The 43,732-nt window shown below is 44.4% G+C and carries 42 protein-coding genes and 1 pseudogene; 35 read left to right on the top strand and 8 right to left on the bottom strand.

Translation table 11 applies throughout. The features are described 5' to 3' along the window. Positions 1-54: 54 nt before the first annotated feature. Positions 55-162, bottom strand: a pseudogene (locus AAFM34_RS09370) (HIT family protein); the annotation flags it as partial. 87 nt (positions 163-249) lie between these two features. Continuing rightward, positions 250-1,983 carry an arginine--tRNA ligase gene (argS, locus tag AAFM34_RS09365; RefSeq protein ID WP_341662152.1) on the bottom strand — a complete coding sequence of 578 codons (1,734 nt, stop codon included), beginning with the start codon at positions 1,981-1,983 and terminating at the stop codon, positions 250-252. Positions 1,984-2,226: 243 nt separating this feature from the next. On the opposite strand from argS, the gene AAFM34_RS09360 reads away from it, so the two are divergent. Beyond that, entirely contained in the window at positions 2,227-2,826 is a 600-nt protein-coding gene (locus AAFM34_RS09360; protein ID WP_341662151.1) for a VOC family protein, read from the top strand. On the opposite strand, the gene AAFM34_RS09355 is transcribed toward AAFM34_RS09360, so the two are convergent. Beyond that, entirely contained in the window at positions 2,818-5,592 is a 2,775-nt protein-coding gene (locus AAFM34_RS09355; protein WP_341662149.1) for an insulinase family protein, read from the bottom strand. The two genes, AAFM34_RS09360 and AAFM34_RS09355, sit on opposite strands and share 9 nt — an antisense overlap. Before the next feature lie 279 nt (positions 5,593-5,871). Between AAFM34_RS09355 and sixA the strand changes: the two genes are divergently transcribed. The 23 genes from sixA (at position 5,872) to AAFM34_RS09240 (ending at position 27,148) form a co-directional block, all read left to right on the top strand. Next, positions 5,872-6,336: a phosphohistidine phosphatase SixA gene (gene sixA, locus AAFM34_RS09350; protein WP_341662147.1), complete on the top strand. Its 465-nt coding sequence runs from the start codon at positions 5,872-5,874 to the stop codon at positions 6,334-6,336. A gap of 158 nt (positions 6,337-6,494) precedes the next feature. After that, positions 6,495-8,588: a flagellar biosynthesis protein FlhA gene (gene flhA / locus AAFM34_RS09345; RefSeq protein WP_341662145.1), complete on the top strand. Its 2,094-nt coding sequence runs from the start codon at positions 6,495-6,497 to the stop codon at positions 8,586-8,588. A gap of 32 nt (positions 8,589-8,620) precedes the next feature. Next, positions 8,621-10,093, top strand: a complete 1,473-nt coding sequence (gene flhF, locus AAFM34_RS09340) for a flagellar biosynthesis protein FlhF (RefSeq protein ID WP_341662143.1) — start codon at positions 8,621-8,623, stop codon at positions 10,091-10,093. 13 nt (positions 10,094-10,106) lie between these two features. After that, positions 10,107-10,994: a MinD/ParA family protein gene (locus AAFM34_RS09335; RefSeq protein WP_341662142.1), complete on the top strand. Its 888-nt coding sequence runs from the start codon at positions 10,107-10,109 to the stop codon at positions 10,992-10,994. After that, positions 10,987-11,721 (top strand): RNA polymerase sigma factor FliA, encoded by a 735-nt coding sequence (locus tag AAFM34_RS09330; protein ID WP_341662140.1) that lies wholly within the window; start codon positions 10,987-10,989, stop codon positions 11,719-11,721. Before AAFM34_RS09335 ends, AAFM34_RS09330 begins: the two co-directional genes overlap by 8 nt. Positions 11,722-11,766: 45 nt before the next feature. Further along, entirely contained in the window at positions 11,767-12,135 is a 369-nt protein-coding gene (gene cheY, locus AAFM34_RS09325; RefSeq protein ID WP_114786770.1) for a chemotaxis response regulator CheY, read from the top strand. Between the two features lie 40 nt (positions 12,136-12,175). Then, a complete protein-coding gene (locus AAFM34_RS09320) occupies positions 12,176-12,895 on the top strand; it encodes a protein phosphatase CheZ (RefSeq protein ID WP_341662138.1) in 720 nt (239 codons plus the stop codon). A 9-nt stretch (positions 12,896-12,904) separates the two neighbouring features. After that, positions 12,905-15,133: a chemotaxis protein CheA gene (locus AAFM34_RS09315; protein ID WP_341662136.1), complete on the top strand. Its 2,229-nt coding sequence runs from the start codon at positions 12,905-12,907 to the stop codon at positions 15,131-15,133. Positions 15,134-15,157: 24 nt separating this feature from the next. Then, positions 15,158-16,273, top strand: a complete 1,116-nt coding sequence (locus AAFM34_RS09310; protein ID WP_341662134.1) for a chemotaxis response regulator protein-glutamate methylesterase — start codon at positions 15,158-15,160, stop codon at positions 16,271-16,273. A gap of 9 nt (positions 16,274-16,282) precedes the next feature. Further along, positions 16,283-17,059, top strand: a complete 777-nt coding sequence (locus AAFM34_RS09305; protein ID WP_341662132.1) for a ParA family protein — start codon at positions 16,283-16,285, stop codon at positions 17,057-17,059. Next, positions 17,052-18,044, top strand: coding sequence for a chemotaxis protein CheW (locus AAFM34_RS09300; protein WP_341662130.1), 993 nt, complete (start codon positions 17,052-17,054; stop codon positions 18,042-18,044). Before AAFM34_RS09305 ends, AAFM34_RS09300 begins: the two co-directional genes overlap by 8 nt. A gap of 37 nt (positions 18,045-18,081) precedes the next feature. Continuing rightward, positions 18,082-18,576: a chemotaxis protein CheW gene (locus AAFM34_RS09295; protein ID WP_114786745.1), complete on the top strand. Its 495-nt coding sequence runs from the start codon at positions 18,082-18,084 to the stop codon at positions 18,574-18,576. Then, positions 18,576-19,076 carry a DUF2802 domain-containing protein gene (locus tag AAFM34_RS09290; protein WP_341662127.1) on the top strand — a complete coding sequence of 167 codons (501 nt, stop codon included), beginning with the start codon at positions 18,576-18,578 and terminating at the stop codon, positions 19,074-19,076. The genes AAFM34_RS09295 and AAFM34_RS09290 overlap by 1 nt, the downstream gene beginning before the upstream one ends. A gap of 192 nt (positions 19,077-19,268) precedes the next feature. After that, positions 19,269-19,898, top strand: coding sequence for a cytochrome c biogenesis heme-transporting ATPase CcmA (gene ccmA / locus AAFM34_RS09285; RefSeq protein ID WP_341662125.1), 630 nt, complete (start codon positions 19,269-19,271; stop codon positions 19,896-19,898). Further along, complete coding sequence (gene ccmB, locus AAFM34_RS09280) at positions 19,892-20,560, top strand: heme exporter protein CcmB (protein WP_341662123.1); 669 nt, start codon at positions 19,892-19,894, stop codon at positions 20,558-20,560. The genes ccmA and ccmB overlap by 7 nt, the downstream gene beginning before the upstream one ends. 103 nt (positions 20,561-20,663) lie before the next feature. Further along, positions 20,664-21,416 carry a heme ABC transporter permease gene (locus AAFM34_RS09275; RefSeq protein ID WP_341662121.1) on the top strand — a complete coding sequence of 251 codons (753 nt, stop codon included), beginning with the start codon at positions 20,664-20,666 and terminating at the stop codon, positions 21,414-21,416. A 4-nt stretch (positions 21,417-21,420) separates the two neighbouring features. Next, positions 21,421-21,627: a heme exporter protein CcmD gene (gene ccmD, locus AAFM34_RS09270; RefSeq protein ID WP_341662119.1), complete on the top strand. Its 207-nt coding sequence runs from the start codon at positions 21,421-21,423 to the stop codon at positions 21,625-21,627. Beyond that, positions 21,624-22,109: a cytochrome c maturation protein CcmE gene (gene ccmE, locus AAFM34_RS09265; protein WP_341662117.1), complete on the top strand. Its 486-nt coding sequence runs from the start codon at positions 21,624-21,626 to the stop codon at positions 22,107-22,109. The genes ccmD and ccmE overlap by 4 nt, the downstream gene beginning before the upstream one ends. After that, positions 22,106-24,064, top strand: a complete 1,959-nt coding sequence (locus tag AAFM34_RS09260; protein WP_341662115.1) for a heme lyase CcmF/NrfE family subunit — start codon at positions 22,106-22,108, stop codon at positions 24,062-24,064. The genes ccmE and AAFM34_RS09260 overlap by 4 nt, the downstream gene beginning before the upstream one ends. Further along, positions 24,064-24,618 carry a DsbE family thiol:disulfide interchange protein gene (locus tag AAFM34_RS09255; protein WP_341662113.1) on the top strand — a complete coding sequence of 185 codons (555 nt, stop codon included), beginning with the start codon at positions 24,064-24,066 and terminating at the stop codon, positions 24,616-24,618. The genes AAFM34_RS09260 and AAFM34_RS09255 overlap by 1 nt, the downstream gene beginning before the upstream one ends. Next, on the top strand, positions 24,615-25,094 hold the full coding sequence (locus AAFM34_RS09250) for a cytochrome c-type biogenesis protein (protein WP_371833263.1): 480 nt from the start codon (positions 24,615-24,617) through the stop codon (positions 25,092-25,094). The genes AAFM34_RS09255 and AAFM34_RS09250 overlap by 4 nt, the downstream gene beginning before the upstream one ends. Beyond that, positions 25,094-26,311 carry a c-type cytochrome biogenesis protein CcmI gene (gene ccmI, locus AAFM34_RS09245; RefSeq protein WP_341662111.1) on the top strand — a complete coding sequence of 406 codons (1,218 nt, stop codon included), beginning with the start codon at positions 25,094-25,096 and terminating at the stop codon, positions 26,309-26,311. The genes AAFM34_RS09250 and ccmI overlap by 1 nt, the downstream gene beginning before the upstream one ends. A gap of 75 nt (positions 26,312-26,386) precedes the next feature. Then, positions 26,387-27,148, top strand: a complete 762-nt coding sequence (locus AAFM34_RS09240) for a VacJ family lipoprotein (RefSeq protein WP_341662109.1) — start codon at positions 26,387-26,389, stop codon at positions 27,146-27,148. A gap of 65 nt (positions 27,149-27,213) precedes the next feature. Here the strand turns inward: AAFM34_RS09240 and AAFM34_RS09235 are convergent, their stop codons facing one another. From AAFM34_RS09235 to AAFM34_RS09220, 4 genes are all read right to left on the bottom strand, one after another. Continuing rightward, positions 27,214-28,509 carry an outer membrane protein transport protein gene (locus AAFM34_RS09235; RefSeq protein ID WP_341662107.1) on the bottom strand — a complete coding sequence of 432 codons (1,296 nt, stop codon included), beginning with the start codon at positions 28,507-28,509 and terminating at the stop codon, positions 27,214-27,216. Between the two features lie 301 nt (positions 28,510-28,810). Beyond that, positions 28,811-30,076 carry an outer membrane protein transport protein gene (locus AAFM34_RS09230; RefSeq protein WP_341662156.1) on the bottom strand — a complete coding sequence of 422 codons (1,266 nt, stop codon included), beginning with the start codon at positions 30,074-30,076 and terminating at the stop codon, positions 28,811-28,813. A gap of 262 nt (positions 30,077-30,338) precedes the next feature. Beyond that, positions 30,339-31,067, bottom strand: coding sequence for a DUF3379 domain-containing protein (locus AAFM34_RS09225; RefSeq protein ID WP_341662105.1), 729 nt, complete (start codon positions 31,065-31,067; stop codon positions 30,339-30,341). Next, positions 31,060-31,635 carry a sigma-70 family RNA polymerase sigma factor gene (locus tag AAFM34_RS09220; protein WP_114786760.1) on the bottom strand — a complete coding sequence of 192 codons (576 nt, stop codon included), beginning with the start codon at positions 31,633-31,635 and terminating at the stop codon, positions 31,060-31,062. The genes AAFM34_RS09225 and AAFM34_RS09220 overlap by 8 nt, the downstream gene beginning before the upstream one ends. Before the next feature lie 468 nt (positions 31,636-32,103). On the opposite strand from AAFM34_RS09220, the gene fadI reads away from it, so the two are divergent. From fadI to AAFM34_RS09205, 3 genes are all read left to right on the top strand, one after another. Then, positions 32,104-33,411, top strand: coding sequence for an acetyl-CoA C-acyltransferase FadI (gene fadI, locus AAFM34_RS09215; RefSeq protein ID WP_341662104.1), 1,308 nt, complete (start codon positions 32,104-32,106; stop codon positions 33,409-33,411). Continuing rightward, positions 33,411-35,534 (top strand): fatty acid oxidation complex subunit alpha FadJ, encoded by a 2,124-nt coding sequence (gene fadJ, locus AAFM34_RS09210; protein ID WP_341662103.1) that lies wholly within the window; start codon positions 33,411-33,413, stop codon positions 35,532-35,534. The genes fadI and fadJ overlap by 1 nt, the downstream gene beginning before the upstream one ends. 95 nt (positions 35,535-35,629) lie before the next feature. After that, positions 35,630-36,178, top strand: coding sequence for an NAD(P)H nitroreductase (locus AAFM34_RS09205; protein WP_341662102.1), 549 nt, complete (start codon positions 35,630-35,632; stop codon positions 36,176-36,178). 64 nt (positions 36,179-36,242) lie between these two features. Here the strand turns inward: AAFM34_RS09205 and AAFM34_RS09200 are convergent, their stop codons facing one another. After that, positions 36,243-37,118, bottom strand: a complete 876-nt coding sequence (locus AAFM34_RS09200) for a LysR family transcriptional regulator (protein ID WP_341662101.1) — start codon at positions 37,116-37,118, stop codon at positions 36,243-36,245. Between the two features lie 246 nt (positions 37,119-37,364). Between AAFM34_RS09200 and AAFM34_RS09195 the strand changes: the two genes are divergently transcribed. From AAFM34_RS09195 to tssD, 8 genes are all read left to right on the top strand, one after another. Next, entirely contained in the window at positions 37,365-38,465 is a 1,101-nt protein-coding gene (locus tag AAFM34_RS09195; RefSeq protein ID WP_341662100.1) for a response regulator, read from the top strand. A gap of 154 nt (positions 38,466-38,619) precedes the next feature. Next, complete coding sequence (locus AAFM34_RS09190) at positions 38,620-38,751, top strand: hypothetical protein (protein WP_341662099.1); 132 nt, start codon at positions 38,620-38,622, stop codon at positions 38,749-38,751. Positions 38,752-38,799: 48 nt separating this feature from the next. Further along, complete coding sequence (locus AAFM34_RS09185) at positions 38,800-39,165, top strand: YbaN family protein (protein ID WP_341662154.1); 366 nt, start codon at positions 38,800-38,802, stop codon at positions 39,163-39,165. Between the two features lie 160 nt (positions 39,166-39,325). Then, on the top strand, positions 39,326-39,871 hold the full coding sequence (gene apt / locus AAFM34_RS09180; protein WP_341662098.1) for an adenine phosphoribosyltransferase: 546 nt from the start codon (positions 39,326-39,328) through the stop codon (positions 39,869-39,871). Positions 39,872-39,883: 12 nt separating this feature from the next. Next, positions 39,884-41,938: a DNA polymerase III subunit gamma/tau gene (dnaX, locus tag AAFM34_RS09175; protein ID WP_341662097.1), complete on the top strand. Its 2,055-nt coding sequence runs from the start codon at positions 39,884-39,886 to the stop codon at positions 41,936-41,938. A 78-nt stretch (positions 41,939-42,016) separates the two neighbouring features. Further along, positions 42,017-42,346 carry a YbaB/EbfC family nucleoid-associated protein gene (locus tag AAFM34_RS09170; RefSeq protein ID WP_114787189.1) on the top strand — a complete coding sequence of 110 codons (330 nt, stop codon included), beginning with the start codon at positions 42,017-42,019 and terminating at the stop codon, positions 42,344-42,346. A gap of 14 nt (positions 42,347-42,360) precedes the next feature. Beyond that, positions 42,361-42,960, top strand: coding sequence for a recombination mediator RecR (gene recR, locus AAFM34_RS09165; RefSeq protein ID WP_114787190.1), 600 nt, complete (start codon positions 42,361-42,363; stop codon positions 42,958-42,960). 410 nt (positions 42,961-43,370) lie between these two features. Beyond that, positions 43,371-43,732, top strand: a 362-nt coding sequence (gene tssD, locus AAFM34_RS09160; protein ID WP_341662096.1) for a type VI secretion system tube protein TssD, incomplete at its 3' end; no start/stop codon positions are given.

The following is a 43,732-nucleotide window of genomic DNA, read 5'->3' as shown; positions in this document are numbered from 1 at the left end:
GACAATACCGAATTTAAAAGGAAATGATTAGATGGGGTTTACCGCCAGCTTACGAATGACCCATGGAACCGCTTGATCTTTATGCAGCAGAGCTATGGATAGAGGAAAGTGGCCAATAACATCGGTATCTTGGATAAGTTTTGGATGCAGCTCAAAGCTCATAGTGAAATCCTTGCTATTTGTATACGAGCGATAAAATAAAGGTTGATGCATGACATCAACCTTTGTAAATACGCGATCGTTTTATGTTTACATACGATCTAAAGTTTCAATTCCCAGTAGAGATAGACCTTGCTTGATCGTCTTAGCCGTCAATGCAGCTAGCTTGAGGCGACTTTGCTTAATGGAGTCATCCTCTGCATTAAGAATTGGGCATGCTTCATAGAAGCTAGAAAACTGTCCTGCTAGCTCAAATAGATAGCTACATAAAATGTGAGGCTGGCCTTCACGTGCTACAGAGTGGACGGCTTCTTCAAATTGAAGCAACTTAGCAATTAATCCCTTTTCTTTTTCATCTGTTATCTTAATGTCTCCTGATAGAGTGTCCATTGAGATATTTGCTTTAGCAAAGATAGAAGCAACGCGAGTGTAGGCATATTGCATATAAGGCGCAGTATTGCCTTCAAAGGCCAGCATATTGTCCCAGTCAAATACGTAATCCGTCGTACGGTGCTTAGAGAGATCAGCGTATTTGACGGCTGCCATAGCGACTGTGTTGGCAATTTTTTGTTTCTCTATGGTATCAAGCTTAGGGTTTTTAGACTCGATTAGCTTGATAGCACGCTCTTCAGCTTCATCTAGCAAATCTTTTAGACGTACAGTGCTTCCTGCGCGGGTTTTAAAAGGGCGTCCATCTTTACCTAACATCATACCAAACGCGTGGTGTTCTAGTGTGACGCTTTCAGGTATATAGCCAGCTTTGCGTACAATAGTCCATGCTTGCATTAAATGTTGATGTTGACGGGAGTCAATAAAATATAAGACTCGATCAGCACCTAAGGTTTCGTAACGATATTTAGCACAGGCAATATCTGTGGTCGTGTAAAGAAAGCCGCCATCACGCTTTTGGATGATAACGCCCATAGGCTCGCCATCTTTATTTTTGTATTCATCCAAAAATACGACTTGAGCACCATCGTCTTCTTGAGCCAGTCCTTTATCTGTCAAATCCGCCACGATGTCAGGTAACATGTCGTTATACATGCTTTCACCCATGACATTATCACGAGTTAAAGACACATTTAGACGATCGTAGTTGTGCTGGTTTTGAATCATAGTGATGTCTACTAGTTTCTGCCACATTTCAGCGCAGTAACTGTCACCACCCTGCAATTTGACGACATAGCTACGCGCTTTTTCTGCAAATTCTTCATCTTCATCATAGAGCTTTTTCGATTCACGATAGAAAGCTTCTAGGTCAGACAATTCCATTGACACTTGACCGGATTCTTTTTGAACTCGCTCAAGGTTTGCGATCAACATGCCAAACTGGGTGCCCCAATCGCCAATGTGATTGGCGCGAATAACATTATGGCCGAGAAACTCGAGCGTACGAGCAACCGCGTCTCCAATAACAGTAGAACGAATATGGTGTACGGCCATTTCTTTTGCCACATTGGGCGCAGAATAATCAGCGACAATCGTTTGGGCTTCCTCAGTAGTCACCCCAAGGCGAGAGTCTGAAAGTGCTTGTTGCGCCTTTTGAGCTAAGAACTCTTCACTAAGAAAGATGTTAATAAAACCTGGACCTGCTATTTCGGTCTTGCTTGCGATACCGTCAAGATCCAAGACATCTAACACTTTCTGGGCGAACTCTCTTGGGTTGGTGCCTAACTTTTTAGCCACGCCCATTACACCGTTTGCTTGGTAATCACCAAATTGGGGTTTTGCTGATTGGCGAACCGCAGCGGGGCTGCCTGCTGGTGCGCCAGCAGCTTCTAAAGCCTGAGAGACTTTTTGGTTAATAAGTGCTTGGATATTCACGTATGTTTCCTTCAATTCTCGAGAATTGTTTAGATATACATTGAGAGTTTCAATTCGTCACCATGGTTTGCTTTTCAGCATCTAAAAAGGTGGGAAGAATGCATATCTTAATTAAGTTGATAAATTGTCGCATATAATACCAATTTTATTGGCTCTCACATAGAGAGTGTTCTAGGAAATTTTCTACTTTTGGTTACTCACTTGGTAGTATTGTGTAGAAATCAATATATTGGATGGATGAAAATGTCGCGAAGATTGCTCGATGCTGAGCTTATGCCTTGGCAAATGAAAGCGAAGCTTGATGTGTTTATGCAAAATATTCAGTCTCTCGGGGAGCGAATAAAGGTCGATTTACAGGCATTACAAGCTGACCATATTGCTCTGCGTATAAACGATGAAGAGCTGGCAAAATTGGCGCATAAAGAATGGTTAAAAGAAGGGCTTGAGTGTTCTAATGCGATGATAAATGGTCGGCCAATTATCGTGATTGAGTTTATCAAGCCGCTTAGGGTTTCAAATTGGTCTATTGATTGCCTTGAACTCCCTTATCCAGTGCAGGGGAAAATGTATCCAACTCAAAGTTGGGAGCACGTTGAATTTGTTATTCCATCTTTGGCCAAAACGGCCGAAGAATATCTAGATGACGTAAAGCGTCGATACCCGAGTTTAGCTCATCAATGGGATAAGCTTGGTGAGCAAGGGGTCGAGGTCAAGCTGTCAAGTCCTAAAGGAGAAGGAGAGCGTCTGGGTAACCCAACGATAGCCTTTAAATATCAAGGCATTTGCATTAAGTTTCATCCGCACAGCTTGAAAGAGATTATTGAGTCGGAGCAGCTAGCCTAAGTCTGTGTCTCTCGGTCGGAGTTGGAATTCTTCTACGGAATCGATTTCAACTCCTACGTCGAGCGCATCAGAAGCATGGTGTGAGTTTCCTTTGGCGTGCATAATCAAACGATTCGCAGTTCTTGGCTTAAGCTCGTTGACCACAAAGCGAATCATATCCGCTCTGCTGAGTTTTTTTAGCTGGTCAAGAACACACTCTTTATGATTAAAGCTATAGTCCTTATTGCCAATCGCAACCCAAAGCCTTTGTGCTCGACTTTTAAGTGTGGTGTCTGGTGCTGCAATTTGGCTCCAAAGACCTCGTTTACTGCTATGCCACTGATAATCATTAAGCTCGAGCAAAACCATATAAAACGCATTAAGGAACTCGTCGATTGAGCTAATCAGTTCAGCAGGCGCAGCTTTGGGCGATTGAACGTAAAGAACCAACCCAGGGTGACGGTTAAGCGGCAAGTTTCCCGTACCTACCATATAGCCCAGTTGTTGCTTGGTGCGTATTTCATGAAAAAAGGTGGCTGACATGAGATGGTTTGCAAGCAAATATAGGGCTGTGTTTCGTGGTTCAATATCTTCGCATTGATAGTATACAACTATCGCAGAGTCTTCTTGATTTGATTCAAGGGAGTGTCGCAAAGAACCGTTCTTTCCAAGCATGACCAGAGGTCTTAATGATTCTTCATAGCTTTGGTTCTTTACTCGCAGAGCATCTTTAAGCGTATCACTTAGCTGAATAGCATCAGTACGTGTCCAGTCGCCATAGACAAACATTTCGACATGCAGTTTTGCGAGGATAGAAGAAACAAACTCATCCAGTTCACTCACATCAAGATTCTCTAATGCTTGAAGTAAATCGCCGTAGGGTGGATTGTTCGGCTGTAGCATGCCGGTCATCGCATTAAATAACTGAGAAATAGGCTTGTCGTGGGCAGCATTTTTCCAGTTTCTGGTTAATTGCTGCTTGATTGTATCAAAGCGCTCTGCACTGAATTCTCTACTTGAAAAACGTTCAAGAATCATAGTCATCAATTCTGGTTGTTTCTTGCTGAATCCAGACAAAGTAAGTGTTACGCCACCTTGGTGTGAGTACATGTTGTAACTCATACCGGCAATTTCTGCTGGATAAGTTTCTTTCGCTAGCGAGTCGAGAAACATTTCTACACAGATTCTGGTTTTTACAATGTTCTTCACATTTGCTACAGCATGAGGACTGTCGATAGCAACAAAAATGACACCTTTGGGTACGCGAAATTCACTGTCTTGAAGGTGCCACAATTTGAAGCCTGGTAAATCTTGCACCACTTCTGGAACTGAAGCATGCTTTTCGACAGGTTTAGGGTCTAAGTCATAACATATGAATGGATTTTTAGCAGGTAGGTGAAAACTCAGGCCGCTTTCGGCTGAAAAGTGTAATTTTTGTTGTGGAGTGAATGGGTTGATACAGTATGGCGTATCATACCATTTGGCTTGCTTATTGTATTTGTAGCCTTTGGCAATTAACGTGACTCGCAGGTTATCCATAGTTAAATAGTCAAATAGGCGTTTTAACAGAACTTCGTCGTAATCATTCATCACATAGTCCCCGTAGACTATGTCCTCAGGCAAGTAATGTTGCATGTTAACCACTAAATGACTGACCAAGTCGACAGGTCGTGTGGGTTCTTGAAAGCGGAAGGCTGATTCTAAAACCGCTTGTTTTTCTAGGTAACGCCATTGGTCAAAACCTTCCCGTCCTATCAAGTTCAAATATGAGAAAAGCGCTTGAATAATGTCGTCAACATGTTCTAGACCAGAGTGGGTTAAGTTGCAGCTAACGGTAAACTCACGGTAATTACTGCCGCTGGTTCCCCCACCTGCCGACAGTGAGGTTATCCAGCCTTTGTCCTTCAAAACTAGCATTAAGCTGCCTTCACCCTCATAGCCGAGCAAATGGGCAAAGTAGGACATAGGCTTTTGCCGATAGTATTTATCAAGGCTTGGAAGAGGAAAGGATAAGATAAGTTTGCGAATCTCTTTGACCGGTTCGATATTGACCATAACGGCGGTTGAGTTGCTGTTCAAATAAGGGATGTCAATCGACTTATCTGCAAGGTTTTGATTAGGAATCGATGAAAATTTTTCGGTTATCCATTGCTCCTGTTCGTCAAGAGATTGAGGGCCAATGACAGCTAATGTCATGAGATCTGAGGAATATTTCTTGTAATGAAAGTCGACAACTTCCTCTCGGATTGATTGTCCATTTCTATCTTCCAGTGTAGTTTTGTTGCCAACCGAAAATTTTGCGAACGGGTGCTTAGGATTTACGAGCTCTTTGTGAACTTGGTAGAGTCGCCTCGAATCATCATTAAGCTTGAGTTTAAACTCTGAATCCACAGCTTCGCGCTCTTTATCAAGAGCTTCGGGGTTGAATAAAGGCGCAGTGAAAAATTGACTAAATCTATCAAGACACCTGTAAAATGCAGAGGGCATGACGTCAAAAAAGAAACAAGTATGCTCCGCACCTGTCCATGCATTGTTGCTGCCACCATGTTGATTGATATAGTTTTGAAACTCACCCACTTTGGGATATTTCTCTGTACCCAAAAATAACATGTGCTCTAAATAGTGAGCCATTCCCTGACGATCATCTGGGTCGTCAAAATGTCCTACATTGATGCATAGTGCAGCTGCTGACTTTTGTGCGTTAATATCTTGAATGACTAAAACTTGAAGCCCGTTATCCAACGTTAAATAGCGATATTGGTTGGTGTCATTTGGGCTTAAATGCACAGGTGTTTCTCCGTTTTATATTTACAGTATTATGTCACTATCAACGAATAATCAGATGAAAGATTTCCATCAATAGGAGTCAAAAGGACGGTAGCACAAGTTAATTGTTTTCCTGATAAATATAAGCATACACAATTTCTTAATCTATACACCAAGAATGTTAAGAAAGTCTAAGTCCTGAGTTGTGTGCTTGATATAATTATCGGCCTTTTGAGACATGTGTGGCACTATTACTAGCAATAGGCTTTATCCAAAAAATCATAATAACAGGTACAATGAATGAAAATACTCATCATGCGTCACGGTGAAGCTGAACATTACGCTGCTGCAGATGCGGAACGTGCCTTGACTGACAAGGGAAGAAGAGACTCGGTCAAGGCGGCACAGCTATGCGTAAATAAGGGATATAAACACTTAGATCTAGTGTTAGTTAGCCCTTATTTGAGAGCGCAACAAACGTGGCAGGCGATAGCATCCCATTTTGATGCTAAGCAGTTTAAAGTTTGTGATGATATTACACCTTATGGTGATGCGCGGCGTGTTGGTGATTATATTGCTGCAGTTGTTGAGGTAGAGAAACCGAAGTCTATTCTTATGGTTTCCCATTTACCGCTTGTGGGATATCTGACGTCAGAGTTCGTCCCCGATGTCGCCCCGCCTATGTTTCCGACATCAGGCATTGCGTGTATCGACTACGATACAAATAACCACCATGGTGAGCTGGTTCTAAATATTCATCCCTAGGAATACTCTTTTTGAGCTTAGTTAATCGATAATAATTAAATGTTTGGCTATCTTAGTCGCATTAGAAAGTAAGCCATAAAATTGACATTTTATCTGGACTAATACTTGCATCTTCATCTAAGTCCTTCAATTTGGGTTGAATAATACCGTCTGTCGCCATGAAATTTAATTTACCATTTGCCAATAAGCTACCATCAATACCTCAACGAGCCATGCCTGCAATAGGTGCTCCTATTATGGTATTGGCCACTTTGGCAATGGTTGTACTGCCCATACCTCCATTCTTACTGGATTTATTTTTCACCTTTAATATAGCGCTTGCAATGGTGGTGCTGTTGGTGACTGTCTACACACGCAGGCCTTTGGATTTTGCAGCGTTCCCAACAGTACTTCTTATCGCTACATTGTTGCGTTTGGCATTGAATGTTGCCTCTACTCGCGTGGTTCTACTTTACGGTCATGAAGGTACGAGTGCTGCTGGTAGTGTGATAGAAGCATTTGGTAGTGTGGTTATCGGGGGTAACTACGCTGTCGGTTTGGTGGTGTTCCTTATCTTGATGATCATCAACTTTATGGTAGTCACTAAGGGTGCGGGTCGTATTTCGGAGGTGAGTGCTCGATTTACATTGGATGCTTTGCCAGGTAAGCAAATGGCAATAGATGCTGACCTCAATGCTGGCTTAATTGATCAAGATCAGGCACGCACTCGTCGTCAAGAAGTGACGAAAGAAGCCGACTTCTATGGTTCAATGGATGGTGCGTCAAAGTTTGTTAAAGGCGATGCAATTGCAGGTATTCTAATTCTGTTTATCAATATTATCGGTGGTTTATCGATAGGAATGATTCAGTATGATTTACCATTTGGTGAGGCTATCCAAATCTATACCTTGCTGACCATTGGTGATGGTCTTGTCGCCCAAATTCCATCCCTGTTACTGTCTATTGGCGCAGCCATTATGGTGACTCGTCAAAATACCGATGAGGATATGGGGCAGCAAGTCGTTTTCCAACTGTTTGATAATCCAAAAGCATTGATGATAACGGCAGGTATTCTCGGAGTAATGGGGCTTGTCCCCGGTATGCCTCATTTTGCTTTCTTACTTCTTGCTTTTTTGGCGGGTGGTGGGGCGTATTGGATTTACAGAAAGCAGAAACAGAGCGCTGACCAAGCTAAACTGCCAGCGACTAAGGATAAAGAAGCTCCCACCCCAAAAGAGCTCTCTTGGGATGATGTTCAACCTGTTGATATTATAGGCCTTGAGGTTGGCTATCGCTTAATTCCTTTAGTGGATAAAGAGCAAGGAGGAGAGTTACTAGAGCGTGTTAAAGGGGTGCGTAAAAAGCTTTCACAGGACTTTGGCTTTCTTATTCCGGCAGTACATATTCGTGATAACCTTGAACTCACCCCGAACAGCTACCGAATCACTTTAATGGGAGTTGCTGTCGGAGAGGCGGAAATTCGACCTGACATGGAGTTGGCGATCAATCCAGGTCAAGTATACGGAATGGTAGAGGGAGAACCAACCATTGACCCAGCGTTTGGTTTAGAAGCAACTTGGATAAAGGACGAACAGCGTGAGCATGCCCAAGCTCTTGGCTACACAGTGGTTGACTCTTCAACAGTTTTAGCCACGCATTTGAGCCAGCTTCTTACCAACAACGCCTCCCATCTGATAGGCCATGAAGAAGTGCAAAATTTACTTGAAATGCTTGGTCGTAGCACACCTAAATTGGTAGAAAGTTTTGTTCCTGATCAACTGCAATTAGGTGTGGTCGTGAAGGTATTACAAAACTTACTCAACGAAGCCGTGCCGATTAGAGATATACGAACCATAGTCCAAACTTTGGCTGAGTATTCAAGTAAGAGTCAAGAACCTGACATTTTAACAGCCGCTGTTCGTATTTCATTGAAGAGGTTAATTGTTCAAGAAATCAATGGGATAGAACCAGAACTTCCAGTGATTACTTTGATCCCAGAATTGGAACAGATATTGCACCAGACAATGCAGGCGTCTGGAGGAGAGTCTGCTGGAATCGAGCCCGGTTTAGCAGAGCGACTGCAATCTTCGTTAACTCAAGCAACTCAAGAGCAAGAGTTGAAAGGAGAGCCAGCAGTTCTTCTCACTTCTGGGGTGTTGCGTTCTACGCTGGCGAAATTTGTCAAGAACACAATTCCATCACTGCGAGTACTCTCCTATCAGGAGATTCCAGACGAGAAGCAAATACGCATTGTTCAAGCTGTAGGTAACTAAGTAGCGGACGTGCTAGAAGATGGACATAGACTTTGAAGATTAAACGATTTTTTGCTAAAGACATGCGCACCGCTTTGCTGCAAGTGAAACATCAGTTAGGCGATGATGCGGTTATCATGTCGAATAAAAAAGTCGCTGGTGGCATAGAAATTGTTGCCGCGGTTGATAATGAAACAGCTGCTGCACGTTCAGCGGCCAAGAAAGCATCGCAGCCTCGTCAAAGTAATGCTCAGACTACTGCGAATCAAAACGCTACTGTCAGTAAACAGCGCGCGCTAGAGGAAGACAAAGTCAGCTTACAAGCCAAAGCTGGCAATGGCTCTATGACAAAGCGCTTTGCTCATATGCTGAAACAATACAGTGATGCGACAGCAGATAGGCGCGAGAGTGAAGAAGATAATCCAGATTCACTGTCTTCACTGCTTAAACGGCAGTCGAATGCGAATAATCAGGTTAATGGTGTAAAACTTCGTGAAGACTCTCCCCTTGCTAAGCTTATTGCTCAAGATACAAGTGGAGAACAGCAGTTACGTCTTGATCCAAGCCGTTATGAGCGTAATCGTAAAGATGAATCAGCTCCAGGTAGCGATGATCTCGAAGAAATGCGTGAAGAGATGACATCAATTCGCCGATTGCTGGAGCATCAGGTTTCTGGCCTCATGTGGCAAGAAGTTGAGCGTCGCGAACCTTTAAGGGCCATGCTCATCAAGCGTTTGGAGCGAATGGGGGTGTCTGCAGATCTCGCTGATCAATTAGCCTGTTATATACCAGAAGACACTGCACCAACTAAAGCATGGAAAGCGTTGCTTGGCCTAGTGTCGGATCAAGTGCCTATTTCAAAGCAAGATATAATTAAACGTGGTGGCGTTGTTGCCTTGCTTGGGCCTACTGGGGTAGGGAAAACCACAACGGTCGCTAAACTCGCCGCAAGAGCTGCAATGGAATACGGTTCAGATAATGTCGCATTGGTGACGACAGACACCTACCGTATTGGTGCGCATGAGCAGTTAGCCATTTACGGAAGAATTATGGGATGCGCTGTAAAAGTTGCTAAAGATTCCAAAGAGTTAGCCGATGTAATCTACCAGTTGAGAAATCGCCGTTTAATTCTTGTTGACACTGCAGGTATGGGGCAGAGAGATGTACGTTTGTCTGAACAGTTAGATACATTAATGCACGAAAGTGGTGAAGTTATTCATAGCTATCTCGTATTGCCAGCGACAGCTCAAAGGAAAGTTTTGCAAGAAACTATCGATCATTTTCAAAGAATACCTTTGTCAGGGTGTATCCTTACTAAATTAGATGAATCGTTAAGTCTCGGTGAATTTGTAAGTGTCGTTGTGCAAAATGCGTTACCAGTGGCCTATATCGCTAATGGACAAAGAGTTCCAGAAGACATAGTGATAGCTCAGCCCAAATATATGGTAGCGAAGGCAAACGAATTGTTAGAGAAGTCGACAGATAATGAACCTCACTATTGGAATAGTGAAGCAGAAAGGTTCTAGGCGGCGGACGATTATGACGAAAAAGATGATACAAGACCAAGCAAGCGGACTACGTCGTTTAACACAGCCTTCTCTAACCAAGGTGATTGCTGTCACTGGTGGAAAAGGTGGGGTAGGTAAGTCCAATGTCACCCTAGGGCTGGCTATATGTATGGCCCGGCAGGGTAAAAAAGTAATGGTTCTAGATGCTGACCTAGGGTTAGCAAATGTTGATGTTATGCTTGGAATACGCTCCAAGAAAAATTTAGGACATGTACTTGCAGGGGAATGTGAGCTCAAAGATGCTATTGTTGAAGGACCATATGGAATTAAGATAATACCAGCAACATCTGGAACACAGGCAATGACGGAATTATCTCATGCCCAGCATGTTGGTCTTATCCGTGCTTTCGGCAGCCTAGAAGATGAGATGGATGTATTGCTTATTGACACTGCAGCTGGCATTTCGGATATGGTAGTGAGCTTTTCTCGCGCAGCTCAAGACGTGGTGGTGGTGGTTTGCGATGAGCCTTCATCTATCACAGATGCCTATGCGTTGATTAAACTTTTAAGTAATGAGCACCAAGTTCAGCGCTTTAAAATTGTTGCTAATATGGTCAGAAGCTATCGTGAAGGAAGAGAATTGTTCGCAAAGTTGACCTTGGTCACAGAGCGTTTCTTGAATGTTGGAATTGAGCTCGTAGCATGTATTCCATTAGATGATAAAGTTCGACAAGCCGTTAGAAAACAAAAGATTGTCGTGGACGCCTTTCCTCGTTCACCTGCATCGTTAGCACTTGGGTCGTTGGCAAATAAAGCATTAGCTTGGCCGATTCCTAAAACACCGAGTGGACATCTGGAGTTTTTTGTAGAACGCTTACTTCATACAACAGAGATGTTAGAGGAACCATTTGGTGAATAAGGCATTGACCTATGACCAATACGCAAATCAAGACAGCCGGCGAGCGTTTTTAGAAAAATACTCCGTGCTCGTTAAACGCATTGCTCACCACTTGCTCGGTCGACTACCACCGAGTGTTCAGGTTGAGGATCTTATCCAAGCCGGAATGATAGGGCTGCTCGAAGCACAAAAAAATTATGATGGTAGCAAAGGAGCAAGTTTTGAAACCTATGCTGGCATTCGCATTCGGGGTGCTATGCTTGATGATATACGTCGTGGTGATTGGGTTCCTCGTTCAGTACACAAAAACAGTCGAGAAATTAGCCAAGCGATTTCCCAACTAGAAGGTGAACTTAATCGAGACCCAACAGATGCCGAGGTTGCAAAACGGATGGAGATGAGTCTAGAACAATATCATAGTGCCTTGGCGGATATAAATTGTTCTCGTCTTATTGGTATGGACGATTTAGGGGTGTCAGAAGATGCGATTTCTCACGAAGATGCAGACGAAGAAAATGTCCCATTTCAAGGGGTAGCAGATGAGTATTTTCGCACCGCTCTGATAGAATCAATTAAATCACTACCTGAAAGAGAAGCTCTTGTACTTTCGCTTTATTACGATGAAGAGTTAAACTTGAAGGAAATCGGCGAAGTAATTGGTGTTAGCGAATCACGCGTTAGCCAGATACTGAGCCAAGCAATGCAACGTCTACGCACAAAGCTAAGTGTTTGGACAAACGATGACTAGAAATCACTGACATAGAACTCAGTGGAGGCAATTTTGAATAAAAATATGAAGATCCTTATTGTTGACGACTTTTCAACAATGCGCCGTATCGTTAAGAACCTACTTCGCGACTTAGGGTTTAACAATACACAAGAAGCGGACGATGGCTTAACGGCGTTACCAATGCTCAAAAAAGGTGATTTCGAATTTGTTGTGACGGATTGGAACATGCCTGGTATGCAGGGCATAGACCTTCTAAAGCATATTCGCGCCGACGATGAGCTTAAGCATTTACCAGTATTGATGATCACGGCAGAAGCGAAGCGTGAACAGATAGTTGAAGCTGCGCAAGCTGGTGTAAACGGTTATATAGTGAAGCCATTTACAGCAGCAACACTAAAAGAAAAATTAGATAAAATCTTCGAACGTTTATAAGTCAATAAATTGACGCAGGGACGCGAAAGGCCAATTCAGAATGATTTCATTAGAACAGGCAAAGCACCTCGTAGAGTTGTTAGAAAGTGATCAGCAAGAAGAAGCTGACAAACTTGTGGTGAGCATACAGGAAAGCTCACCGAATCCAGTTTTTCAAGAGATAGGTGAGTTAACTCGTGATCTGCATGAATCCTTGAAACAATTTACTGTGGATAACCGCATCAGTGCGATCGCTAATGACGAAATTCCTGATGCTAAGGATCGACTCCAGTACGTGATTGATAAAACGGAAACAGCAGCGAACAAAACCATGGATGCTGTTGATCGATGCATGCCGATTGCGGATAACTTACATGAGGGGTTACTTAAAGTTCGCCCGCAATGGAATGAGTTAATGCATGGAAGGATTGAGCTTGCTGAATTTAAAGCGCTTTGCCATCGTATTGATGAGTTACTTGGTGAAGTGGAAGGGGACAGTTCTGAGCTGCGAGGGCAACTTACAGAAATTCTTATGGCACAGGACTTCCAAGATTTAACCGGTCAGATTATCAGTAGAGTTATTACACTGGTCAATGAAGTAGAAAGTCGGCTTGTAGAAATTCTGACTGCATTTGGTGCCGAACAGCTTGAAGAAGCGGAACAGAATAAAAATAAATCAGCGATAGACCCAGAGGGGCCAATACTCAACGCTCATGAAAGGGAAGACGCAGTTGCATCACAAGATGAAGTTGACGACTTACTCTCGAGTCTTGGGTTTTAGAGGTAACTTATGAGTTATGAATTAGACGAAGATATTCTACAGGACTTTTTGGTTGAAGCAGGGGAAATTTTAGAGCTTCTTTCAGAGCAGTTGGTAGAACTTGAAAATAATCCAAATGATAAAGATCTGCTTAATGCTATTTTCCGGGGCTTCCATACCGTTAAGGGGGGCGCAGGCTTTTTAGCATTGACGGAATTGGTCGATACGTGCCATGGTGCGGAGAATGTGTTCGATATTTTACGTAATGGTCAGCGAGACGTTTCTTCCGGCCTAATGGACACCATGCTTACCGCATTAGACACAGTCAATGAACAATTTCAGGCGGTACAAGAGCGTGAACCTTTACCTAAGGCAGATCAGGCACTTTTGGATGAGCTACATCGTCTAAGTAAGCCCCAATCTGAAGATGAAGCTGGAGGAGCTGAAGCTAGCGCACCTGCAGAAGCTGAAGCTCCCGCAGCCCCTGAGCCTGCTGCCGAAGAACCCGCAGCACCCGCTGAGCCAGGAGCTTCGGGTGGCGATGGCGGTTCTATTGATGAAATTACCCAAGACGAGTTTGATAAACTCCTCGATGAATTGCACGGAGAAGGGACATCTCCCACCGATTCTGCTGATTCAGGGGCATCAGCTGGTGCAGCACCAGCGGCTGATAGCGGTGATATCACCGATGATGAATTCGAAAAATTGTTAGATGACCTTCACGGTTCAGGTAAGGGGCCTGGAGAAGAAGGAGGTACCCCTCCAGCAGAAACGACAGCCGATGCAGCGCCTCAAGGCGGTGGTGATGATGGCTTAATGACCGACGACGATTTTGATAAATTACTTGATGATCTTCATGGAGCAGGAAAAGGCCCAACGATTGAAGAGCTAGATGCAGCAAGTAAACCAGCTTCTGAGAATGCCGCTCCTGCTGCTAAGGCTGAAGCGCCAAAAGAAGAAACGCCTCCTCCAGCTCCGAAAGCAGAACAACCAGCGGCACCGCCTCCCAAACCAGAGGAAAAAGCCGCACCACCAGCCAAAAAAGAAGCAGCGCCGCCTGCTAAGAAAGCTCAACCTCAAGCCGAAGCAACCGTTCGGGTCGATACCTCGACACTCGATACCATTATGAACATGGTTGGTGAGTTGGTATTGGTTCGTAACCGCTTACTCAGTTTGGGGCTAAATAGTAATGACGAAGAAATGGCGAAAGCTGTAGCAAACCTTGATGTGGTGACAGCTGATCTTCAAGGCGCGGTAATGAAGACTCGAATGCAGCCGATCAAAAAAGTGTTTGGTCGTTTCCCTCGAGTTGTACGCGATATCGCCCGTACTCTGAAAAAAGACATCAATTTGGAGATGCGTGGTGAAGAAACTGATCTTGATAAAAACCTCGTTGAAGCGCTAGCGGATCCATTGATTCACTTGGTTCGTAACTCGCTAGACCATGGTATTGAGATGCCGGACGATCGTGTTAAGGCTGGTAAACCTCAGCAAGGTAAAGTAATTCTATCTGCTTCTCAGGAAGGGGATCATATCGAATTGGCCATTGTCGATGATGGTGGTGGTATGGATCCAGAGAAATTAAGAGGGATTGCAGTTTCACGCGGAATGATGGATGAAGATGCAGCTTCGCGTTTAACAAACAAAGAGTGTTTCAACCTCATCTTTATGCCCGGTTTCTCAAGTAAAGAAGAAATTTCAGATATATCAGGGCGTGGTGTAGGTATGGACGTTGTGAAAACCGCCATCAATACACTGAATGGTTCCATCGACATTGACTCTGAAATGGGCAAGGGTACAAAGATAACTATCAAAGTACCGTTAACTCTCGCCATCTTGCCAACCCTGATGGTAGGGGTTGCAGGCAATCCATTTGCGCTTCCGTTAGCGAGTGTGAATGAAATTTTCCATCTTGATTTGAGCCGAACCAATGTCGTTGATGGACAGCTAACAATCATAGTCAGAGAAAAGTCGATACCGCTGTTCTATTTACAAAACTGGCTAGCTCCTAAGTCTGCAGATATGGAGCTCCGTAAAGGCCATGGACATGTGGTTATTGTTCAAATTGGTAGCCAGAGGGTAGGGTTTGTGGTTGATACCCTGATAGGGCAAGAAGAAGTGGTGATCAAACCTCTTGATAGTATGCTTCAAGGAACGCCGGGAATGGCCGGTGCGACTATCACTAGTGACGGGCATATTGCTCTGATTCTGGATGTTCCAGATTTGCTCAAGCAGTATGCAGCTGCTTCTCGAATCTAAGTCGCAGAATAATAAAGGATAACTATGGCGATTAAAGTTTTAGTAGTTGATGATTCGAGTTTTTTTCGTCGCCGAGTCAGTGAGATAATTAACTCAGAGCCTCGCTTAGAGGTGATGGATGTGGCGACTAATGGTAAAGAGGCAGTCGACAAGGCTTTACGCCTTAAACCAGACGTGATCACTATGGACATAGAAATGCCAGTAATGGATGGTATCACAGCCGTTCGAGAAATTATGGCTAAAAGTCCCATTCCAATTTTGATGTTTTCGTCACTAACTCATGATGGCGCAAAAGCGACTTTAGACGCGTTAGATGCAGGAGCGCTAGACTTTCTACCCAAAAAATTTGAGGATATTGCTCGTAATCGTGATGACGCAGTGTCATTACTACAGCAACGAGTAATAGAAATCTCGTCTCGTCGTTCGCATATGCGCAGGCCTACAAGCCAGCCAGCATCGCCTTCAGCCAAACCTGCACCTGCATCTTCCTCAGCTCAGAGAGCATCGAAACCCGCAGCCTCAGCAAAGCTTTCATCATCGGCGCGTTTCAAATCTACAGGAAAAAGGTATCAATTAACGGCGATAGGAACTTCTACAGGTGGCCCTGTTGCTTTACAAAAAATTCTGACTCAGTTGCCAGCCAATTATCCTCATCCGATTTTGCTTATACAGCATATGCCAGCTACCTTCACTGCCGCATTTGCAAGTCGTTTAAATTCTTTGTGTAAGATAAAAGTTAAAGAGGCGGAAGATGGCGACTCACTAAAACCCGGCGTTGCTTACCTTGCCCCCGGCGGTAAACAAATGATGCTCGATGGGCGTCCAGGTTCTGCCAAGCTGCGTGTAATTGATGGTGGCGAAAAAATGAATTACAAGCCTTGCGTAGATGTGACTTTTGGCAGTGCGGCTAAGATTTATTCTGATCAAGTACTCTCTATGGTTCTAACGGGTATGGGTGCTGATGGGAGAGAAGGAGCTCGTATGTTGAAAAGTGCGGGTGCAACAATATGGGCGCAAGATGAGGATAGCTGTGTGGTATATGGTATGCCACAAGCTGTTGCAAAAGCAGGCTTGTCGACTGAAGATTTACCGTTGGATCGTATAGCAGAGCGGATGCTAGTTGAAGTAGGTTTGTCCTAGGGGTAACGCATGATTGTTTGGAGTATTGCAAACCAGAAAGGCGGTGTTGGCAAAACGACAACGACTATTACGCTCGCGGGTTTGCTAAGCAAGCAAGGTAAACGGGTTTTGTTAGTCGATACTGACCCTCATGCGTCTCTAACTACTTATTTGGGGTATGATCCTGATGGAGTAGAGTCGAGCTTATTCGACCTTTTTCAGTTAAAAGATTTCAGTGAAGATAGTGTGCTGCCTCTGGTAATGAAATCGGATGTTGAGGGTATAGATATTGTTCCTGCTCACATGTCCCTAGCCACTTTAGACAGGGTTATGGGTAATCGAAGTGGTATGGGACTGATACTCCAACGAGCATTAATGGCAATTGAGCAACACTATGATTATGTTTTGATTGATTGTCCGCCTATACTCGGAGTGATGATGGTTAATGCATTGGCAGCAAGCAATCGTATTTTGATTCCAGTGCAAACCGAATTCTTGGCGATGAAGGGCTTGGAGAGGATGGTGAGAACGTTAGCCATAATGCAGAAATCACGCAACAACCCATTTAACGTTACCATTGTTCCGACTATGTATGACAAACGGACCAATGCATCCTTACAGACGTTACAAAAACTGAAGAAAGAGTATCCAGAGCAGGTATGGACTTCGGCTGTACCCATTGACACCAAGTTCAGAGACGCGAGTTTAAAACACCTTCCAGTTTCACATTTTGCTTCTGGAAGTCGTGGAGTTTTTGCCTATAAACAGCTGTTAATTTATTTAGAAAGGTTGGCTGTGAATGAGTAGCAACACTTTGATCTCAAGTGAACAAGCACTGGAAGAATACTTTTCAGCGCTTTTGGATGAATCATTAGAAGTTGATGAAAAACTAGACTCTCCAGAAAACCATGCGGATCCGATTTCTGATTTGGAACCTGTTGCTCAGCCAAAGGAGGAAGAGTCTCATTATGCTCCCCCTGCGGTTGAGGTTGAATTACCAAACTTAGATGATGTTGAACGACTGCTAGAACAGTTGGAGTCAACCAACCCAGTAGCAGAGCTCCAGCTTGAAGAAGTGATGGAGCAAAATACTGATCAGATATCTGAAACGACGGCAGTTGTTGAAGAAGTGCAAGATTGCCCTGCTGAGGAGTCAAACTTAGCACCAGAGATTGAAGCAGAGCCTCAGGAAGAAGTAGAAGAAGTAGTAGCTAAGGTAACTCAGCCAGAGGTTGAAGTTATACCTGAGCAGCCTGAAGTTGAAATTGCTGAAGAGGCGTCTGAACAGCCACAAGTTCAGTCAGGTGATGGTGAATCAGGAGTTTGGCGTTCCACTATACGCGACCAAGAGTTTCAGGTTCTATATTTTGATGTAAACGGCGTGACTTTTGCCGTTTCTCTTGATGAATTAGGTGGAATTCATCGAATCGCTGAACTTAATCATCTTATTGGCCGCCCTGATTGGTATTTGGGGTTACAAACAGGGCGAGATGCACAGCTTGATGTGGTAGATACGGCAAAATGGGTTATGCCTGAAAAGTTATCCGATGAAGATTATAAGGATAAATATCAGTATATCGTTATGCTAGATGAAAGTATGTGGGGATTAGCTTCGACCCAGCTTATGGGTACGGAGTCACTAGACCCAGGGAAGGTACGCTGGCGGGAAACTGCAGGAAAACGCCCTTGGCTGGCGGGAATGGTCAAAGAAAAAATGTGTGCTTTGATCCATGTTGAAGCATTGATAGCTATGCTTAATGCAGGACTTGATGTAAAAGCCTTGGACAAATGAAACGTTTATGCCGATTTTGGCTTAGAGAGGAATAGGTATGTCTCAAACTAACGAAGTCGAAGTGAGAAAGGATCAGTCAAATGACGAAGTACTTCAGTGGGTGACGTTCCAGCTAGAAGAAGAGACTTACGGTATCAATGTAATGCAAGTGCGTGAGGTACTGCGTTACACAGAGATTGCTCCAGTGCCAGGTGCTCCTGATTATGTTCTCGGGATTATTAACCTGCGTGGTAATGTGGTCACTGTCATCGATACTCGTTCACGCTTTGGTTTGATGCAGGGGGAAATCACGGACAATACTCGAATTATTGTGATTGAATCCGAGCACCAAGTAATAGGAATTCTAGTAGATAGCGTTGCAGAAGTTGTGTACTTAAGATCTTCTGAAATCGACACGACTCCGAGTGTGGGTACAGACGAGAGTGCTAAGTTCATCCAAGGTGTTAGCAACCGCGATGGTAAGTTGTTAATTCTTGTTGACTTGAACAAACTGCTAACTGACGAAGAATGGGATGAGATGGCCCATCTATAATGGAAGCAGTTGTTTTGACCAATGCTCCTGCAATAGCGGGAGTGGTTGCATTGGTAATGGTTATACTCTTGTCAGTATTTATTTTGCGTTTGAAGAAGAATCAAAATGTTGCATCAGACCACTGGCGACAAAAGAGTCGGTATTTAGACAAAGAATTACAAAAAGCGAATAAGCAATTACTTGAAGTCCGTTCTGTAGTGGTTGGGCTGGGGCAAAGGGTAAGCGAGCAGCAAGACCTTATCCAGCACCTCAATGAGAGAATTGCGGAGCTTGAGCAAGAAGATGGTGACGGACGTTTATATTCAAGAGCGAGTAAAATGGTGCAACTTGGCGCGGACGTTAATGAACTTATCGAAGAATGTGAACTGCCTAAGGCTGAAGCTGAATTGATGCTTTCTTTACAAAAAAAAATCGCGGGTAAAGAGAAAGTTCCTCCTCTTAGTTCGGACTCACAGAGTGGCCAGTCTTCAATGTCAAAAAAAGCCAGAAAAAAATCTTAAGCGAGAAGCCAAAGGATGCCATAGGCATCCTTTTTTGTGTCCAAGTGTTAACATCCAGCCTGTATTTGTATGAAATATGGCAGATTATTTACATAAACTTACGGTGTTTCGTGATGGACAGCAGCCTAATTCTATTTTGTGTCAGTATGGCTGTGGTACTATAGCGCCACCCAATTCAACCAGCGAATATACATGTTAGAAGCATCCCAGCTTACCGCGATTAGAGACAACAAAGTCTTGTTTGAGTCACTTTCGTTTACGCTTGATAGTGGTGATTTAGTGCAAGTTGAAGGTCGAAATGGAACAGGGAAAACGACCTTGTTACGTATTATTACGGGACTTGCTGAACGTGAAAGCGGTGACGTGTTTTGGAATGGGCAAAATATTGAGTCAAACCGTGAAGCGTTTCATCAAAATTTGCTGTTTTTAGGGCATCAAACTGGAATAAAGCGTGAATTAACCGCTTATGAAAACTTACGCTTCTATCTCAATCTTCATTCTGACCACTCAATTGATAAGACGAGTATATATAACGCTTTAATGAAAGTTGGGCTGGTGGGACGTGAAGATGTTCCTGTGGCTAAATTGTCTGCTGGGCAGCAGCGTCGGGTGGCACTTGCTCGCTTATGGCTTAGCCAACACAAACTCTGGATTTTAGACGAACCTTTGACCGCCATTGATAAGCAGGGTGTTAGTGTGTTGGAGTCACTTTTTCTTGAACATATTGATGAGGGAGGTATCGTGCTTTTGACGACCCATCAGGATATGTTTACCGACCAACCAAGATTGAAAAAGATTACATTAGGTAATGAGCTATGCTAGCAGCAATGAGTCGCATTATTCAGCGAGAACTCCTGATAGCATTTCGTCGTCAGGCGGATATTTTTAATCCGCTATGGTTTTTCATTATCGTCATCACCTTATTCCCCTTAAGCATTGGGCCTGAGCCTAATTTGTTGGCTCGTATTGCATCAGGTATCGTTTGGGTGGCAGCACTCTTATCTGCACTCCTTTCTTTAGAAAGATTGTTTAGAGATGACTTTCAGGACGGCGCTTTGGAACAGTTGATGTTGATGCCTTTGCCTTTGCCACTTGTTGTTATTTCCAAAGTGATTGCCCACTGGATGCTAACCGGACTCCCTCTTATTTTGATTAGTCCACTTTTGGCGATTCTACTTTCTCTAGATTTCAGCTCATGGCTAGCAGTAGTAGCAACTTTGCTAGTTGGTACGCCTACATTAAGTTTTATCGGTGCGATTGGTGTTGCTTTGACTGTGGGTTTACAAAAAGGAGGGGTGCTACTGAGTTTACTTGTTCTGCCCTTGTATATTCCAATCTTGATATTTGCGACATCCGCGATTGATGCCGCGTCTTTGGGAATGGCGTATAAAGGTCAGTTGGCTATTCTTGGGGCTATGTTAGTGGGTTCAATAACCTTAACACCTTTTGCGATCGCTTCTGCTCTTAGAGTAAGCGTTAACTAGTGGATTTTGATCAAGAGCAAGACATTCTTTTTCCCCTAAGCTACATAATAACAATATTTCGGTCTGATACAGATACAACATTGAAGTGAGAGTGAGAATAACAATGTGGAAGTGGCTCCATCCTTATGCTAAGCCTGAAGCTGCCTACCATCTATGTGGTAAGCTGCTACCTTGGTTTGCGATATTGTCGTTACTACTTTTATCACTGGGTTCAGTATGGGGGCTAGCTTTTGCTCCCTCTGATTACCAACAAGGTGACAGCTTTAGGATTATTTACATACATGTTCCAGCCGCGATTTGGTCGATGGGAGTGTATATGTCAATGGCCATCGCTGCTTTCATTGGTTTGGTTTGGCAAATGAAGCTATCTGATATGGCAGCTTCAGCAATAGCGCCTATCGGAGCTGTCTACACCTTTATTGCCCTAGTAACTGGTTCCATATGGGGCAAGCCTATGTGGGGTGCATGGTGGGTATGGGATGCTCGTCTAACTTCTGAGTTGATTCTGTTATTTTTGTACTTAGGCGTGATCGCGCTTTATCAGGCGTTTGATGATCAAAGGACAGCAGCCAAAGCGGCCGGTATTTTGGCCATTGTCGGCGTGGTTAACCTGCCTATTATTCATTTTTCAGTCGAGTGGTGGAATACGCTCCATCAAGGTGCAACCATTACCAAATTTGCGAAACCATCTATTTCTAGCGATATGTTATGGCCTCTTGTGATTAATATTCTTGGCTTCGCGTTTTTCTTTGCGACTTTGACCATGGTTCGCTTGCGTAATGAAATCATAAGTAAAGAGTGTCATCGTCCATGGGTGGCGTCTGTGGCTAAAGCTAGACTTCAGGGAGGTGAATAATCCTATGTATTTTGAGTCTTTAAGCGATTTTCTAGCGATGGGAGGGTACTCAACTTATGTATGGAGTGCCTTTGGAATCACCTTTACCTCAATGCTGGTGTTACTTCTGCTAAGCCTGCGCCGTGGAAACCAACTGCTCGATGAAGTCCAGTCAAAGATAGATAGACAAGCTCGAATCGATGCCGCGAAAAATATGGAGAATACGCTATGAATCCAAGGCGCAAAAAACGGCTAGGGATAGTACTCGCTATATTCGTTGGTATGAGTACCACCATTGGTCTTATGCTTTATGCCCTAAATCAGAATATGGACCTCTTTTATACGCCTAGCGAATTAGTTGATGGCAAGCCTGATGGAACAAAACCAGCAGTCGGTCAGCGTTTGCGAATTGGTGGTATGGTGGTCAAAGGTTCGGTAAAAAGGGACCCTGAATCACTTCGAGTAGCGTTTGAGCTGCATGATGTCGGCCCCAAAGTGACTGTGCTTTATGATGGGATTCTTCCCGATCTATTTCGAGAAGGGCAAGGTATTGTGGCCCAAGGGGTACTAAAAAATCCTACCACGGTCGAAGCTTTTGAAGTGCTTGCTAAGCATGATGAAGAATACATGCCGCCAGAAATCGCAGAGGCGATGAAAAAAAACCACCAGCCGCTTGAATATACGCAACAACAAAAACAAGGAAGTGGTCAATGATTGCTGAGATTGGTCATTTTGCCCTTATCGTTTCACTGGCGATGGCAGTATTGTTAAGCATTTTGCCTCTAATTGGCGCTTCACGAAATAATACCTTGCTGATGAACACCGCACGGCCATTGTCTTGGGGAATGTTCTTACTGCTTGCTTTGTCTTTTGGTGTGCTTTTGTGGGCATTTTATACCAATGACTTTACCCTTACTTATGTTGCTACCAACTCAAACAGTCAGTTGCCTTGGTACTATCGTCTTACCGCGGTTTGGGGGGCTCATGAGGGTTCTTTGCTACTTTGGGTCTTAATCCAAGCGATATGGACAGTGGCAGTTGCAACTTTTAGCCGAGGTATGCCACAGGAGTCGGTGGCGAGGGTTCTGGCTGTAATGGGGATGATAAGCGTTGGTTTTCTTCTGTTTATTATTGTCACTTCTAACCCTTTTCTAAGGACCTTACCTTTCTTTCCTGTTGATGGGCGCGACCTTAATCCATTATTACAGGATCCTGGCCTTATCATTCATCCTCCTATGCTCTACATGGGCTATGTTGGTTTTTCCGTTGCCTTTTCATTTGCGATTGCGTCATTAATGACAGGCAGGTTGGATACGGCTTGGGCACGCTGGTCACGGCCTTGGACAACAGCCGCTTGGCTTTTCCTGACTTTAGGCATTGCGCTAGGTTCTTGGTGGGCCTATTACGAATTAGGTTGGGGTGGCTGGTGGTTTTGGGATCCAGTGGAAAACGCCTCCTTTATGCCATGGTTAGCTGGTACTGCGCTGATGCATTCACTCGCGGTAACAGAAAAACGAGGCACGTTTAAAGCTTGGACTGTACTTCTAGCCATTTCTGCATTTTCTTTGAGCTTACTTGGCACATTTTTAGTTCGCTCCGGAATTTTGGTATCTGTGCATGCATTTGCTTCTGATCCTTCACGAGGCATGTTCATCCTTCTGTTCTTAGTATTTGTGATAGGTGGTTCGCTACTCTTGTTTGCCTTAAAAGGTTCTAAAGTGCGCTCGCGTGGTAACTTTGAACTTGTGTCTCGAGAGAATACGCTACTGGTCAATAATGTCTTGCTGATTGCAGGATTAGTGGTGGTGCTTATTGGCACCTTGCTTCCGCTTGTTCACAAACAAATAGGTTTGGGCTCAGTATCGATTGGTGCGCCGTTCTTTGATCTTTTATTTGCATGGCTTATGGTGCCCTTTGCCTTCTTTTTAGGCATTGGGCCACTTATTCGCTGGAAGCGAGATAATCTTTCTGGTTTAGCCAAACCTATGCTGGTTTCTGGGATAGCCTCATTGATTTTGGCTTATGCCCTAGTGGCACTGCTTGCCGATTTCTTCCAGTTTATGGCTTATATCGGTTGGGTTATGGCACTGTGGATCATCTTTATGCACGGCTTTGAATTGCACCAGAGAGCAACGCACAGACACAGCTTTACTGTCGGTATCACTAAGCTTCAGCGCAGTCACTGGGCAATGATGTTTGGTCATATAGGCCTTGCTGTCAGCATTATCGGCATTGCCATGGTACAAAACTACAGTATTGAACGTGATGTTCGTTTGGCGCCGGGTCAAAGCTATAGTATTCAAGGGTATGATTTCTATTTTAAAGGACTAAAAGATAAGAATGGCCCTAACTATGATGGTTTCGTCGCGGAGTTTAAGGTTAGCCACCAAGGGGAATACTTAAACACTTTACATGCAGAGAAGCGCTTTTATCGCACAGCACGCTCTATGATGACGGAAGCGGCTATAGATCGAGGTCTTACGCGGGATCTCTATATTGCTATGGGTGAGCGCTTAGATGATGATAAATCCTGGGCGGTGCGAATTTACTACAAACCTTTTGTACGATGGATTTGGGCTGGGGCCTTACTTATGGCGCTTGCTGGTGTGATTGCCATTAGTGACAAACGTTATCGCTATAGAAAAAGTGCAAAAATGCAGGAGGCGTGATGCATAAAAAATTACTCTTTATACCTCTGATCGCTTTTTTGGCCTTGGTCAGCGTTTTTGCTACTCAGCTGTTTCGAAACTCTCACGGTGACGATCCGACCAAGCTCGAATCTGTACTTATCGGTCAGAGTGTCCCTCAATTTAGGCTCGAAGATTTAGCAGAGCCGGGCAAGCTTTACGATCAATCAATATTCAAAGGCGAACCTTTGCTTTTAAATGTGTGGGCGACTTGGTGCTCGACTTGTTATGTGGAACACCAGTACCTCAACAAGTTGGCCTCTCAGGGCGTTAAGATCATTGGCATGAACTACAAAGATGATCGCACTAAAGCCGTTAAGTGGCTTAACGAGTTGGGTAATCCTTATTTGATAAGCCTGTTTGATGGTACTGGTATGCTTGGCCTAGATTTGGGTGTGTATGGAGCGCCAGAAACCTTTTTGATCGATGCTCAGGGCGTGATCCGTTATCGTCATGCAAGTAATGTCAATGATCGTAGTTGGAACGATGACATTAAACCTATTTATGACAAATTGCTTGCGGAGGCTAAACAGTGAAAAACACCTTCCTTTTCATCTTGCTCAGCGTCATTTTGTCTTTTACCGCCCACGCAACGATACAAATCTATGAGTTTGAGGACTTAGAGCAAGAGCAGCAGTTTAAAGAACTGAGTAGCACGCTGAGGTGTCCTAAATGTCAAAATAACACGATTGCAGACTCAAACTCTGAATTGGCCGTCGATATACGGCAAAAAGTGTATGAAATGACCAAACAAGGTAAGTCCAAGCAGGATATTGTTGACTACATGGTGGCGAGATATGGCAACTTTGTGACTTACAAGCCGCCATTTACTCTTGCGACTGCTATTTTATGGCTTGGGCCAATTTTTGTGGTGATGTTTGGTTTTGGTTTTATTTTTGTGCGTTCGCGTAAAAAGCAGGCTCGTATAAATGAGGACGAGAATTGGAATCAAGCCAAAGAAGCGCGCCTTAAAGCCCTTTTACAACAAGATGATGATGGAGATAAGCAGTAATGACGTTATTTTGGATAGCTTCAGCCATTCTTATCTTGCTTAGCCTGATTTTAATGGGCATCCCTTTTATTCGTAAAAGAACTAATAATGATGACGTACTGCGTGACGAACTCAATAAGGCGCTGTATAAAGATAGGCTATCTGAGCTTGCAGAAGAAACCCAAGAAGGTCTTGTAGATGATCAGCAGGAATTAGTCGATGATCTTAAACAGTCACTGCTAGATGATGTTCCTGATCAAAACGCAGTTAAAGGCTCAGTGGCGATATCTCCTATGGCTATTTTACTGCCTTCTATGGTGTTTATTATCGCATTGTCATACGCCATGTACTTTAAATTCGGCGCGTCAACTAAGGTAGAAGATTGGCAACAAGTCAGTGCGAACTTGCCCGCACTATCTAAAAAGTTACTGGTGCCTGAAGGCGCTGCGCTGAGCGATGATGAAATGCGTGACCTTACACTTGCTTTGCGTACCCGCCTACATTATCACCCTGATGATTCAACAGGGTGGCTCTTGCTCGGTAGAATCGCTCTGGCTAATCGTGATGTCGTGACAGCCATTGGTGCGATGAAAAAAGCCTACGCCCTGAAATCTGACGATGATGATATCAAGTTAGGTTACGCTCAAGCTCTGATGTTGTCGCAAGATGAACTTGATCAGACCATTGCGCGCCGGATTCTTGGCCAATTAGTGCAAAATGATTATGTCGATTTACGAGTATTCTCATTATTGGCATTCGACGCGTACGAAAGAGAAGATTATACTGCTGCCATCCGTTACTGGAAGGTGATGCAACGTATGATTGGACCTGAAGATAGCCGTTATCAAATGCTAACGCGCAGTATTGATAATGCTCAGGAACAATTGGGTGATTCCGCGGTCAGTAATACGTCAGTCTCTGTTTCTATCTCACTGAGTGAAAAGGTAAAACTTGACCAAGACTCGGCGTTGATTGTTTCGGTTCATACCGCTGATGGCTCGCCTATGCCAGTCGCGGCGGCAAGGTACCCATTGGGGAGTTTTCCTCGAACCGTAGTTCTTGATGATACTAATAGTATGTTGCAAGATCGTAAGCTATCCTCATTGGAGTCACTTATGGTACGTGTTCGTCTCGATTCTGACGGCAACGTAGCGACTAAGCAAGGGGACTGGTTTGGTGAGAGCGAAATCGTTAAAGTGGGTCAACCTGTTACGGTTAGTATTAATAAGCAATATTAACCAAGCTTATTCGCGCAATAAATTGATAAAGGGCCGGTACTAAATAGTGCCGGCCTTTGTTTGGAAATTAGAATAATGAATAGTATTAAGCCCCAGATGTGGGCAATGTTTTGTGGTGTCATGTTTTTGATGGGGTGTGCCAGCGCGCCTCAAGACTCAGCGCACGGTGAGTCAGAGGTTAACGACCCGATTGAGGGCTTTAACCGCACTATGTGGGCGGTAAACTACGACTACTTAGATCCTTACTTTGTGCGGCCTGTCTCCTTGGCTTATGTCAATTATGTCCCTGATCCTGTTCGCCAAGGTATAGCAAACTTTTTAAGTAACCTTGATGAGCCAGCGAGTGTGATCCATAACCTCGTGCGCGGTAAAGGCCACACGGCGATTGACCACTTTAACCGTTTTTGGATTAACAGTACCTTTGGCTTATTGGGCCTGATCGATGTGGCTTCTGCTGCGGGTATCACGCATCATAATAATAAGTCGTTTGGTGATGCCGTCGGACATTATGGTGTAGGTAATGGTCCTTATGTCATGGTGCCTGGTTATGGGCCTTGGACGGTGAGAGAGTCTGCCGACTTAGTCGATAGCACTTACGTGCCATTGTCACTACTTAATATTTGGGCGGGGCTAGGTAAGTGGGCCTTTGAAGGTATGGAAACTAGAGCTTCACTTGTGTCTCAAGAAGCTATGCTTGAGAACTCGCCTGATCCATACGCATTAACGCGAGATGCCTATCTGCAAAATCAGGATTTCAATGCCGAGATTGAAAAGCCTGAACAATTTGATGCAGAAGAAGAAGCCTATCTTGACGACTATCTCGATGAAGATTTCTAATAAAAAAGCTTGGTTTATTGGCCAAGCTTTTTTTCATGCCAATTTAGCTTGAAGCTGTGGCTGGCTTAAAATCGATAGCTGGCCTGAACACCGATAAGCCAAATATTCCCTTTAGTTTCACCAACAAACTGGCCGGCTAAGGCTTGCGCGTTGTCGTCAGAGGCATAGCCACGTGATTCTGTGATTGGCGCGTCTTTGGCTAGAATGTAGGTTAAACCGCCATCTAGGGTAAAGTTTTTAGTAAAGTCGTAACTTGCGCCTAGGCTTAGCCAAGTGCGATCGGTTTCTGGGATAGTAATGGTGCGATTTTTATCACTCACCGCCGATGTGTCATAGGCAATACCGGTGCGAAGTGCCAATTTAGAGTCAAGCTGATAAGTTGCGCCCAGTGCTAGGCGATAGTTATCTTGCCAGTTTTCAACTTTGACCATTTTGCTGCCTAATGTGTTTAATTGGGCCTCTAATTTTTCAAAGCTGCTCCAATTAGTCCAGTTTAGGCTGGCATGAATGGCGAGTTTTTCTGTCAGTTGGTGAAAGCTTGCCAGCTCGGCTGTGGCGGGTAGGGCAAGATCCATGCTGCCGTTATCGCGATTGCCATTACTTAGGCCAAATCCTGCGCCTGTGGCATAGCCTTCAAGCTTAAGTTGAACTTCGGATTTGTAGCTAAAGCCAATACGGTGATCTTGGTTAATTTGCCAAGCCGTACCAACTTGCCAGCCCCAAGCGTTATCATCGCCTTCCATATATTTAAGGTCTGTACCTTGAGATAGAGAGTAAGCATTGTTTGCTGGTGCTTTCGCGCCAAAGCTGCCTTCACCCATCACATAGCGAACGCCGCCGCCAATACTCAGGTCTTGATTGACTTGATAGGCAGCGTTGAGGTTGGCTTCCATTGTGGTTACGCTGGCCTGATTGCCAAAATGAGCGGCGGCGAAATCATTACCTAGATTAGTTTCCATCCCGTAGTTTGTGCCCAGTGCAAAGCCAATCGCCACTTGATCAGAATATTGATGCGAGAGGTAAAAATTAGGGATAATCGCATCATCGGCAAAATCTGACGAAGATGCATTGGATACAGGCAGCGCAGACGCGCTGCCGTCTACTGTACCATCGACATCCACATTGGGGTTGACGTAAATAGCGCCAAGCGATAATTGGGTGCCATCAAGATAGGTGAGCATAGCTGGGTTTCGCCACTGTGCACTGGCATTATCTGCCATCGCCGCTTCACCAGCATAGGCGCGGCCAAGGCCCGTTGCTGAGTATTCGGCTAATTGAAAACCAGCTGCTGTTACTGTATCTGAAGCAGAAATAAGGCCTGCGCCTACTGCAAGGGAGAGAAAAGTAATTCTTGTTTTCATGGTAGTTTGTCGCTGACTTATTAATAAATGTCAGACGATATTAAAATTAGAGTTATTACTTTAAAAACAAAAAACACCTTAGCGATTATCTTTACGATAAAATATCGTCACTAAGCTAATTTTTTATATAAATCACTGATTCGTGGTTTTATTTTGCTTTAACTCGGCGAACACATGTGCTGTGGAAAGGCGGTTTGGCAGCACAGCTGTAGGCTGAAAATAATCAACTGGGGGGTAAATGAGGTATGGAAACGAAAAAGGGCCATGCTAGATGGCCCTTTGTGTGATTAGCTTCAGCGGTTTAGAAACTGCGGCTATATTGTAGACCGACTAAGATAGCATCTGCCTTTGTAGTTGCATTTATAGAGGATAATTCTACGCTGGGGGTAGTTGGGTGATTAGTGGTTTCCTCAACTTTTACGTCTTCACCCAGTAGATAGGTGAAACCAAAATCAATATTTGACTTATCATCTATATGATAAGTAAAGCCTGTCGAGAACCACTGTCTATCTGAATCAGGCACCGAAATAGATGTGATTTTATCTTGTGCACTGGTGTCATACATATAACCCGCACGCAGAGTCCAGTCATTGTTTAAATAATAGGTACCACCGATAGAGTAGTGCATTCCATTTTGCCACTCATAATCATTTAGCTTACCACTTTTTTCAGCTCGTAAAACATCAAATTCACTCCAGTTTATCCATTGTACGCTATAGTGAACTGCGTACTTATCATTGAGGCGATGGTAGCCTGAAAACTCGGCCATATCAGGTAGAGGCATAATTAAGGTATCGTCTACCTCACCAAGCCCTGAACCTGAGTAATTCACTTTACCATCTGCTTCTAAATCTGGGCTATAACGGTATGAGAAACCGAAACGATTTTTATCATCAAGTTCAAATACAGTGCCGATATTAAAACCTACTGCCCAACCATCAGCATCCACATCAAGAGCTGTAGTGGAACCAAGCTGTTGGCTTGTAGTGCGCTTTAACTTACCCTCACCGTAAATAAAGTCCAGACCAGCACCAAAGCTCCACTGTTCATCTAGACGATATGAACCTGATACACCAAAATTCATACTTTTAACGTCGGTTAGGCCACCATACTCTGAAGCCATAAACGAGTTATCAAATTCCGTTTTAGTTCCAAAGTTGGTATAGGCATTGACACCCCATGCAAACTTATCATTAACTGGAACTATTAAGTGAATATTAGGAGCAATAGAAGTATCACCAGCATCACTATAATTTGAATCTAAAGTTGTATAACCCGAGCCGTTAAAGAAACTATATTGGGCATCCTTTACTTCAATCTTTGAGGTGATAGAAACAAACCCTAGAGATAGCGATATTTCATCAAACAGCGCCATTGTTGCGGGGTTACGTGCCATAGCTGAAGCATTGTCGGCAATAACAGCATCACCGGCAAAGGCGCGGCCAAGGCCAGTGGCGGACTGAGAGTTAAGCTGGAAACCTGCAGCGAGAGCTTGCTGCGAAGCCAGTGTGGTGCTGGCAATGGTCACGGCTAGAAGAGATTTCTTAAACAGACGTGTCTTATTCATCATACTTTTCCTTTGTTTCGCCTCTCGCGGACGTCTTATTTGAGCTTTCACTCAACTGTGGCAAATCCTAGGCACCTAGTATAAAAGATAGAAATCCGACCATTACCGAGTTGGTGTGTAAAATTATAGAAATGAAAGCCATTTGGCAGGATTTATAGGTAAAAACAGACTTTTTAGAGTTTAAACTCTATTTTTGAGCAAAAAAAATGGCTTAAGCGAGAAGCTCAAGCCATGATACAGATCACAAAATGTTAAAATTTGGTTAACTCATAGGTTTGATGATGTTTGCTATATTTTCAGCGATGTTGGCGACATTTTCACCATCTTCTCCCACAAGGATTAAGCTAGTGTTGCCAATAGGCTCAACCACGCCTGCCATGCCTTGCTGCTCAAAATCGACCGCTTGCTTGGAAGGCATACTGGTGAGAAATAACGTTACTTTGCCTTTTTCGCCCTGAAACACCATGTGCAGTGCATTGGTGTCGCCAAAGCCACAATGGTTGAGATAATACACATGGTAAGGGAAATTAGCGCCAAGTTGGTGATCAAAGGGCATCATCTTGGCATTGATTTGAGAAGAAGGCACATTTTCGTCAATACCAGTGACAAATGGCTTTTCGGCCATTACATGTTTAATGGCAATATCTTCAATGCTGGCATGCGCTGGCGGTAGGACAATATTGCCCCAGTTAACTTGCCCAACCAAAAGACCAAATACAAAGGCAATCGATGCCGCTGTCGCCATAGCCCGTTTGGCAAAAGTTGGTCTAATCACATTAGATTCTGAATGGGAAGTTTGATGAAACAGGATGCGGTCGACCAGATCTTCAGGCACGTCGACTGCCATCGCCTTGGCAATATGGGCATCAAGCTCAAGCACATCTTCGGCAAATTTGCCGTTGGCACTGTCTGCTTTTATGGCTTCGACGATATCGCCGTCCCGTTCTTTTGGGTCGGACATAATACGACGACGGAATTCTAACTCATCCATTTTGCTGTCCTCGATGACTGTTTTCTGTATCTAACATGTCCTTCAGTTGGTTCCTTGCTCTGAAAAGACGGGTCATCACTGTGTTCTTATTAAGACCAAGGATCTCACCGATCTCTTCGCCACTGAACCCTCCGACAACCTGCAAAAAGAGAGGTTCACGATATTCGTCTTCCAGTTTCATGATTTGTGCCTGCACCCATTGGGTTTGGTGATGCGGGGCATCACTGACTTTGGCGTCATTGGCATGGTCATCAATATCAACCAGATCAAACTGTTTCCTCTCAAAGCGGCGCGCGTTTTCGCGCCTTAATATGGTAATCAACCAAGATTTTGCCGCTTTTTCATCTTGTAAACTATCTAAAGACTTCCAAGCCCGTAGACAGGTTTCTTGGACAAGATCTTCTGCAACCGATTGGTCTTTGCACAGCCAATAGGCGTAGCGATATAAGTCTCTGTGATACGCTCTTACCAGCGCTTCGTACTTTCTTTGTCTGTCCATATCCGAGTTGACCGGAGGACTCGACTTTTTCTTTCCAAAAAAATTGATAACGGACACATGAGCCTCCAATTTTGCTCTGTGGTTTGGCCATACCCCTAAATCTAGGTCCTAGAAGAGTATGATTTACTGAGTATTTAATCAAACATTCTCTGGACTTATCAGACCAGCGTACTATTACGCCCAATGTTATGGTTAAAAAATCGACGTAAAATTGATCTATTTCAACATTCAATATTATTCACAGATTATAGTAGCCCTTGTCATCTGGTTGGTTTTTGGGCCGACATGTTGAGCAAGGTGGCATTTCCTTTTGAAGGCTGACTTTACTTTCTCCTTAATCAGGACACTGATTATTTTCGATTAACGCGAGTTAATTGGTTTGTTCTCCAACCACACAAGTCTGTGTGGTTTTTTTTTGCCCCATCTAAGCTATCGCTTTTCCACTCTGAATCACGTTTAATTAAACGAGCGTTTGATTCGCTTAACATTCTGGTTACAATGATTCTGGTCTGACCTCTATTTTGTAAAGGAGAAATAATGGGCAAGCAGGAAGTGAAAACGCGCTCAGGTGAGCGCATTGCGGTGGTTGCGGGTTTGCGTACGCCGTTTGCACGTCAAAGCACGGAATTCAGTCAAGTCCCCGCCGTCGATCTCGGCAAGATGGTGGTGAGCGAAATGATGGCGCGGACTGAGATTGACCCTAAACTGATCGATCAAGTCGTTTTTGGTCAGGTAGTTCAGATGCCTGAAGCGCCAAATATAGCGCGAGAAATTGTTCTTGGCACGGGAATGAACATTCATACCGATGCTTACAGCGTGACCCGAGCTTGTGCAACCAGTTTTCAGTCTGCGGTCAATGTGGCAGAAAGTATCATGGCAGGTACGATTGATATTGGTATCGCTGGGGGAGCAGATTCCTCTTCTGTGTTGCCAATCGGTGTCTCCAAGAAATTGGCCGCTAACCTTCTTGCGCTTAGCAAAACTAAAACCATGGGTCAGAAGCTTAAATTGCTTAAAAACCTTTCATTTAGAGATCTTATGCCAGTCCCTCCAGCTGTGGCTGAGTACTCAACGGGCTTGTCTATGGGGCAAACCGCAGAACAGATGGCCAAGTCTCATGGTATCACGCGCCAAGAACAAGACGCACTCGCTCATCGCTCTCATTCTCTTGCTTCCGAGGCGTGGAAAGACGGCAAGATAGAAGGCGAGGTCATGACGGCTTTTCCAGAGCCCTACAAACAATGGATTTCTCAAGATAATAACGTTCGCCATGATTCAACCTTGGAAGGTTACGCCAAGCTGCGCCCTGCGTTTGACCGTCAATATGGTAGCGTGACAGCGGCAAACAGTACTCCGCTTACCGATGGCGCGGCGGCCATCATGTTAATGCGAGAAGGCAAAGCCAAAGAGTTAGGCCTAGAGGTGATGGGTTACATTCGCTCCTATGCGTTTTCCGCGATTGGGGTTGAAATGGATATGTTAATGGGCCCTTCTTATTCCACACCTCTCGCACTTGATAGAGCGGGCATTAATCTATCGGATCTGACCTTGATCGACATGCATGAGGCCTTTGCGGCTCAGACTTTATCGAATGTCAAAATGTTTGCCTCAGACGATTTCGCGCAGCAGAAACTAGGCCGAGCAAAAGCGATTGGTGAAATTGACATGGATAAGTTCAATGTACTTGGTGGCTCAATTGCCTATGGCCATCCATTTGCCGCAACAGGCGCGCGTATGATCACTCAAACATTGAGAGAGCTTAAGCGGCGCGGCGGAGGCTTGGCGTTAAATACGGCCTGCGCAGCAGGTGGCTTGGGTGCAGCTATGGTTTTGGAGGTTGAGTAATGAGTGAACAAAAAGCATTTGAATTAAAGGTTGATGAACAAAACATTGCTTGGCTGTCGATTGATGTCCCCGGTGAGAAAATGAATACCTTGCAAGCGGCTTTTGCTGACGAGATGAAAGCCATATTTGCTCAGCTTCAAGAAAATATCTCTACCATTAAGGGCTTGATTGTTCATTCTCTTAAGCCAGATAACTTTATTGCTGGCGCTGATGTGCGCATGCTTGATGCCTGCACCAGTGCTGAGCAAGCAAAAGATCTCGCTGTTCAAGGGCAGACAATGTTCCAGCAACTCTCTGACCTACCTTTTCCTGTGGTGGCTGCGATTCATGGCCCATGTTTAGGCGGTGGTTTGGAGCTTGCTTTAGCTTGCGATTATCGCGTTTGTACCACTTCAGACAAGACGCGTTTAGGATTGCCTGAAGTGCAATTGGGTTTGCTTCCAGGTTCAGGCGGTACGCAGCGCTTACCTCGTTTGATTGGTTTGCTTCCGTCACTTGATATGATTCTCACAGGTAAACAGCTAAGAGCCGCTAAAGCGAAAAAATTGGGCGTGGTTGATGCGGTTGTGCCAGAGAGCGTGTTGCTGCAAGTGGCCAAGAGTTTTGTTGAGAAACATGCGGGTAAATCCCAAGCTAAGCGCAAGGTGTCAACCAAAGAAAAGCTTATCTCTAACACTAGCTTGGGCCGCAAAGTGATTTTTGAGCAGGCGGCGAAAAAAACACATGACAAAACTCGTGGCAATTATCCAGCTGCTGAAGCTATTTTGGATGTAATGCGCCATGGCTTAGAAAAAGGCTTCGAGCAAGGGCAAGCCAAAGAAGCGCAGCGATTTGGTGATTTGGTCATGACACCTGAATCGAAAGCCTTACGCTCCATTTTCTTTGCCACAACAGAGATGAAGAAAGAAAAAGGCACTCAAGCAGAGCCAAAAGATGTTGGTATGGCTGCTGTACTGGGTGGCGGTTTGATGGGCGCAGGGATAAGCCATGTATCTGTGGCCAAAGCCAAAGTGCCAGTGAGAATCAAAGATGTCTCCAACGATGGCGTGCTTAACGCCCTTAAGTACAACTACAAGTTGTTTGATAAGCAGCGCAAACGCCGCATTTTGTCTAAGGCTAAGCTTCAGTCGAATATGCTAAAACTCTCTGGTGGGGTGGACTTCACACGTTTTAATCACACCGACATAGTGGTTGAGGCGGTATTTGAAGATTTGGAATTAAAGCAGCAAATGGTGGCTGATGTTGAGGCGAATGCAAAGGATAGCACCATCTTTGCTACTAATACTTCGTCTCTACCTATCCATAAGATTGCTGAAAAGGCTCAGCGTCCAGAGAAGGTGGTAGGCCTACATTATTTTAGCCCTGTTGAAAAAATGCCATTGGTGGAAATTATCCCTCATCAAAGCACCTCCGATGAGACCATCTCCACTGTGGTCGAATTTGCTCGCAAGCAAGGCAAAACGCCTATCGTTGTCAAAGACTGCGCTGGTTTTTATGTCAACCGTATTCTTGCTCCTTACATGAATGAGTCCGCTCAAGTCTTGATGTCTGGCGAGCCTATAGAGCATTTGGACAAAGCCCTATTGAACTCTGGATTCCCAGTTGGCCCTATTACCTTACTCGATGAAGTCGGCATTGATATTGGCGCTAAGATTATGCCTATTTTAGTTGGCGAGTTAGGCGAGCGATTTAGAGGGCCGGATGTGTTTGATACTCTGCTTGATGACAATCGTAAAGGGAGAAAGAGTGGCAAAGGTTTTTATACCTACAAAGGCAAGAAGAAAGAGGTGGATAAATCCGTCTACAAGCTTTTGAGTTTGACTCCCGAAGTCAAATCAGGCGAGAAAGACATTGCTCTGCGTTGTGTATTGCCCATGCTAAATGAAGCCGTGCGATGCTTGGAAGAAGGCATCATACGAAGCCCTCGTGATGGTGACATTGGTGCTATTTTTGGCATAGGTTTCCCGCCATTCTTAGGTGGGCCTTTCCGATACATGGATCAGCTTGGCTTAGAGAAAGTGATAGAGCTGATGAACCAACATGCACAGAAGTATGGCGATCGCTTCGCACCTTGTGATGGGCTGTTGACTCGCGCAGGTTTGAATAAGCCATTTTACGAATAATTGTTTATGAGTGTAAAAAGGCGAGCGGTAACGTTCGCCTTTTTTGTCACCTAAGGTTATGATCGACTCACATCAGAACTCACTAGGAATTTCAAATGGATGCTTTAGATTTGCTGCTTAATCGCCGCTCAATCGCTAGGTTGTCTCACCCTGCTCCAGAGGGACAGGCTTTAGAGAATATCATTCGAGCTGGTCTGAGAGCGCCAGATCATGCCAGCCTAACACCTTGGCGATTTGTCATTTCTCAAGGCGAAGGGCTGACGAAATTGGCCGATATTTTGGTCGCGGCGGCAAAAGTAGAAAACAGTGACGACAGCGTGTTGGAAAAGCTGAAAAACGCCCCGTTTCGTGCGCCTATGGTGATCACTGTGATTGCTAAAGTGACCCCGCATGAGAAAGTACCCGCTCTAGAGCAGCATCTCTCTGCTGGCTGTGCAGTGCACGCGATGCAGATGGCTGCAGTTGCGCAGGGCTTTCAAGGTTTTTGGCGTTCTGGTAAGTGGATGTTCCATGACAATGTTCATCGTGCATTTGGTCTAGAAGGTGAAGATGAGATTGTTGGTTTTCTATATTTGGGGACGCCAGGTTGCACTCCGATGAAAGTGCCAGAGCGAGACTTGAGTAAATTTGTAGAATATATGTAATCTCAGCCCAAAGCTGAAAGTCAGCTTTGGGCTAAGTGTTTACCATCAAAAGATGAATGATAAATTAGCTGTCCTTATATTCAATCACAAAGTCTATCAATAGACGGACTTTTTCAGGCAAGTGATCTTTGTGGTTGTATAGCATGTAAATATCGCGAGGGTTCGCGCTCCATTCCTGCAAAACCCGTGTGAGGCTCCCATCCTCAATATGTTCTTTAAGCATAACATCTGGCATTAGTGTGATTCCCAACCCATCTGAACATGCGCTGCGAACCACATCTAGCGCATTGGCTTGGAAACGGCCTTTATCATTATTAATCACTGTCTCGCCGCTACTGTTGGTGATTTGCCATTTTAAAAGCGGTGCGCCTTTCAAAAGAGAGTGATTTTGCAGATCTTCTGCATGCTTTGGCTCTGGGTGATTGGCAAGGTAGATAGGACTGGCGACTAAAATATCTTCAACTGAGCCGATTTTACGTGCAATCAGGCTGGAATCTCTCTGCGGGCCAACGCGAAAAATGACATCCCATTCCGTTGGATCTAGCTGATCAGCATGGTTACTGGTGGTTAGTTCAAGGTTGATATCCGGAAATTTAGTCATGAATGCGCTAAATATTGGCATCATCATGCGTTTGGTAAGGTTTGAGGGAGCCGATACACGAATTTTTCCGGCCGCTCCTCGGCATTCATCGGTAATTTCTTCTGTCGCTATGGTGAGTCGATTGAGTAGGGGAGAGCATTCACTGTAAAAACGTTCACCCGCTTCTGTAAGAGAAAGTTTACGGGCATGGCGGTTGAGTAATCTGAGGTTAAGAGCTTCTTCCAACGCTTGTATGCGCCGAGTAATTGTTGCAACAGGAATCATAGTTTTGCGAGAGGTCGCAGTATAGCTTCCGTTTTCAACAACGAGCCTAAAAAGGTTGAGATCGTCTAATTTCATTATTTTCGACACATTTTTTGCAAATTGGGTTAACTTATACAAGTATCAGATGCCAAAGGTTGAATATTATCAACAAGGTTTACGATCTTTGGCTCTAGCTACATATAGTATTCAACATGCGCGAAAAGTGGAAGATTTGTATAAATACACTTTCGCAGCTATTTTTAAATGAGTGTTTGAAACCGTTTACAATTAAAAAAATAATACTAACAGTTGTACGTTTATAGTTGTGTGAGGCCAAGGTGTATGCATAAAACTTATGAAGTGGCGACAACGCCCTCAACCCAGCCGGATACTGGGACAAAGCTTATCATGATCGTCGATGACGATCCTGTATTTCGCAAACTCACCGGTGGCTTTATTGAAGCTCAAGGTCATGAGGTTGTGGAAGCGGAGAACGGCCTAGAAGGCCTCAAAAAGCTTAGAGAGACAGAGCCAGACTTGATTTTGTGTGACCTTTCAATGCCTGTACTCGATGGTATTGAGTTTGTTGAAGAGGTCAGTTTAGAGTACCCATCACTCCCTTTGATTGTGGTATCAGCCACTGATGAGATGGCCGATGTGGCGCAAGCGCTACGTTTTGGCATCAAAGATTTTCTCCCTAAACCTATTACCAACCCTGACCATCTAGCCAGTGCAATAGAAAATACCTTATATGATTCCGACAACCATCTGTGTGATCAACGAGATTTTGCGAGTCAGTGGTTCAGAATAGACAGCGGTGATATGCCAGAAGAGCAAGAGTTGCATTGGCATTTAGAATATTTGCAGGACAACCCTATTGCGGCGAAAGATCTGCTGCATGCACTGTTGCCTGATAAAGATACATCGCAAGGTGACTGGAAATGTAGCTATCGCCTGTTGCAATCGATCGATGTTATGCCTTTGGTCTATGACTATGCATGGCTTATGAATGGTCAGTTTGCATTCTATATCGTTGATTCTGCATGCGAAGGTCAGCATGGTGCGGCAACTACCTTATTGGTTAGAGCGTTATTCCATGATTACCTGCGTAATTTGAAGTGTTTTAATGCCGATTTGAAAGATATTGCTGATTTGCTTGAAAAGGGTATGGAGTGCGCAGAGTGTGCCAGCCCAGTAAAAGCCATGTTTGGTATTGCAGATGTGTCCGAAGGGACGTTATCACTGCTACCAGCAGGTCTTGATGCGCAATGGTCCAATGGGTATTTCTCCCAACATATAGCAGCAGGAACCAAACTTGGTGAAAATTGTATTAAAAACTTTATAACGCCTGATTTACCTATTCAGGCTGCGTGCCAGCTGACATTAGGTAGTTTGGGTTCAAGCAGTTTTAGTTTGGATATTTTCCGTGGTGGTAGTGCTTAGTCCATGTGATAAAACGTCTAATAACCTTATGTTTTTACGGTGTTTATTGAGATTTTTTTGAGGTATAGTCCGCCAGCACAAAAATGTTCCAATACGTTAACCTAATATTAACGAATAATAAAACATACAGTACTGACACGAGAGAAGTAATCCTATGGCAGACAAAGACTTTAAAGAACCCTACAACATCCTTTACTTTTTAGGGTTCATTGCGGCATTATTAATTCCTACCCTTCCTGCGACCCTAACTTGGATTCGAGTATTTAATGGATACGCGGGTTTTTAGCCGAATAAGCCGGAGCCTACCATCGATATTCGAAGACTGAGTTTAAATATTGTAGGTGGCCTGAGTTTGGTGCTAGGTTTCTTCGGTATCTTTCTGCCTTTGCTTCCGACAACGCCGTTTATTCTTCTCGCCAGCGCTTGTTTTATGCGCAGTAGCCCAAGGTTTCATCGTTGGTTACATGAACATAAAACCTTTGGTCCTATCCTCGATAACTGGCATCAACACCGAGCGGTGACCAGCAAAATCAAAGTGCGTGGCGCCCTATGTATGGTGGCAAGTTTCTCCTTCTCTATTTGGATTGTTTCCCAAGTTTGGTTAAAGGTTGCACTTATGGTGATGCTGATGACTTTATTGACTTGGTTTATTCGATTACCCGTGATTGATCACCTTGCTGATAGGCAAGAAAATCACTAAGATTGCATACACGTGTCCTGCTGTTTTTGTAGGTGTATAACTGGTTGCATAACGTGAGTCCTTTTAGCTTCGTAAAAAGTGACCAGTGCGTTAAAAACCTTTGCTGATGCTTGTTAAACTTTTTGTAGATAATAAGCCTAGCCAATCTAAGAAATGAATTATGACAACTGAAACCATTACCTTAATCAAGTCAAGCATCAAAAGCATCCCAGATTACCCCAAGCCAGGTATTTTATTCCGTGACGTGACAAGTCTAATGGAAAACGCGGTGGCGTATAAGGCTGCTATTCAGGTGTTAGTCGAAAAGTACCAAGGTATGGGCTTTACCAAGGTTGTTGGCACTGAAGCTCGCGGCTTTTTGTTTGGTGCGCCACTCGCTTTAGAGCTTGGCATTGGCTTTGTACCTGTACGTAAACCCGGTAAGCTGCCGCGTCAAACGATCGCCCAATCTTACCAACTTGAATACGGCACGGATACTCTTGAAATTCATACTGATGCGATATCAGAAGGGGATAAGGTTTTGGTTGTCGACGACTTGCTTGCCACAGGTGGAACGATTGAGGCGACCACTCAACTTATTCGCCAGCTCGGTGGAGAGGTTGAACACGCTGCGTTTGTTATCAATCTGCCAGAAATTGGTGGAGATACACGTCTCGAAAAACTTGGCCTCAAGGTATACAGTATTTGTGAGTTTGATGGCCATTAATTGGATAAAGTCATGAGTTATTTAGCACTGGCTAGAAAATGGCGGCCTGCACAATTTAATCAAGTGGTTGGTCAAAGTCATGTCTTGACCGCGTTGGAAAATGCATTGGCGAATAACCGGCTTCATCACGCTTATCTATTCAGCGGGACTCGCGGAGTCGGAAAGACCACCATAGGTCGTTTGTTTGCCAAAGGATTAAACTGCGAGACAGGTATAACAGCCACGCCTTGTGGCCAGTGCGATACTTGCCAAGAAATCGATCAAGGACGCTTTGTTGATTTATTAGAAATTGACGCAGCGTCTAGAACCAAGGTCGAAGACACCAGAGAGCTGCTGGATAATGTGCAGTACAAGCCAGCCCGAGGTCGCTTTAAAGTTTATCTCATCGATGAAGTGCATATGCTCTCAAGGCATAGTTTTAATGCTTTGCTTAAAACCTTGGAAGAGCCGCCAGAATATGTAAAGTTTCTTCTTGCCACTACGGATCCACAGAAATTACCTGTCACCATATTATCGCGTTGCTTGCAGTTCCATTTAAAGCCTATCAGCGTTGATAACATCCATCAGCAACTCGATTATATTTTACAGCAAGAAAAGGTTTCGTATCAGCCCCGAGCTTTAGGCATGATTGCTCATGCTGCCGATGGCAGTATGCGTGATGCATTAAGTTTGACCGATCAGGCGATTGCTTTAGGTAATGGTCAAGTGGTGACGGACAGTGTTGCTCATATGCTGGGAACCTTAGATACGGACCAGGCATTACATTTACTTGAAGCCATTGGTTCCAAACAGCCGCAAACAGCGATGGATTGTCTTGCAGGTCTTGCTCAAAACGGCGTTGACTGGGATGGTTTACTCTCTCAGCTTTCTGCTCAGCTGCACCGCCTTGCTATGTATCAAGCGCTCCCTGAGACGCTGGATAAATCCTTACCCGATGCCGAAAAAGTGGTGTTGTTAAGTCGAGTGCTTTCGCCGCAAGATATCCAGCTTTATTATCAAATTGCGCTAAAAGGGCGGCAAGACTTAGCGCTGGCTCCATCTGAGCAAATCGGTGTTGAGATGGTGGTGCTACGAATGATGGCATTTCGCCCTGTGGCTCAGCCTCAAGCGAATGTGATTACCAATCAGGTTATTCAGCCAGAGCCAGCTCCTTCGACATATGTGCCACCAGCTCCTATTCAAAGTGTATCGATGCCAGAAGTTCAGCCTGCACCACAACCACCTGCGCCTGAACAGCCATCTGTACCTGAACAACCATCACAAATGGACATGGAGCCTGCTCAGGCTCAAATGCCAGAGACTCCAGAGCAACAAGCCAATGCTCACATGCAGGAGCAGCCTCAATCACAGGTATCTCCTGTAAGAGGTCTAAGACACCAGCTTCGTTCTCAACGCACTGGGAAGAGTCAGGCTAGCACGCCAAAAAAGACTAATGCGACATCTGCTCAACCATCATCGGTTCTTGATCGCGTTGCACAGCGCAACATGGGAACTATGCAGGTGTCGCCAGTGTCCAACTCAGTGGATGTAGCAACGCCTGAAGGTGATAAAGCAGAGCCTTATCAATGGCGTCCAACGCTGCCGCAAGAAAAACCAGTAGCGCAAAATCATGCACTCACGCCTTCTCAAATAAAGAAAGCGCTGGAGCATGAAAAAACGCCGGATATGGCGAAAAAGCTCACTCAAGAATGTTTGCAGCAGAGCCAATGGGCTCGTTTGATTGAACAGCTGGATGTGGCAAAAATGACCCAGCAGCTGGCGCTTAATTCACATTATGAGCAGCGAGAGAGTTTTATTGTACTCACGCTTCGCAGCGAGCAAGCTCATCTTAATAGTGATAGAGCTCGTCATGAACTTATCACTGCGCTTAACTCGGTGTTAGGCGAGCAATTCGAGCTAAGTGTTGAGGTTGGTGAGTCTGGTGAAACCCCCTTAGAGTTGAGAGAGAAACTCTATCAGACAAAGTTACAGCAGGCATTTACCAGCCTTGAAAACGACAGCAATGTTCAGTTTATTGAGCAGCGATTTGCAGCTGAGCTAGACAGTGATAGTGTCAGGCCTATATGAATCAAATTTGGGGTTGAAAAAACACACTTCGACCTCAATCTATTAACGAAACTAGCTAGACAACCCAGAGAGAAAAACATGTTTGGTAAAGGCGGAATGGGCAACTTAATGAAGCAAGCCCAGCAAATGCAAGAGCGTATGCAAAAGCTTCAAGAAGAAATTGCGAATATGGAAGTAACGGGCGAGTCTGGTGCTGGCTTGGTAAAAGTAACCATCACAGGAAGCCACAGTGTTCGTAAAGTAGAGATCGACGAAAGCTTGATGGAAGATGACAAAGAAATGCTTGAAGACTTGATTGCTGCTGCATTTAATGATGCGTCACGCCGCGTTGAAGAAACACAAAAAGAAAAAATGGAATCAGTGACTGGGGGGATGCAACTTCCACCTGGCATGAAAATGCCTTTCTAACAAAGGGCTAGTCAATGCGCACCAGTCATATGCTGGAGCAATTGATGGAGGCCTTACGTTGTCTGCCTGGGGTTGGCCCCAAGTCAGCTCAGCGTATGGCCTTTCATTTGTTACAGCGTGATAGAAAAGGCGGTTTACAGTTGGCTGACTCACTCAGCCAAGCAATGACAGAGATAGGTCATTGCAATGAGTGCCGCACTTTTACTGAACAAGAAACGTGTCACATCTGCACTAACCCTAAGCGTCAGGAAAATGGTCAAATCTGCGTGGTTGAAAGCCCTGCAGACATCGCTGCGGTGGAATCAACTGGTCAATATTCAGGTCGATACTTTGTGCTTATGGGTCATCTATCCCCTTTAGATGGCATTGGCCCAAGTGATATTGGCCTTGATGTGCTGGATTACCGTCTACGTCGCGGGGATGTGACAGAAGTTATTTTGGCCACCAACCCAACCGTCGAGGGTGAAGCGACCGCTCACTATATTGCAGAGCTTTGCCGCGAGCATAAGGTGCAGGCCAGCCGGATTGCACACGGTGTGCCTGTCGGAGGTGAGCTTGAGCTTGTCGATGGTACCACGCTTTCCCACTCATTACTTGGCCGGCAAAAACTATAGTTGCTAGATAGTGCCACTCGATTGAGTGAGTGCCGTTTGGATAAGCACTATCCATCATCCCAAAATGAATTAGAACTGTGACAAAAAGGACCTAAGGTGAAACCCTTGGGTCTTTTTTATTGGGGGAAACAGAATGGTTTATGTTTTGTCGCATTTGCTTAAGCTTTAGGGGGAGAGTGTCATTCTGGTCAGCACACTTGTGCCCCTTTCTGGGTTACGTGTCGAAGTTTGAGCAAAGATCATCGGGTAGATTTGATATAGAAAAACTAATGTTTTTCGAGAATCGAGACCTGCCCCGTGAGTTTTCAAAAAACCTTCATTTTCACTACATTAATAGTCATTATGCAACGGTGCGCTTTAGGTTAAAAACTGATACGATCTTTTCACGATCAGTTGAAAGGATAAATATAATGACAACAATTGCTTACCTAACCATAGAGAGTATTGAAGGCGGTTTATTATCGATGGCTTGTAATACCCCAGACTCAATGGGTAATGGCTATCAAAGTGGCCATGAAAATGAGATTACAGTTCTGGGCTTTTCGCATAACATGTCATGGGAAAATCGTTCAGTGCACTCACCCATTCAAATAGTTAAGAAAGTGGATAAGTCTAGTCCACTTATCTCACAGGCATGCTCAGATGGAGCTGAATTAAAGTGTCAGCTCACATTCTATCGCAACTCTCCTAGAGGCGGTACACAGGAAAAGTTCTACCAAATTGACTTAATTGGCGCTTTGATTAGAAATGTAAATATCGAAATGCCCAACGT

It is taken from the genome of Vibrio sp., assembly GCF_038138445.1.
GTDB lineage: Bacteria > Pseudomonadota > Gammaproteobacteria > Enterobacterales > Vibrionaceae > Vibrio.
Note: the sequence above shows the minus strand (reverse complement) of the source record. Positions and strands in the feature narration are given on the sequence as shown.

Excerpts from the sequence above, each read along its gene's own strand:
- AAFM34_RS09360 (WP_341662151.1), top strand. The coding sequence starts at position 2,227 with ATGTCGCGAAGATTGCTCGATGCTGAGCTTATGCCTTGGCAAATGAAA.
- sixA (WP_341662147.1), top strand. The coding sequence starts at position 5,872 with ATGAAAATACTCATCATGCGTCACGGTGAAGCTGAACATTACGCTGCT.
- flhA (WP_341662145.1), top strand. The coding sequence starts at position 6,495 with ATGAAATTTAATTTACCATTTGCCAATAAGCTACCATCAATACCTCAA.
- AAFM34_RS09335 (WP_341662142.1), top strand. The coding sequence starts at position 10,107 with ATGACGAAAAAGATGATACAAGACCAAGCAAGCGGACTACGTCGTTTA.
- cheY (WP_114786770.1), top strand. The coding sequence starts at position 11,767 with ATGAAGATCCTTATTGTTGACGACTTTTCAACAATGCGCCGTATCGTT.
- AAFM34_RS09320 (WP_341662138.1), top strand. The coding sequence starts at position 12,176 with ATGATTTCATTAGAACAGGCAAAGCACCTCGTAGAGTTGTTAGAAAGT.
- AAFM34_RS09315 (WP_341662136.1), top strand. The coding sequence starts at position 12,905 with ATGAGTTATGAATTAGACGAAGATATTCTACAGGACTTTTTGGTTGAA.
- AAFM34_RS09310 (WP_341662134.1), top strand. The coding sequence starts at position 15,158 with ATGGCGATTAAAGTTTTAGTAGTTGATGATTCGAGTTTTTTTCGTCGC.
- AAFM34_RS09305 (WP_341662132.1), top strand. The coding sequence starts at position 16,283 with ATGATTGTTTGGAGTATTGCAAACCAGAAAGGCGGTGTTGGCAAAACG.
- AAFM34_RS09300 (WP_341662130.1), top strand. The coding sequence starts at position 17,052 with ATGAGTAGCAACACTTTGATCTCAAGTGAACAAGCACTGGAAGAATAC.
- AAFM34_RS09295 (WP_114786745.1), top strand. The coding sequence starts at position 18,082 with ATGTCTCAAACTAACGAAGTCGAAGTGAGAAAGGATCAGTCAAATGAC.
- AAFM34_RS09290 (WP_341662127.1), top strand. The coding sequence starts at position 18,576 with ATGGAAGCAGTTGTTTTGACCAATGCTCCTGCAATAGCGGGAGTGGTT.
- ccmA (WP_341662125.1), top strand. The coding sequence starts at position 19,269 with ATGTTAGAAGCATCCCAGCTTACCGCGATTAGAGACAACAAAGTCTTG.
- ccmB (WP_341662123.1), top strand. The coding sequence starts at position 19,892 with ATGCTAGCAGCAATGAGTCGCATTATTCAGCGAGAACTCCTGATAGCA.
- AAFM34_RS09275 (WP_341662121.1), top strand. The coding sequence starts at position 20,664 with ATGTGGAAGTGGCTCCATCCTTATGCTAAGCCTGAAGCTGCCTACCAT.
- ccmD (WP_341662119.1), top strand. The coding sequence starts at position 21,421 with ATGTATTTTGAGTCTTTAAGCGATTTTCTAGCGATGGGAGGGTACTCA.
- ccmE (WP_341662117.1), top strand. The coding sequence starts at position 21,624 with ATGAATCCAAGGCGCAAAAAACGGCTAGGGATAGTACTCGCTATATTC.
- AAFM34_RS09260 (WP_341662115.1), top strand. The coding sequence starts at position 22,106 with ATGATTGCTGAGATTGGTCATTTTGCCCTTATCGTTTCACTGGCGATG.
- AAFM34_RS09255 (WP_341662113.1), top strand. The coding sequence starts at position 24,064 with ATGCATAAAAAATTACTCTTTATACCTCTGATCGCTTTTTTGGCCTTG.
- ccmI (WP_341662111.1), top strand. The coding sequence starts at position 25,094 with ATGACGTTATTTTGGATAGCTTCAGCCATTCTTATCTTGCTTAGCCTG.
- AAFM34_RS09240 (WP_341662109.1), top strand. The coding sequence starts at position 26,387 with ATGAATAGTATTAAGCCCCAGATGTGGGCAATGTTTTGTGGTGTCATG.
- AAFM34_RS09235 (WP_341662107.1), bottom strand. The coding sequence starts at position 28,509 with ATGAAAACAAGAATTACTTTTCTCTCCCTTGCAGTAGGCGCAGGCCTT.
- AAFM34_RS09230 (WP_341662156.1), bottom strand. The coding sequence starts at position 30,076 with ATGAATAAGACACGTCTGTTTAAGAAATCTCTTCTAGCCGTGACCATT.
- AAFM34_RS09225 (WP_341662105.1), bottom strand. The coding sequence starts at position 31,067 with ATGGATGAGTTAGAATTCCGTCGTCGTATTATGTCCGACCCAAAAGAA.
- fadI (WP_341662104.1), top strand. The coding sequence starts at position 32,104 with ATGGGCAAGCAGGAAGTGAAAACGCGCTCAGGTGAGCGCATTGCGGTG.
- fadJ (WP_341662103.1), top strand. The coding sequence starts at position 33,411 with ATGAGTGAACAAAAAGCATTTGAATTAAAGGTTGATGAACAAAACATT.
- AAFM34_RS09205 (WP_341662102.1), top strand. The coding sequence starts at position 35,630 with ATGGATGCTTTAGATTTGCTGCTTAATCGCCGCTCAATCGCTAGGTTG.
- AAFM34_RS09200 (WP_341662101.1), bottom strand. The coding sequence starts at position 37,118 with ATGAAATTAGACGATCTCAACCTTTTTAGGCTCGTTGTTGAAAACGGA.
- AAFM34_RS09195 (WP_341662100.1), top strand. The coding sequence starts at position 37,365 with ATGCATAAAACTTATGAAGTGGCGACAACGCCCTCAACCCAGCCGGAT.
- AAFM34_RS09190 (WP_341662099.1), top strand. The coding sequence starts at position 38,620 with ATGGCAGACAAAGACTTTAAAGAACCCTACAACATCCTTTACTTTTTA.
- apt (WP_341662098.1), top strand. The coding sequence starts at position 39,326 with ATGACAACTGAAACCATTACCTTAATCAAGTCAAGCATCAAAAGCATC.
- dnaX (WP_341662097.1), top strand. The coding sequence starts at position 39,884 with ATGAGTTATTTAGCACTGGCTAGAAAATGGCGGCCTGCACAATTTAAT.
- AAFM34_RS09170 (WP_114787189.1), top strand. The coding sequence starts at position 42,017 with ATGTTTGGTAAAGGCGGAATGGGCAACTTAATGAAGCAAGCCCAGCAA.
- recR (WP_114787190.1), top strand. The coding sequence starts at position 42,361 with ATGCGCACCAGTCATATGCTGGAGCAATTGATGGAGGCCTTACGTTGT.